Here is a 57671-nt window from a genome sequence, read left to right as displayed (position 1 = left end):
CCTCCAGGACCCGGCGGTCTGGGACGCCCATATGGCCGTCTTCACCGCGGCCGTCCCGGAGCCGGTGGACGCCGTCTTCACCTCGGAGTCGTACGGGGACGAACTGGCCCGCCGGTTCGGCGCCGAATCCGTCTGCGTCGACCCCGACCGTACGGTCTTCCCGGTCTCCGGCACCGCGGTCCGCAAGGACCCGGTCGGCTGCTGGGACTTCCTCGAACCGCCCGTCCGGGCCGCGCTCGCCCGCCGCATCGTCGTCCTCGGCGCCGAGTCCACCGGCACCACCACGATGGCCCGGGCCCTCGCCGACCACTACCGGCGGCGCGGCGGCGTCTGGGCGCAGACCCGGTACGTCGCCGAGTACGGCCGGGAGTTCAGTGAACAGAAACTGGCCGCGCTGCGCGCCCGCCGGCCCCGGGCCCAGTGGGAGGACGTCACCTTCACCACCGACGACTTCCCGCTGATCGCCGCGGCCCAGAACGCCGAGGAGGAGGCGGCCGCCCGGACCGGGTCCCCGGTGCTCTTCTGCGACACCGACTCCTTCGCCACCACCGTCTGGCACGAGCGGTACGTCGGCGGCCGCAACCCGCGCGTCGAACAGACCGCAGACCGGGTCGCCCACCATCTGTGGCTGCTCACCGACCACGAAGGCGTCGCCTTCGAGGACGACGGGCTGCGCGACGGCGAGGAGCTGCGCCCATGGATGACCGACCGGTTCCGGGCCGAACTCACCCGGACCGGAAGAGAGTTCGTCGAGCTGGCCGGGGCTCATGAGGAACGCCTGGAGACCGCGGTCGCCGCCGTCGACGCCGTGCTCGCCGCGGGCTGGAACTTCGCCGCACCCCTCCCGGAGAGACGATGAGTACCGGCGCCCCCGCGGGCTACGACCCGTACGCCTTCGAACCGTTCGCCGTCACCGTCGACCTCGCCGTCTTCACGGTCCGCGACGGCCGCCTGCACGTGCTGCTCGTCGAACGCGGCGAGGACCCGTACAAGGGCCACTGGGCGCTGCCCGGCGGCTTCGTCCTGCCCCGCGAGTCCGCCGAGTCCGCCGCCCGCCGCGAGCTCGCCGAGGAGACCGGGCTGACCGAGGCCACCGTTTCCGCCCTGCACCTGGAACAGCTGCGCACCTACAGCGAGCCGGACCGCGACCCCCGGATGCGGGTCGTCTCCGTCGCGTACACCGCACTCGTCCCCGACCTCCCGGAGCCGCGCGGCGGCGGGGACGCGGCCACCGCCCGCTGGTGGGAGGCCGGGGCGGTCGGCGCGCTCGCCTTCGACCACGACCGGATCCTCACCGATGCGCACGACCGGATCGGCGCCAAGCTCGAGTACACCTGCCTGGCCACCGCCTTCTGCCCGGCCGAGTTCACCCTGGGCGAGCTCCAGCAGGTGTACGAGACGGTCTGGGGCGTCGAGCTCGACCGGCCCAACTTCCGGCGCAAGGTCCTCACCACCCCCGGCTTCGTCCAGGCCGTGGAGGGATCGCCGCGCCGCACCGGCGGACGGGGAAAGCCGGCCGCTCTGTACCGGGCGGGTGCCGCCACCGCCCTGCACCCTCCACTCCTGCGACCGGAAGGACGATGCACGTGATCGTGACCAGGACCGTGACCAAGGGCGCCGCCACCGGCGCGCTGACCGGGCTCGCGCTCGGTGACGCGCTGGGCTTCCCGACCGAGTTCAACAACGTGCCGTCCATCCTCGCCAAGTGCGGGCCGTGGCGGCAGATGCGGCTGCCGAACCCCGCCCATGTCAGCGACGACACCCAGATGACACTGGCCCTCGCGCGCGGCATCCGCACCGCCATGGACCGCGGACTGCTCACCCCGCTGCGGCTGGCCCGGCCGGTGCGCGAGGAGTTCGTCGACTGGTACCACTCACCGGACAACAACCGGGCACCCGGCCGCACCTGCATGACCGCCTGCCGGCTGCTCGACAGCGAGCGGCCCTGGCAGGAGGCCAGTCAGACCGGCTCCAAGGGGTGCGGCGCCAATATGCGGGTGGCGCCGGTCGGACTCGCACCAGGACTGAGCGAGGAACAGCGCTCCGGCTCGGCGCAGTTGCAGGCCGCCCTCACCCACGGCCACCCCACGGCGCTCGCCGCCTCCGACCTCATGGCGCGCGCGGTGTACCTGCTGGCACAGGGCACGGAACCGGCGGAACTGATCGGCCGGCTGCGCTCGTACGCGTACGAGAACAGCAACCGCTACCTCGCGCGCTGGCTCGGCGACCTGTGGCGGTACGCGGGCGACGAGTCGGGCGAGAGCTACATCCGGCGCGGCTGGGACGAGTGCCTGACCGCACTGGCGAGGGTCCAGGACGCCCTGCTCGACCCGTCCCCGGAGGACGACCCGTGCGAGACGACGGGCGACGGCTGGATCGCCGAGGACGCCCTCGCCACGGCCCTGCACTGCTTCCTGCTCTTTCCCGACGAACCGGTCACCGCACTGCGCCGGGCCGCCTGCACCCGCGGCGACTCCGACTCGATCGGCTGCCTGACCGGGGCGCTGGCCGGGGCGCATCTGGGGGCCCAGGCGTGGCCCAAGGAATGGTCGGAGCGCATCGAGTACCGGAGCGATCTGCTGTCGCTGGGGGCGCTCTGGGATTCTTGATCCATGCGTACGAACACGATGCACCTGCACGAGGCCGGGCTGCCGGTCACGGACTTCGGCCCGGTACTCGCCGAGGAGCCCGGCCCGCTGCTGTTCGCGACGGTCTCCGGGGCGCATCTGTACGGGTTCCCGTCCCGGGACTCGGACGTGGACCTGCGGGGGGTCCACCTCCTGCCCGCGGAGGATCTCGTCGGGCTGCGCGAGCCCGAGGAGACGCGCTCGCGGATGTGGGACCGGGAAGGGGTCGAGATGGACCTCGTCACCCATGATCTGCGCAAGTTCGTCCGGCTGATGCTGAAGCCGAACGGCTATGTGCTGGAGCAGCTGCTGTCGCCACTGGTGGTGCACACGAGTGAGCTGCACGCGCAGCTGGTCGAACTGGCGCCCGCGGTGGTGACGCGCAACCATGCGCACCACTACCGGGGATTCGCGAACACGCAGTGGCGGCTGTTCGAGAAGACCGGTGAACTGAAGCCGCTGCTCTACACGTTCCGGGCGCTGCTCACCGGCATTCATCTGATGCGCAGCGGTGAGGTGCGGGCGCATCTGCCGACGCTGCTGACGCAGGTGGGCGCGCCGGGATATCTGCCGGATCTGATCGCGGCCAAGGCCGAGGCGGAGCACGCGGCTGCAGAGGTTCCGGGCGGTGCGGTGGCGCGGGCGGACGTGGAGGCGCTGCACGGGGTGCTCGACGAGGCACAGGGGGCGTCGGGGCTGCCGGAGGCGGCCGGACGCGAGGGCTTCGACGGGCTGCATGAGCTCGTGGTGCGTGCGCGGTTGGGGGCTTGAGGGGTCCGCGCCCGGTCTCAGGACGCGCCTGAGGGGTGCTCGTTCGCGAGGTGCCGGCCCCCGGGGCGTCCCTGGGGCGCAGGTCCGTGAGGTGGCAGGCCCACGGGGTGACCCCGCCGGCGCTGTTCGTGGTGGTCCGGGACCCGTCCGCGGCGTCTCCTCGGGCGACGAGCGTTTCGGGTGCGACGCGGGTGCGCCCGGTCTGTGTTCGTCCCCCAGCGGGGCCATTCTGTGCGGCCCCGGACCGGCCGTCGTGCGGCAGCCGGCCGGTGGTGGTTGCGGGCGGGGCCGTTCAGCCGGTGCGGGGGGACAGCGCCGACGCCCGGCGGGTGCGGATCAAGAAGTCCTCCACCCGGGCCCGGTCCGGCTCCGCCGGAAGCGGGGAGCCCGGTGCCGCCTCGTCGTTCTCCTCGGCCAGGCGCGTCATGCGGCGCTCCACCTCCGGCCACGGCACCTCGCCCCGCTTCACGGCCAGCAGGTCTTCTCTGGCCTCGCCCACGTCGATCGTGAGTTCACCCGTGCGCAACAGGTCCCGGCCGCTCGCCAGCAGCCGCAGCAGATGCATGGCGTGCTTCCAGCGCGGCGCGCCGTACTGCCGGACATCCGCCTCCAGCTTCCTGCGCTGCCCCCACGCGTAGCGGACGAAGGTCTCATGGGCGAGCCGGGACAGGAATGCGCCGCGCAGGGACAGGAGTTCACGGCCGACCGGGTCGACCCGCTCCACCAGGGGCGAGTGCAGGCACTCCAGAACGTTGGGGTTGGCGCGCAGTGCCAGCTCGCAGAAGCGTTCCAGCTCCCAGGAGAACTGCTCGTCGGCGGGGCCCTCGACATGGGTCGGCGGCTTCTCGAACCGCCAGAACAGCGGGGTCGGGGCCAGGTACACACCCCGGCGGTCGATGTCGCTCGCGTCCGTGGCCAGCCCGAACGCGCGTGAGCCCATCACGCAGGAGTAGACCGTATGGTCGCGTACGAGAGCCTCGGCATCGGGGGTGGTCATCGGGTGAGGGTACGTGAGGGGCTTCGGGGAAAACGCGTTGCGGTAGGGGAGTCCCGGTGCCAGCATCGTCCGCATGATGATCCGAAAGGCTCGGCGCGCCACCCTCCGGTGAGCGCGATGACGACACCTTCGTACCGCAGAGAAGAAGTAGCCGTTCTGTACTCCAGGTTCGACCACCTGCCGCACCCGGCCCGCATGCGGGCCATCGCCGAACACACCCGCTCCCTGGACGGCTCCGGCTATCGTGCCGCGCACGCCGCTCTGGACGCCGGCGATCCCGATGAACGCCATCTCGCCCTGTTCCTGGCCGTCGCCCGTCACGATCTCGACGCTGTCTCCCGGGCCCTTGCCGACCCGCTGCTGCGCTCCCGGGCGCTGGCCGCCGCGATCAGACTTCCGGTCGACGAACAAGCCCTGGCCTGGCTGGTGTTGAACGAGATCGGTTCCGTACGCCGTCACGCGTATCGGATCCTTCGGTTGTCCCGACGGTCCGCGCTCGCAGACCGGCTGGTCGCCCAGGTCCATGAACGTTTCGGCGACGAGGACACTGCCCGACTGCTCCCCGCCTGCACACCGCAGACGGCCGGCCAGTGGCTGCCGCGGCTGTCCGAGGTGCCGTCGGGCATCCTGCACGCCCTCGCCCGTACCGCCCCCGCCGCGGTCGCCGCCCATCTTGCCGACAGACTGCCGGCAGACCCTTTCGGCCCGAACGAACCGCGTGGTCTGCGCCGCCGCAGCCCCTACCTCGTCAACCGCCTCACCGAGCGCGACCCGGCATCCGGGATGCTGCTCCTCGAACGGGCTCCGCACCTGGTCACCGGCGAAGCGGCGGCCCTCCTCCTCCGGGACCCGGGCGCGATGGTGGCGGCGCTGCGCCGTACCGGCACCGAACGGATCCCGCTGTCCGAGAAACCGTTGCCGCGACGGGTGCTGAATGCTCTCGCGGCCTGTGACCGGGAAGACATCGCGCTGCTCGCCCGCGTCCTGCGCATAGAAAGCCGGTGGACCGGTCCGACCGCATCGGCGGTCACGCCGGAACCGCTGCTCGCCCTGCTGCCGCCGGCCGAGCGGCGGTGTGCGGTCGAGTTCCGGCTGGGCGACGTGTCGCACGTGTCGCTGAGCGAGATCGGCGCCCTCGCCGCCCTGGCACCCGCCGACCGTGCAGAGATCGTCACGGGGTGGCTGGCGGGCCGCGTACGGCGCAGGGCCGGTCGACGCAGCCTGATCGCGGCCCTGCTGCCGCCGGCCGAAGCGGAACCGTTGCTGCGGGAGGGCACCGGCGCGCACCGCCCCTTCGAGCGGGCCTCTGCCTGGCCCGCATTGCTCGCATGCGCCGCACTGCACGGCGATCCCGAGACGTATGCCCGGATCCTCACCTCCTGCGAACGGGCCTGGCACGACCAGGAGATGGTGCGCCGCGCCGCACTCGGGGCGGCCGGCTCCGTCCCGGACGCACTGCTGGGCGCGGCGCCGATCACAGCTCTGCGGGACGCAGCGATGACGACCACCCAGTCCCGTGACTCGAATGCGGCAACCCTCGCCACCGCCGAACACTGGCTTCGGCGCACCGTGGTGGACGCCGCCCGCGCCGGTGACCAGGGGCGGGCCGCCGCGGTCATCGGTCTGCTGACCCAGGTCCTCGCCGACCCGCGTGGGTCAGGATCCGTCCGGCCACTGCCGCTGGGCCGGGACGCCGCCGTCGGCGTGTGGGAGCGCTGCCGTGCACAGTCCACCAGCCGTTCCGCCCGGTTCCACGGGCTGATCGGTGCTCTGCTCGTTCGTCAGTTGCCGCACCTTCCCACTCTCGACGTGGCGCTCGGTCGGGCGGCGCTGGAGGGTCCGCGTGGGGAGCCGGCCGAACGAGCGGCGGCCTTGTGGCTGGCCGATCCGGCCACCCGGGAGCAGCGCTGCGCCCGGCTTTTGGCCGTCGATCCGGCGGCGGCCGTCGTGCCGGCCGTCTGGGACACGGTCGCCCGTCGCCGTACCGATCTGCTCGATACGGCCATCGGCCCCGACTTGCCGCCGCAGTGGGCGCCGCGGATGCGGCGGAGCGTTCTTGGGCGCTGGCTGCCGCGTCAGCGGGCCCTGCTCGACGCCCACCTGGCACGTACGACCCTCGACGACGAGGTGCCGCTACGGGAACGGACGGACGCCGTGGCTCTGTTGGGGGACAGCGCCGGTCTGCGTGCGCTGGCCGACACCGCGCCGCAGCCCGTTGCCGCGGCCGCCCTCGCCGCGCTGGGTGAGCGAGCCGCCGAGAGCGGCGGGGTCCGCGCCCATCCCCGGACCCTGGAGTTCCTGCTGGGCCGCGCCGGGACGGGCGGGGTGCGGGGGAGGGCCGCGATGTCGGGGGTCCGGACCCTGCTCGGTACGGCGCCGGACGGCGAGGCTGTGGTCCGGTTCGCCTCCGTCGTCCGGGATGTCGCCAGCTCTGTCGGCAGTCGGAAGGCGGCTGTGCACGGGCTGGCGGCCCTGTCCTCGCCGGATGCGTTCACCGCCGTGCTGGCCGGCTGGGACGCGCCGGGTCAGCACCGCGATGTCCACGCCACCATGGCCGACATACTCGCTGTCCGGATGGATGTGCCCGGTGTCGCGGAGCGGCTGGCCGGGCAGCTGCACCATCCGGCAGTCGGGGACCGGGTGATGGCGGCCCGGCCGGAGCGGGCGCTGGCCGCCGACGCTCTGCGCCGCTTTCTCGCGCACACCCTGGCCACCGCCGAGGCGGACACCGCCCACGCCGCCGCCCGGGCGCTGCGCGGGCCGGCGCATGCCACCGACCGGCTGCGCGCGGTCGTCGCGGCCGTGGTGTGCGACGCCGACCGCCCGCACGGGGTCCGCTCCGCCGCGGCGGAGCTGCTGTGCGAGTGGGCGACCACGGTGGACGGGCGGTCGTCGCTGGTGACCGCACTCGACGAGGTGGTGGGCCAGGCCCGTTCGACGGACGGGGAGTACGGGCAGCGGCGGACGGCTCTGCGGGTGCTCGACTCCCTGAACCGCCGGTATCACGGGCCGTGCCCGATCGGCGCCCTGGACGCCGTCACCGAGGCCCTCAGGGCGGCGGGGCTCCTGCACTCGGCCTCCGAGGTGGCTCTGCTCGCGGCCGTCTCGTCGTTGGAGGCGGTGGATGAGGCTGCCGGAGTGTGGCACCGGTGGGAGCGGTGGCTCGAGCTCGCCGGGGACCGGCCGGGCTGTCGTGACGTGCTGGGACAGCTGTGGCGGGGGCCGGGGGGAGTGGTACCCGTTGCAGCGATCCGTCCCGTGGTCGCGGCGCTGCGCGCACACGGTGCGGCCGCCGCCGGGCTCGCGGCTCTGTGCCTCGTCGTGCGGGCGGGGGACAGCACGCGCTGGGCGCAGCCATGGCCGGCCGAGCTGGCCGCGCTGCGGGGCAGTGCGTACGCGGATGTCGCCGAGGCCGCGTTGCTGGCGGACATCCGCAGACCGTTGGTCTGACGGCGGCCGTTCGCTGTCGGGGCCCGAGTGGCAGAAGCCCTGGTTCTGGTCGACATTGTCGATAATCCATCCCCTTCGGAAAGGCAGAACCATGGCAGGAAACGACCTCGGCGGTCTGCTGGGCGGCTTGCTGGGCGGTGGGAGCCAGGGCGGGGGCTCCTCCAGCGCCGGGAACGTCCTCGGTGCGCTGCTGGGTGCGCTGGGCGGCAACGCGAGCGGCGGGTCCGGGGGTGGTGCGAACGCTCTTGAGGGCCTGATCGGGATGCTCACCAAGTCCGGCCTTCTCGACCAGGCCCAGTCCTGGGTCGGCACCGGCGAGAACCAGCCGGTCAGCGGTGCCCAGATCGCGCAGGCACTGCCGGACGAGACCCTGCAGAAGGTCGCCCAGGAGGCGGGTGTGTCCACGGAGCAGGCGGCCGACCACATCGCGAGGTCGCTGCCCGATGCCGTCGACAAGCTGACCCCGGCGGGCGAGGTCCCGAAGGGCGGCTCGCTCGAGGACCTGATCCGGGCGCAGGCGCTCTGAGCGCTCCGGGGCGGCCGGAGCCCGTATCGACTTCCTGTACAGTTGTCCAGAAAGTCGACACGGGAGGCCGCCCCCCATGCACACCGCAGCCCAGGTGCTGGTCGCAGTGGTCGCGCTGATCCACGCGTACTTCCTGGTCCTCGAGATGTTCCTGTGGGACACCCCGCGCGGGCGGAAGGTCTTCGCCACCACCCCGGAGTTCTCCCGGGAGAGCGCGCCGCTCGCCGCGAACCAGGGCCTCTACAACGGGTTCATGGTCGCCGGACTCGTCTGGAGCCTGATCGCGGGCGACCCTGTCGCGTACCAGGCGCAGATCTTCTTCCTCGGCTGCCTGATCGTCGCCGGGGTGTACGGAGCGGCCACCGTGAACCGCAGGATCCTGGTCGTCCAGGCGGCCCCCGCCGCCGTGGCCCTCGTCCTCGTCCTGCTCGCCGGCTGAGCCCGTGACACCCGCAGCGGCGGCAGGCAGCGGCGATCCCCGTACCGCACGCACCCGCGGCAAGCTCCGCGAAGCGCTCCTCGCGGCCTGCGAGCAGCAGCCACTCGACCAGGTCAGCGTCTCCGACGTGGTCCGCAGGGCCGGAGTCGGCCGGGCCACCTTCTATCTGCACTACGACGATCTGCGCGCCCTGGCCGTGGACGCCTGCGCGGAGACCGTCCGGCAGGCTGTCGAGGCCCTGCACGCCTGGGACGAGGCGCCGCCCGGCCCCGACGCGCCACCCGCCGAGTTCGTGGCCCTGCTGGAGGCCGTCCGCGCCCGCGCCGAGATCCACCGGAGCCTGCTGCGCGCGGGCGGCGGCGGACCGCTCGGCGAGCTTCTGCACGAAGAGCTGCGGCAGCGCAGCATCAGCGAACTCCGCCGCCGGCGCCCGGAGGGCTCGGGCGAGGACCTGATCGCGAGTGCCGTCGCCGGACTGTTCACCGGTGTCCTCGCCGACTGGGTGCACGACCGGACCGACGCCGCCCCGGCGCACCTGGCGGCAGGGATCTGGCGGATGCTGCGCGCGGTGCACGCCGCCGCACCCGGCTGACCTCCCCGTCTCACCCACAGGGCACCCCGGCCGTCCGTCGCTGCACCCCTCTAGGCTGAATCCGTGCAGGTGGGCGCGGAGCAGGACGCGAACCCGGGAAGCGGCACGAAGCAGCGCACGAAGAAGTGAGGAGCCCGACGTGGCGGTACGAGCGGTCCGTGGAGCTGTCCAGCTGGAGCGGGACGACGCAGGACACATGGACGAGCAGGTCCGCGCTCTGCTCACCGCCGTCCTGGAGCGCAACGGTCTCGTCGCGGACGACCTGATCAGCATCTGGTTCACGGCCACCCCCGATCTGCACAGCGACTTCCCGGCCGCCGCCGCCAGGGGCATCGGCATCGTCGACGTACCGCTGATCTGCGCCCAGGAGCTGGACATCGACGGGGCGATGCCCCGAGTGGTGCGCATCCTCGCCCATGTCGAGACGTACCTTGCCAAGGCCGAGATCCAGCACGTCTACCTCGGTGCCACCGCCGCTCTTCGCAAGGACATCGCCCAGTGAGAACCGCCGTAGTCATCGGAACCGGCCTGGTCGGCACCTCCGCAGCCCTCGCCCTCGCCGGGCGCGGCATCCGCGTCCACCTCGTCGACCACGACCCGGCATCGGCGCGCACGGCGGCCGCGCTCGGCGCCGGTACGGACGAGGCGCCCGAGGGCCGCGTCGACCTGGCGATCATCGCCGTACCGCCCGCCCATGTGGCCTCGGTGCTCGCCACCGCCATGCGGGACGGCGTCGCCCGCGGCTACCTGGACGTCGCCAGCGTCAAGGGCGGCCCGCGCCGCGAGCTGGAGGCACTGGGCGTCGACCTCACGCCGTACATCGGTACGCACCCGATGGCCGGCAAGGAGCGGTCCGGCCCCCTTGCCGCCTCCGCCGACCTCTTCGAGGGCCGCCCCTGGGTCCTCACACCGACCCGGGACACCGACACGGAGGTCCTCAACCTCGCCCTGGAACTGGTCGCGCTCTGCCGCGCCGTCCCGGTCGTCATGGACGCCGATGCCCACGACCGGGCCGTCGCTCTCGTCTCGCACACCCCGCAGCTGATCTCGTCGATGGTCGCCGCCCGCCTGGAGGAGGCCGACGAGACGGCCGTACGCCTCTGCGGCCAGGGAATCAGGGACGTCACCCGGATCGCGGCCTCCGACCCCCGGATGTGGGTGGAGATCCTCTCCGCCAACCCCGGGCCGGTTGCCGACGTGCTCGCCGGGGTCGCCGCCGACCTCGACGGGACGGTACGGGCGCTGCGCAGCCTCGAGTCCGGCGACGACGACAAGCGCCGCGAGGGCACCGACTCCATCGAGGACGTCCTGCGCCGCGGCAACGCGGGCCGGGTCAGGGTGCCCGGCAAGCACGGGGCGGCCCCGACGGTGTACGAGATCGTGGCCGTGCTCATCAGCGACCGGCCGGGCGAGCTGGCCGGGATCTTCGCCGACGCGGGCAAGGCCGGGGTCAACGTCGAGGACGTCCGTATCGAGCACGCCACCGGACAGCAGGCCGGCTTGGTCCAGCTGATGGTCGAGCCGAGCGCGGCCCCGGCACTGGCCGCGGCGCTGCGCGAGCGGGGCTGGTCGATCCGTCCGTAGCCGGGGCAGGAGGCGGTTGTCCACAGGGGTGCAAAGGACCGTCCCGACACTCGGTAACCTTGTGCGGGGCGGGTTAGCGCGCGCCCCCGTCCCGCCCACCCCGTGTACCAGGAAGGTGACCACCACCGTGGAAACCGTAAGTGCCGCCGCCCGGACGGCCCCGGCCGCAGTGATCGTCGCCATCGACGGGCCCTCCGGCACCGGTAAGTCCAGCACGTCGAAGGCCGTCGCCGCCAAGCTCGGCCTGAGCTACCTGGACACCGGCGCCCAGTACCGGGCCATCACCTGGTGGATGCTGAACAACGGCATCGACGTGCGGGACGCCGCGGAGGTCGCGACCGCCGCGGCGAAGCCCGTCATCGTCTCGGGTACGGACCCGTCCGCCCCGACGATCACGGTTGACGGAGAGGACGCCGCGGGCCCGATCCGTACGCAGGAGGTCACCTCCAAGGTCAGCGCCGTCAGCGCGGTCCCCGAGGTGCGGGCCCGGATCACCGAGCTGCAGCGGTCCATTGCCACCGCCGCCGAGATCGGCATCGTCGTCGAGGGCCGTGACATCGGCACCACCGTGCTGCCCGACGCCGACCTCAAGGTCTTCCTGACCGCCTCCCCGGAAGCCCGCGCGGCCCGCCGCAGCGGGGAGCTGAAGGGCTCCGATCTCGCCGCCACCAAGGAGGCGCTGATCAAGCGGGACACCGCGGACTCCAGCCGGAAGACCTCGCCGCTCGCCAAGGCGGACGACGCGGTCGAGGTGGACACCACCGAGCTGACCCTCCAGCAGGTCATCGAGTGCGTCGTCACCCTGGTCGAGGAGAAGCGGGCGGCGAAGTGACCGCAGCCACGGGCGCGCCCACACTGCGCGGAGCCGCGGTCGGACGCGGGATCGGCATCGGCCTGATGTACGGGCTGTGGAAGCCCCGCGTCCTCGGTGCGTGGCGGGTACCCGCCTCCGGACCCGTCATACTCGCGGTGAACCACTCCCACAACATCGACGGGCCGATGCTGATGGGCACCGCGCCCCGGCCCGTGCACTTCCTGATCAAGAAGGAGGCGTTCGTCGGTCCGCTCGACCCGTTCCTGCGCGGAATCGGTCAGCTGAAGGTGGACCGCACGAGTGCCGACCGCACCGCCATCACCCAGGCACTCGGTGTGCTGGAGAACGGCGGTGTGCTCGGGATCTTCCCGGAGGGCACCCGGGGCGAAGGAGACTTCGCCTCGCTGCGGGCCGGGCTCGCGTACTTCGCGGTACGCAGCGGGGCGCCGATCGTGCCCGTGGCCGTCCTGGGCAGCACCGAACGCCGCGGACGGCTGATATCGGCACTGCCGCCGCTGCGCAGCCGTGTCGATGTCGTCTTCGGAGACGCCTTCGAAGCCGGCGACGGGAGTGGCCGGCGGACCCGGACGGCACTGGACGAGGCGACCGTGCGGATCCAGGCGCGGCTGACCGCGCACCTGGAGAACGCCAGGCGTTCCACCGGGCGCCAGGTAAGACTTGAGTAGTGGGCCGCGTGATCGCGGTCCATCGATGATGATGCAAAGAGGAACGGACTTCATGAACGACCAGATTCACTCCGACGGCTCGGACCACGAGCACGGAGCGCTTGGCGACGCCGAGTACGCGGAGTTCATGGAGCTCGCCGCGCAGGAGGGCTTCGACGTCGAGGACGTCGAGGGCGCGATCGACGAGGCCGGTCACGGCCCGCTGCCCGTCCTCGCCGTCGTCGGCCGCCCCAACGTGGGCAAGTCGACCCTGGTGAACCGGATCATCGGCCGTCGTGAGGCGGTCGTCGAGGACAAGCCCGGAGTCACCCGGGACCGTGTCACGTACGAGGCCGAATGGGCCGGCCGGCGCTTCAAGGTCGTCGACACGGGCGGCTGGGAGCAGGACGTCCTGGGCATCGACGCCTCCGTCGCCGCGCAGGCCGAGTACGCGATCGAGGCCGCCGACGCGGTCGTCTTCGTCGTCGACTCGACCGTCGGTGCCACCGACACCGACGAGGCCGTCGTCAAGCTGCTGCGCCGGGCCGGCAAGCCCGTCGTGCTGTGCGCCAACAAGGTCGACGGGCAGAGCGGTGAGGCGGACGCCACCGCGCTCTGGTCGCTCGGTCTCGGCGAGCCGCACCCGGTCTCCTCGCTGCACGGCCGCGGCACCGGCGACCTGCTCGACGCCGTCCTCGAAGCACTGCCCGAGGCCCCGGCCCAGCGCTTCGGCACCGCCCTCGGCGGACCGCGCCGCATCGCCCTCATCGGCCGTCCGAACGTCGGCAAGTCCTCGCTGCTGAACAAGGTGGCGAACGAGGACCGGGTCGTCGTCAACGAACTGGCCGGAACCACCCGTGACCCGGTCGACGAGCTGATCGAACTCGGCGGCATCACCTGGAAGTTCATCGACACGGCCGGTATCCGCCGCCGTGTCCACCTCCAGGAGGGCGCGGACTACTACGCCTCGCTGCGTACCGCGGCCGCCGTGGAGAAGGCCGAGGTCGCCGTCGTCCTGATCGACGCCAGCGAGTCCATCAGCGTCCAGGACCAGCGCATCGTCACCATGGCCGTGGAGGCCGGGCGCGCGCTGGTGATCGCGTACAACAAGTGGGACACGCTCGACGAGGAGCGGCGCTACTACCTGGAGCGCGAGATCGAGACGGAGCTCGCGCAGGTCGCGTGGGCTCCGCGGGTCAACGTCTCGGCCGTCACGGGACGCCACATGGAGAAGCTGGTCCCGGCGATCGAGACCGCGATCGAGGGCTGGGAGACCCGCGTCCCGACCGGCCGGCTGAACGCCTTCCTCGGCGAGATCGTCGCCTCCCACCCGCACCCGGTCCGCGGCGGCAAGCAGCCCCGGATCCTCTTCGGCACCCAGGCCGGCACCAAGCCGCCGCGCTTCGTGCTCTTCTCCTCCGGCTTCCTGGAGCACGGCTACCGCCGCTTCGTCGAGCGCCGGCTGCGCGAGGAGTTCGGCTTCGACGGAACCCCGATCCACATCTCGGTACGGGTCCGCGAGAAGCGCGGCCGCAAAAAGTGACACGGGCTCGACGTGGTCCCGGCCACGGCGAAGCCAGGGCATGACGAAGCCCCGCACCGTTCCTGCTGTGAACGGTGCGGGGCTTCGCCGTGTGTCAGGCGCTCCGGGGCCCCGGAGGCAGCGCCGCCGGCTGAGGGCGCCCGGCGTGCCGGCCGACCCGCTGCCAGGAGCCGAGGCCTGCGGTGTGCGTGCCCGGGCCGGAGTGACCCGAGGAGTGGCCCGAGAGACCGGAGTGGCCGCGGCTGCCGAACAGGCCGGTACCGAACGTCACGAAGGCCAGGTTCTCCTCGCCGCTCCGATCACCTGGCAGCGCCCGGAACGACCGGCGGTACTCGGAGTACAGCGCGTCGTAGATCGGGGTGTGGGACTGATCGCCCGAGGGGTCCCGCGACGGGCGCATGGCAGGGATCGGGCTCGGGCGCTGGTGGGAGGGGTCGTATGAGTGCACGTATGTGCCAACGACCCCACCGGCCGTCGGATGCGGGCCGTGCGGAGAAATAGCTGTACGCCCGGGGTGCGAGGGGCGTGCGGGCATGATCAGGTGCCGGCCAGCGGCATCGCGGCCCCGACCAGGAGACCGCGGGCCGCGGCCTTGTCCAGAGCGTCGCGCAGCAGGTCCTCGCGGGGCTGCTGGCCGATCGTCCCGGCCGGGGCAGCGTAGACGAGCACGGTCTGCGACTTGTTGGCCGCGGTCCGCCAGCCCTCGGTGACCTGCAGCGGGGCATGCGCCTGCCACCAGGCGACCGGGGCGCCGCCGCCCGTCCCCGGCTGGAGCACGGCGTGCAGCTGGCCCATGGCGAGCAGGATCGACCAGCCGTGCAGCACGGCGGGCACCTCGCCCATCCGGTGGACCGGGTGGAAGCCCTGCTCCAGCAGGAGCTGCAGGAACTCGTCGCCACTGCTGCCGTCCGTGCCGGGGCGGGCGATCGCTCCGGTCGGTTCGACGACCAGCGCCGGGTGGAGTTCGTCCTCGATCAGGACGAGACCGCTGGTGATGCCCAGCACCGCCTGCTCGGGCATCAGGCCCTCCGGGACCGGCGGCTCGCTGCCGGTGATGCTGCGCACGGCGCCCTGCAACTGCTCCTCGGAGACCTGGACGACCTGGGACGGGATGCACGTCGCGTGGGCGAAGGCGAGAACGGCGGTCTCGTCGCCGACGAACAGCACCGTGCTGGTGCGCTCCTGCTCCGAGTCGCCGGGGGTGCGGCAGGAGGTGCAGTCGTAGCTGCCTGGGGCATTGTCGCCGACGAGCAGCCGATCGGCTTCGGCATCGCCGATCTCGGCGCGTACGTCCTCGCTGACGTCGAGCATGCGCGGCACGGTTGGCTCCTCGGACTCGGTGCGTGCGCCGGGCGCTTCCCGGCTCATGAAGAGACAACGGGCGATCCGCGGCCGGGGTCACGCGGGAAAAGGAACGGAATCGAACCATCCGGCACAGAGGGTGAATCCGGGGACCGATGGGTTTTGTCCCGGTCAATACCCGCTGATCGGACGTGGCCGGGCGGGACCGGAGGAGTGAGGGAGCAGTCCGGCGACAGGTCGACAAGTCATGAAATCGGCGCACGTGGGAAGTGGCTGAAACTCGACTGCGCAAGGGCAGTCGCACGGACGCTGTGGTGCGACTGCCGCGCCGATCGCGGACCGTAACTGACCGCGGTCGCTGGCAGACTCGCCCCATGTTGGAGACCTCGGCACGACTGCTGCGTCTGCTCTCGCTGCTGCAGACCCACCGGGACTGGTCCGGCGCCGATCTCGCCGAACGGCTGGGCGTGACTCCCCGCACTGTCCGGCGTGACGTCGACAAGCTGCGCGAGCTCGGCTATCCCGTCCACGCCAGCCCCGGCACCGGCGGCGGCTATCAGCTCGGTGCCGGGGCGCAGTTGCCGCCGCTGCTCCTCGATGACGAGGAGGCCGTCGCGGTGGCGGTCGGGCTGCGCACGGCGGCCGGCCAGGGCGTGGAGGGCATCGGGGAGACGTCCGTGCGCGCACTCGCCAAGCTCGAACAGGTGCTGCCGAACCGGCTGCGCCGCCGGGTGAGCGCGCTGAGCGCCTACACCGTGCCCATGCTGCGCGGATCCGGCGCGTCGGCCGTCGACCCGGGAGTGCTCACCGAGCTGGCCGGGGCCTGCCGGGACAGTGAACGGCTGCGTTTCGCGTACCGCGCGCACGACGGCTCCGTCTCGCGCCGGACCGTCGAACCGCACCGGCTGGTGTGCACCGAGCACCGCTGGTATCTCGTCGCCTGGGACCTGGACCGCGCGGACTGGCGAACCTTCCGGGCGGACCGGATCACTCCCACGCCGCCGCACGGTCCCCGCTTCGTCCCTCGCCGCCCGCCCGCGGAGGACCTGGCCGCGTATGTCTCCAAGGGCGTCTCCACCTCCGCGTACGCGGAGCATGCGGTGATCCGGCTGAAGGTGCCCGTCGAGCAGGCGGCCGAACGGATCTCGCCGTCCTCCGGCGTGCTGGAACGGATCGACGCGGACAGCTGCCTGCTGCGCACCGGGGCGGCCGGTCTGGATGTCCTGGTGATCCATGTGATGCTCACGGGCTTCGACTTCGAGGTCGTCGAACCGCGGGAGCTCATCGACGCGATCAGGACGGCCCGGGACCGGCTGTCCCGGGCGCTCGACTGATCGGCGCGACGCTCTTTCGTTCGTCTGTTCGTCGTGTCCGGTATAGGGGCGGATGTGACCGTCCCGGTCCGATGGTGTGGATATCGTGACCAAAAGATAAGGTCACCGTAAGGAAGCGTGAATTCCTGGTGGCCTCCCCATTTGCCGGGCATCGTCCTGGGGTGGAATTTCCGACTGCCTGATATGCAGTATTCAGTTTCGCGTACGGTCTGTTCCATGACGATTTTCCGGCGGCTGTGATTACTGTGCGTCGGTTCGCTTGTTGCACGTTCGAGTGACGTAGTTCGAAGTAAACGTGTGTGGTGATCCTGTGACACAAGCGTGACAGGTGGCGTACGTGAGGATGCCCCGCCACAGCCCGGAGCCCGGCTTCCGTACCCGCCCGGGTCCGCCTACGGTGAGAGGCATGGCATCCATACCGACCTCTCCCGCACAGCCCGACGACTCACCCGGCGCGTATGTCGGTCTCGCTGCCGAAGCCGCTGAGCAGCGGGCCCGCGCGCGCGGCTGGACCAGTGTCAGGGCCCTGCCGCCGGGCGCGATCATCACCATGGAATACCAGGCCGGACGCATCAACTTCGAGGTCGACGAAGCGGTCGTGACCCGCTGCTGGGTGGGCTGAGACGGCGCGTGCCGCGGCCCGGGACATGAGCAGGGCCCCGGCCGAGGCCGGGGCCCTGCTCATGCGGGGTGAGGCTGTGCGTACTCGTGCCCGCGGTGTGGGAGTGGTCCGTCAGCCGCCGGTCATCGGACGGGCCGGGCTGCTTCCGCCGCGCGCCGTGCGGTCCGCGTGCGGCGGGCGGCGGCTGCCGGCCGGGGTGAGCGGGGTCCGCTCCGACCGCACCGTGTGCGGGGTGTGGGCCCGCTGCCGGGTGCCCGGCGCCGGGATCGCGGCCGTCGGCCTGCTACCCGCGGCGACCGGTTCGAGCGCCGGGTCCGAGTCCATGGCGTCACTGCCGTCCAGCTGCGGCACCAGCACGGGCCGGGGTCCACCGGCCGCGACGGGCACCGAGGGCACCGTCCTGCCCCGCGCGCGCCACTGCTCGCGCACAGCGAAGATCAGGTCCTCGGCACGGGTGATCAGCGGCTCGACCCACGGCAGGCCCAGCAGGATCAGCAGCCCCGCAGCCCAGCCCAGCAGCACATCGCTGAGCCAGTGCGTACCGAGATAGACGGTCGTGAGCCCGACCCCGAGCGAGACCACTGCCGATATGGCCGACAGATAGCGCCTGGCCCTCGGAGTGGTGGCCAGGTAGGCGAGGATTCCCCAGGTCACGACTGCGTTGGCGGTGTGTCCGGACGGAAATATATCGCCGCCGGCGAAGAGCTCGGCGGAGCCGATCCGGGTCGCATAGTGCGGCCCGAGCCGGCCCAGGCCGAGCTTGACCGCACCCACTGTCAGATTGAGCAGCAGCAGTGAGGCGCCCAGCGTCAGCAGGGGCCGCAGCGTGTGCTGCCGCCAGGAGCGCCAGCCGAGCCAGCAGGCGACCATCACGGCCGTGGGGCCGCGCTGGCCGAGCACGACGTAGTAGTCGAGGAAGGCATGGATTCCGGGCCACTGCTGGTAGGGCCGGAACAGCATGACCTTCCAGTCCAGGGTCACCAGCCAGGAGCCGATGAGCACGGCGACGACGATGGCGAGATAGAACGCCAACGTCCCGCCGAAGAGAGCGATGCGGTGACGACTCATCCGCGGTGGCTCTATCTTCGGCGGTTCCGGCTCCCGGTCCAACCGGGCAAAGATGTCGGTACGCACCCAATCGACGTTACAGCGAGTGAGTGTGCGCTCCGGTCCATCCGGCCGCTTTGTGATGACGATGTGATGTGGACTATGTCTCAGCCGGGCGCCTATTTCGGGCCCGTCGGTGAATCACGGTGACCCTCTGCTCCATTTATCCGACACTTATTTCGGAAGGGTGTTTGGGTGCCGGAGAAAATATGCGCATGGTGTCAGCATGTATTTCACCGGTCGCCGCGGCGGATGGACGGACGGTGGCGGTCCGGTCACGGGGCGGATCCGGCGCACCCTGCACGGAGGGGTAGACGGGTGGCGGCGGAGGTGCGGCGTGGCGTACGCCACACTCCAGGGCTCGCCGCGGTATGAGCTGGGCCACGTGTGGCTGCGTCGAACTCGCGTACGCTGACGGATCACTCGCCCGTCGATGCCGGGCCTGGAGGGGGCAGCACACACTGCATCCCCGGTTGGCCTGCCGAGCGCGAGGACCTTTGGGAGGTACGTGCATGTCCGGGACGACCACAGCCCGTCGGCGGCTGCGTGCAGCCGCCGACGGTGCCAATCGCTGGGTCGTCCTGGTCGTCCTCTGTCTCAGTCTGCTGCTGGTGGCGCTCGATGCCACGGTGCTCCATGTCGCCGTTCCCGCCGTCACGGAGGATCTGCGGCCGAGCGCCGTCGGTCTGCTGTGGATCGTGGACGCCTATCCGCTGGTCTGCGCATCGCTGCTGATCCTCTTCGGCACCCTCGGTGACCGGGTCGGCCGCCGCCGCGTACTGCTGCTCGGCTACGCCCTCTTCGGCGGAGCGTCCGCGGTCGCGGCGATGGCCGACAGCCCCGGCGTACTCATAGCTGCGCGCGCGCTGCTCGGCGTCGGCGGCGCGATGATCATGCCGGCGACGCTGTCGATACTCCGGCAGGTCTTTCCCGACCGTCGTGAGCGGGCCGTCGCCATCGGGGTGTGGAGCGCGGTCGCCGCGGTCGGCGCCGCCACCGGACCGGTCATCGGCGGTTTCCTGGTCGAGCACTTCTGGTGGGGCTCGGTCTTCCTGATCAACATTCCGCTGATGGCCCTGATACTTCCGGTCGGCCGTCTGCTGCTCCCCGAGTCGCGGGGCAGCAACGACGGGCCCTGGGACGTGTGGGGTGCGCTCATGGCCGCGGCCGGTGTGCTCGGCGTGGTCCTCGGTGTGAAGCGCGCGGGCACCGGCGAGGGCGTCCTCGGTCCCGCCACCCTCGTGCCGCTGCTGCTGGGCGGCGCGCTGATCGTCGCGTTCGTGCGGCGACAGAAGCGCCGCACGCATCCCCTGATCGACATAGGCATGTTCGCCAGGCCCGCCTTCTCCACCGCGGTGGGCTGCATCGTCCTCGCCATGCTGGCCCTGGTCGGTCTGGAGCTGATCGCCGTCCAGTACCTCCAGCTGGTCCTCGGCCTCAGCCCGCTGGAGACCGGTCTGCGGCTGCTGCCGCTCACCTTCGCCGCCATGGCGGCGGGCGCCACCGGCTCGTACACCCTGCGCCGGGTCGGCCCGCGCCGGATGGTCGGCTGGGGTTTCGTGCTCACGGCGGCCGCGGTGCTGATCCTGACCCAGATGGGTCAGCAGGACCGGCCGGGCCTGCTGACCGCGGCCTTCGTCGTGCTCGGTTTCGGGCTCCAGTCCACGCTCTTCGGGGCATACGAGTCGATGCTGAGCGAGGCGCCCGCCGACCGGGCCGGTGGTGCGGCGGCCATCGGCGAGACCTCGTACCAGCTGGGTGCGGGGATGGGGATCGCGCTGCTCGGCAGTGTCATGAACGCCGCCTACACCCCCGGGCTGGCCAGGCTTCCCGGGGCGGGAGTTCCCGCCGAGGCATCCACTGCCGCTTCCCATTCGCTGGGCGAGGCCTATCAGGTGGCGTCCCGGCTGGGCGGTCCGCTGGGCGCGGTGCTGCGGGACACGGCCCGGCACGCGTTCGTGAACGGGCTGCACGTCACGCTGCTGGTCAGTGCGGGACTGCTGCTGCTCGGCGCGCTCGCCGCGCTGCGGCTGCCGCGGGTGATGGAGTGCCCGCCGCTGGAAGCCGGCGAACCGCGTGAGGCGCAGGATGCCCGAGAGTCCGGCGGGATCCGCGAGTCCGACGGGGCCCGTACGGCCGTCGGCGCCGGTGAGTCCTGGGAGCCGCCGCGTCAGGGTGCCCATGAGTCGCGTAAGCCCCACGGCCCGCAGGGGGCGCCGGGCCAGAAGCGCCCTCTTTCGCTGCCCGCGCGGCAGTGACCCGGCACGGCCACCGACTCTGGACGGGCGGCACACTGGGCCGTAACGTCAGCACGACGCCATAACTAACACTGCTAGTTTTAGTACCGTGCGAGCCGCCGGAGGCACTCTCATGTCCACCACCGAGTCCGCTGAGTCCGCGAAGCCGTCGAAGCTGCCGTCCTTCGACCCCGCCGACCCGATCGGCATCGACGATCTGCTCGGCCCCGAGGACCTCGCGATCCGCTCCACCGTCCGCGCCTGGGCCACCGACCGGGTCCTGCCGCACATCGCCGAGTGGTACGAGAACGGCGAACTCCCCGGCATTCGCGAGCTGGCCCGTGAGCTCGGTTCGATCGGAGCCCTCGGCATGTCCCTCCAGGGATACGGCTGCGCGGGCGCCACGGCCGTCCAGTACGGACTGGCCTGCCTGGAGCTCGAAGCGGCCGACTCCGGGATCCGCTCGCTCGTCTCCGTCCAGGGCTCCCTCGCCATGTACGCCATCCACCGCTTCGGCTCCGAGGAGCAGAGGCAGCAGTGGCTGCCGGGCATGGCGGCAGGCGAGATCATCGGCTGCTTCGGACTCACCGAGCCGGACCACGGCTCCGACCCGGCCGGGATGCGGACGTACGCCAAGCGCGACGGAGGGGGAGACTGGATCCTCAGCGGCCGCAAGATGTGGATCACCAACGGCTCCGTGGCCGGGGTGGCCGTCGTCTGGGCGCAGACCGACGAGGGCAGCGGCGGCAGCGGCATCCGCGGCTTCGTCGTGCCGACCGGTACCCCCGGCTTCTCGGCACCCGAGATCAAGCACAAGTGGTCGCTGCGCGCCTCCGTCACCAGCGAGCTGGTCCTCGACGAGGTGCGGCTGCCCGCCGATGCCGTACTCCCCGGGGTCACCGGCCTGCGCGGCCCGCTCAGCTGTCTCAGTCACGCCCGTTACGGCATCGTCTGGGGAGCCATGGGTGCGGCGCGCGCCAGCTTCGAGGCGGCCGTCGACTACGCGAAGACCCGGGAGCAGTTCGGCAGGCCGATCGGAGGCTTCCAGCTCACCCAGGCCAAACTCGCGGACATGGCCGTGGAGCTGCACAAGGGCATCCTGCTCGCCCACCATCTGGGCCGTCGGATGGACGCGGGCAGGCTCCGCCCGGAACAGGTCAGTTTCGGAAAGCTCAACAACGTGCGAGAGGCGATCGAGATCTGCCGCACCGCGCGCACGATCCTCGGCGCCAACGGGATCTCGCTCGAATATCCGGTGATGCGGCATGCGACGAATCTGGAGTCGGTGCTCACCTACGAGGGCACCGTGGAGATGCACCAGCTGGTGCTGGGCAAGGCGCTCACCGGTCTGGACGCATTCCGGTAGGGCGGGACGCAGGCCGGACCGATCCGGCGAGCGCCCTGCTCAGCTCTGGTTGAAGAAGCCGCCGGCCGGTCGGCCGGCGGCTTCGCCACTGACCACCTGGGTGTCGGCCGGGGTCAGCAGGAACACCCGGGTGGCCACGCGGTCGATCGACCCGCGCAGTCCGAAGATCAGCCCCGCGGCGAAGTCCACGACGCGCTTCGCGTCGGAGGGGTCCATGGCCGTGAGGTTCATGATCACCGGGACGCCGTCCCGGAAGAGCTCACCGATGGTGCGCGCGTCCCGGAAGCTGTCCGGGGTGACGGTGGCGATCCGGCGGCCCGTCACCTCGGCCGCCTCGGAGGCCACCTGCACCCGTGGGTCGGTCACCCATGCACTGCCGGTCCCCGTCCGTGCACCCTCGGCGTACTCGTCGTCGTCGTAGTAGCGCTCGTCGTTGTCCTCTACGAGGCCCAGCCAGGCACTCGCCTTGCGCACCGATCCCATGGACGCCTCCTCTCACCGCGGTTCGTTGGTGTTCCGCATCTCTTTCGTATCCCTATGGTCGACCATGATGCGGATCGTGCGCCAAGTGGATAGCCGCCGCGCAGGGGATTCGTGACGGTACTGGTGCAGAAGATGTGGCGATTCGTCAAGGTTCCTCCCGCATGCGCCCCCTGGCAAAAAGAAAATATGATGCTCCGGCCCGTACGGGTGACCTTGGGGGCGTACGGGTGAACGGGTCACTCGATACGATGCCCGTCGCGCACACGCACGAGCGCGGCGCACAGGCGGAACGACTCTCGGGGGATCGTCGTGTTCGGAATAGTCAGGCCCTGTGCCCACCGGCTGTCGGAAGGTCTCAGGACCGAGTGGATGGCCCATCTTTGCGGGCTCTGTCTCGCACTTCGCTCGGACCACGGCCAGTTCGCCCGGATCGTCACGAACTACGACGGCCTGATCGTCTCGGTCCTGACGGAGGCTCAGGCAGTGCACACCACCGGCCGTCGGCGTACCGCGGGGCCCTGCCCCCTGCGCTCCATGAGGACCGCTCCGGTCGCCCGCGGCGAAGGGGCCAGGCTCGCCGCCGCCGTCTCGCTGGTGCTCGCCTCGGCGAAGGTACGGGACCACGTCGCCGACCGGGACGGGCTGTTGAAGCGCCGCCCCGTCGCCGCGGCCGCCCGCCGGGTCGCCGCGGGCTGGGACAGGGCAGGGGCGCGTGCCGGCGCACAGCTGGGGTTCGACACCGCGGTCCTCGTCGACGCCGTCGACCGGCAGACCGGCATCGAACGGCTCGCGGGTCCCGGCACCCCGCTGCTGACGGTCACCGAGCCCACCGAGACCGCCACCGCGGCGGCCTTCGCCCATACCGCCGTACTCGCGGGCCGACCGCAGAACGCCGCACCGCTGGCCGAGGCCGGCCGGCTCTTCGGACGGCTCGCGCACCTGCTGGATGCCGTGGAGGACCAGGAGGCTGACGCGGCGTCGGATTCCTGGAACCCGCTCACCGCCACCGGTACCTCGCGCGCCGAGGCCCGGCGGCTGTGCGACGACGCGCTGCGCGGCGTACGTCTGGCGCTGCGCGACGCCGACTTCACCGACGGCAGGCTGACGCATGTGCTGCTCGTGCACGAACTGCGCCGCTCGGTGGACCGGGCGTTCGCCACCACGACCTGCTCGCACCAGGCACAAGCGCAGCCGACGGGCCGGGAACTGACGGGCGGGCAGCAGCCGGGGTCCGTCGGACCGGTGCCGCCGGGGAAGCCGGAGGGCCTGCGGCAGACGGGGTCCTTCGGGCCGCCGCCGGGCAATCCGTATGCGCCGAACAGTCCCGGAAGCCCGTTCGGTCCCCCGCAGCCCCCGCCGGAGCCGCCACGCGACCGGCGCGGGCTGATCACGGGCTGCCTGGTCTGGGCGGGCCTCGCCTGCACCTGCCAGATGTGCTGCGGGACCTTCGAGGACCCGTGGAGCCGGCAGCGGCGCGAAGGGCTGTGCAGCCAGTGCGACTGCGGGAGCTGCTGCGACGCATGCGACTGCTGCAGCAACTGCGGGGACTGCTGCAGCGACTGTGACTGCTGCGACTGCGGGTGCGACTGCTGAAGCCGCGCTCCAGGCTCGCGGTGTACCGCCTCCGGGGTCACTTGATCTCCGGCGGCGAGATCCGCGGGGTCTCGATCGCCGACGCGCCGATGCCTCACTTCTTCAGGATGCGGTCGTACGTCCCGTCCGCCTGAGCCCGTTGACCGCGGCCCGGAAGGCGGGCGCCGGCGGGGTGCCCTTCCTGAACGCGAAGCCGACATCGAGGCGCTTGAACTCGTCGAGGAAGCGCACGCCCTCCTGCTGGGTCACCGCGTAGCGCAGCCCGTTGATGGTCGACATCACCACATCGCTGCGGCCCTGCTGGAGCGAGGCCCAGACGGCGCCCGGTTCGGAGTAGGTCTTCACGTCGTACGGCCTCTTGCCCGCCTCGGTGCACAGGTGCTTGTTCTCCTCCAGCATCACCTCGAAGGTGGTGCACGCGGCAGTGCCCACGGTCAGGCCGCAGAGCTGAGCGAGATCGGTGACCTTCGTCAGCCTGCTGTCCTCCGGGACCGCGAAACCCTGCCCGTCATCGAGGTACGTGACGAAGTCAGATAGGCGGTGGCGGGCGGTGCGCCGACGCTGGAGGCGATGGTCAGCGTGCCGGAGGCGCGGACGTCCGCGGGCAGCAGCGCGGCCGCGGCCTCGTTCTTCTTCACCGGCGACACGACGTCCTGCGTCGGGATGTTCCCCTTGGCGGAGGCGGCCGGGCCGGCTGCGCCTGCCGGAGCGGCCGACGGATCGCCGGCCCCGCACGCAGTGAGAGCGAGTGCGGCGACGGTGATCAGCGCGAAGGCGGCAGTGTGCCGGGTACGGGGCATGAGGCGTGGTTCTCCAGGTTCGTCGACCGTGCGCAGGCGGCAGGGCGGCGCCGAGCGGCGCGCCACAGCAGCACGGCCACGGGCAAGGCGAAGGAAAGGCGGAAGAAGCGCGGAACGACGAACAGGCTGAGGGGAGGGTGCAGTGATGTTGTGTACGTGAAGACGCGCAGGAAACGGCGCTCAGGCACCGGAGAGGGTGCGAGGCACGGACGCGAAGAACTGCAGGGGGTCAGCTCAACAGGAGGAGGACCACACGCGACCGAAGTCGATGTGGGAGCGCTTGACCAGCCACTGCTGCGAATGCATGGCCTCAGTGGAACAGGCGATCCCGTGGTCCGTCAACTGACCCGATCCGTATGGCTCACAGTGTGGACAGGCTTGACAATGCGCTGTGAACAGCGCTTCTCTCAGAGGCGGATCGCGCTGAGGGGCCCGGTCCGCGTTGTGATTTCCGTGAAGGCACGTCCCGTGTTCGATCTCTGCATCCACGGAGCCTTCGCATGTCTGCGCAGACAGATGCCTTCCCTCAATCACCCCCGGCCCCGCTCTCCGAGGACAGCGACAGGGGCCCCGACGCCGACCGCCTGCGGATCGTCCCGGTGCGCCGAACAGGCCAGTGGGCGGCGGCCGTTGCCGTCCTGGCGCTCCTCGCCCTGGCGCTGAACTCCGTCATCCGCAACGACGCCTTCCAGTGGGACGTCGTCGGCGACTACCTCACCACCGCCGCCGTCCTGCGCGGCCTCGGCCTCACCCTCTGGCTCACCACTCTCGTCATGGTGCTCGGCTTCGCCCTCGGCACGGTGCCGGCGGTACTCAGGCTCTGGTACGCGTTGGTCACCTCGCTGCTCAGCATCGGCCAGCACTGCATCGAACGGCACTACGCGCGTGGCTCGGCGGGTTCCCGATGAGCGACGTACCGGCCCTTGTCGTCATCGGTGCCGGACCCCGCGGCACCGGTCTCATCGAACGCATCGCCGCCAATGCCCCGGAGCTGTACGAGGGCCGGTGGCTGGACATTCATCTCGTCGACCCGTACCCGCCGGGCGGCGGCCGGATCTGGCGGCACGACCAGTCCCCGCTGCTCTGGATGAACTCCATGGCCGAGGACGTCACCATGTTCACCGACGACACCGTCCAGCAGGAGGGACCGATACGTCCGGGGCCCGCGCTGCACACCTGGGCCGCGGACGTCCGTGAAGGCCGCATCGAGCTCACGACCGATCCCGGACTCCGCGCTGAAATAGAGGCGTTGGGTGGTCAGGACTTCCCGAGCCGACGACTGCAGAGCGTCTACTTGGGATGGGTGTACGAGCAGGCACTGGCCGCACTTCCGGCATCCATCACCGTGCACGAGCACCGCGGGCGCGCCGTGCGTGTCACCGGCCCCCGCGGCGGCCGTCAGCGCGTCTGGCTGGAGGGCCGTGACGCACCGCTGTCCGCCGACCTCGTGGTGCTCACCATCGGTCACCTCGACTCCGAACCGGACCCCGAACAGGTCCGGTTGACCGAGTTCGCGGACCGGCACGGGCTCGTCCACCTGCCGCCCGACTTCACCGCCGACAGCGACCTGACCGCCCTGCCCGCCGGTGAACCGGTCATCGTCCGGGGCTTCGGGCTCGCGTTCATCGACCTGATGGTGCTGCTCACCGAGGGACGCGGCGGACGGTACGAGAACGGCGTGTACGTGCCCTCCGGCAAGGAGCCCGTACTGCACGTCGGATCGCGGCGCGGTGTCCCGTACCACTCCAAGATCGGCTACGGCTGGCAGGGCGACCGGCCGCCGCTGCCCCGATTCCTCGGCCCGGAACGGATCGAGGAACTGCTGAACCGGTCCGAGCCGGCCGACTTCCGGCGCGATGTGCGGCCGCTTGTCGACAAGGAGCTCGGGTACGCCCACTACCACCGGCTCTTCACCGCCCATGCCGGGCGTACGGCGGTCGGCTGGACCCTCTTCGAGGAGAAGTACGCGGCAGCCGATCCGGGCAGCCCCGAACTGCACGCCCTCGTCTCCGCCGCCGTCCCCGACCCCGCCGACCGACTCGACCTCGAAGCGCTCGACCATCCGCTGGACGGGGTGCGCCATCCCTCGTACGACGCACTCCAGGACGGACTGCGCGACTACATCACCGCCGACCTCGACCGCCGCCACGACCCCGCCCACAGCGAGGACCTCGCGGTCTTCCTCGGACTGCTGTCGGTCTACGGGCAGTTGGTCCGGCTCGGCGACACCGGAGACCGGTGGCACGGCTTCTTCAGCTACCTCGCCTCCGGTCCGCCGGGGCCGCGGCTGCACCAGCTCCTCGCCCTCTCCCGGGCAGGGGTCGTCCGCTTCCTCGGTGCGGGAATGACGGTTGAGGCGGACGAGGAGCGGGGTGTCTTCCGGGCCGGCAGCGACACCGTTCCGGGGGAGTGTGTGGAGGCCCGCGCACTGGTCGAGGCCCGTCTGCCGGAACCGTCTCTGGAACGCACCCGCAGCCCGATCCTCCAGGCGCTGTACGAGGACGGAGCCGCCGCCACCGTCACCGGACTGCTCTGCGTCGACCCCGGCGACGGACGGATCCTGGGCCGGGACGGCCGCCCGCACCCGCGGCGTTTCGCCCTCGGCCCGCATACCACCGCACGGGCGAGCGGCGCCTTCACCCGGCCACGCACCGGCGGTCCGGCGTTCCGGCAGAACGACGCCACCGCGCGGACGGCGCTGGCGTTCCTGCGCGACGTGCTCTGTAGCGACGGCGACGTCCGCAGCGGCGCAACGGACGGCGACGACCGCCTCAGCGCCTGACCGCGGTGCCGTCCCGCATCCGTATCCCCATGCCCCCGTAGCCCCCAGCCCAAGGAACCCTCATGTCGCTCACCAGTGATCCGCCACTCGACAGAGCGTCCGGTCCACGGACGGCTGCCGACGCCGACACCTCACCGCCGCTCGGCTTCTACGCCACCGACGACAAGACCCGGATCGGCTCCGAGATCGACATGACGACCCTGATCGCCGACGCACTCGGGATGAAGCCCGAGTTCGAGAAGTCCGAGATCAACCCGCCCGGCCTTCCCAAGCCCAGGAACTGAGCCCGAGAGGTACGCACAGCGATGTCTGCCACCACCGCTCTTCATCTGGCCGCCGAGATCGGCGGCCCGCCCCACTACGACGCCCGGCACTACGTCGGACTCGCCCGGCTCGCCGAGCGAGGGACACTCGACTTCGTGACCCTCGGCGACTCGTTCGCCCGCCCCGGGCCCGACGCGCTCGCCGTGCTCTCCCGGGTCGCTCCCGCCACCCGCAGGATCGGGCTGGTGCCGACGGTCACCACCACCCACACCGAGCCGTTCCACGTTTCGTCCGCCGTGGCCACCCTGGACTGGGTGAGCCGCGGCCGGGCGGGCTGGAGCGTCGAGGTGTCGACCACCGAGGCGGAGGCCCGGCTGTTCGGCCGACGGTCCGCCGCACCCGCCGCCGAGCTGTGGCGCGAGGCGGGTGAGACCGCCGATGTCGGCGCCCGGCTGTGGGACAGCTGGGAGGACGACGCGGAGATCCGGGACGTCGCCACCGGCCGCTTCATCGACCGCGACAAGCTGCACCACGTCGACTTCGAGGGCGCGACGTTCACCGTCCGCGGACCGGCCATCGTGCCCAGGCCCCCGCAGGGCCACCCGGTCACCGTGATCGACGGGACGGGCGGACCGAGCCAGGAGGCCGCCGCCCGCCACGCCGATGTCGTACTCGTGCGGGCCACCGGGCCCGAGCAGGCAGCGGGCATCCGGGCGGACGTACGGCGCCGTGCCGCGGCGTACGGCCGCGACCCCGACACCCTGCGGGTGCTGGTCGCGCTCACCGTCGACCTCGGGGACGCCGAGACCGCGCCGGAACCCGGCCTGGAGAGCGGACCGCCGCTCGCCGCCGGCGGCTCGTACTACCGGGGCGGCCCGGTCGACCTCGCCGAACTGATCGCCCGGTGGCACCGGGCAGGAGCGGTCGACGGCTTCCACCTCACGCCGATCACACCGGAACGCGATCTCGAACGGATCGTCAACGGGACCGTCGCCCTGCTCCAGCACCGCAGCCTGTTCCGCACCTTCTACCCGGGAGGCACGCTCCGCGAGCACCTGGGACTGACACGCCCGGCCAACCGATACGCCCTCGCGGAGGGACGAGCATGACCGCACCGAAGCAGAAGCAGATGCATCTCGCCGCCCACTTCCCCGGCGTGAACAACACCACCGTCTGGACCGACCCCCGCTCGAAGAGCCAGATCGACTTCTCCTCCTTCGAGCACCTCGCCCGCACGGCGGAGCGCGGCAGGTTCGACTTCTTCTTCCTCGCGGAGGGGCTCCGGCTGCGCGAGCACAAGGGCCGGATCCACGACCTGGACGTGGTCGGCCGTCCCGAGTCCCTCACGGTGCTGAGCGCGCTGGCCGCCGTCACCGACCGGCTCGGCCTCGCCGCCACCGTCAATGCGACCTTCAACGAGCCGTACGAACTGGCCCGGCGGCTCGCCACCCTCGACCATCTCAGCGACGGCCGGGCCGCCTGGAACGTCGTCACCTCCTCCGATGCGTTCACCGGGGAGAACTTCCGGCGCGGCGGCTATCTCGACCGGGCCCACCTCCCCCAGGCTCTCGGCTCCGCTCGAACAGGGGGGACTCCCTACACCCGGGCCGCGGAGTTCGTCGCCACCGCCCGCGAACTGTGGGACACCTGGACCCCCGACGGAACCCCGCGCCCGTTCCGTCACCAGGGACAGCACTTCACCATCGAGGGCGAGTTCACCGTCCCCCGCTCCCCGCAGGGCCACCCGGTCGTCATCCAGGCCGGGGACTCCCCGGAGGGCCGTGAGTTCGCCGCGTCCGCCGCCGACGTCATCTTCACCCGGCACGGCACCCTGGAGGCGGGCCGCACCTTCTACACCGACGTCAAGGCGCGGCTGGCGAAGTACGGCCGGCAACCCGACGACCTGAAGATCATGCCCGGGGTCACCTTCGTCCTCGGCGACAGTGACGCCGAGGCCCAGGAGTCGGCGGCCGAGATCCGCCGTCAGCAGATCTCCCCGCAGAACGCGATCCTCGCCCTGGAACAGGTCTGGGGCCGCGACCTCTCCTCGTACGATCCCGACGGGCCGCTCCCCGAGATCGACCCGGACCCCGATTCCGGACTGGTCCAGGGCCGGGTCAGGATCGGTGACCCTTCCCCAAGCTCTCGGCTTCGCTCGACCGGAGGAGGCCCCATTGCCGTCGCGGCTCGCTGGCGTGCGCTGTCGGAGGCCAAGGGGCTGTCCATCCGGCAGACGGTCATCGAGACGACCGGGCGGCAGTCGTTCATCGGCAGCCCGGAGACGGTCGCGGCCGAGCTCGTCGAGTTCGTCGCGGCGGACGCGGCCGACGGTTTCATCCTCGTACCGCATCTCACCCCGGGCGGTCTCGACGACTTCGTCGACCGGGTCGTCCCGCTCCTCCAGGAACGCGGAGCCTTCCGCTCCGAATACACCGGTTCCACTCTGCGGTCCCATCTCGGGCTGGCCGAACCGGTATGGAAAGGTTGATCGTATGAGCACGAATACACAGCAGCAGGCGGAGCAGGACTGGAACCTCTGGCGCGAGGAGCGCAACGCCACGGTCGCGGCGCCCTACGGCCCGCTCTCCCTCACCGGTACCCACTGGATCTCCGACTTCCCGGAGGGGCGAATTCCGGCCGTTCCCGGGCAGTGGCGGGAGGACGGCGACGAACTGGTGCTCACGGCGGCCGCCGAGGACGGGCTCACCGTCGACGAGAAGCCCTTCGCCGGTGAGGTGCGGCTCACCGCGGACCGCGGCCCGATCGAGGCCTCCCGCGTCGCGTGCGGCGAGCGGCGGCTGGTCGTGCTGAGCCGCGAAGGTCTCTGGGCGGTACGGGACTTCGACCCGGGCTCAGCGGCGCGGCGCGCCTTCCGGTCCGTCCAGGCGACGCCGTACGACGCCCGCTGGGCACTCCCGGGCACCTTCCGTGCGTACGACACCGCCCGCACGGTCCGGGTCGAGAACGCCGACGGAGTCGAGCGTGGGCTCGGCCTCGGCGGGGAGATCGCCTTCGTGGTGGACGGTACGGAGCACACCCTCCAGGTCGCGGTCGAGCCCGACGGGTCGCTCTGGGCGGTCTTCGCCGACACCACCAGCGGGAACGGCAGTTACCGCTTCCGCTTCCTGCGCCCCGCCGCCCCGGCTGAGGACGGCAGCGTGACGGTCGACCTCAACCGTGCCCTGTTGCCGCCGTGCGCCTTCGCCGACCACTTCATCTGCCCCTTCCCGCCGCCGGGCAACACCCTCCCGGTCGCCGTCGAGGCGGGGGAGCGCAACCGGATCGACAACTGATCCGGCGCTTCCCGCCGTCGCGACCGATCGGTTCGGGCCCCGGCAGCCGCGTGCTGCCGGGGCCGGTGCGTGTGCGCGGTGCCGGGCATCCCATGCGGCGGGGGTGCCGGGCACCCTGCGACGGGTCCCGGGCACCCCTTGCGCAGACCGGTGAGCTCAGGCCAAAAGGCACTCTTGCGCAAGAAGTTGCGGCCTTGAATACTCCCGAGCAGCGCTTGTCAGGAGCACGTCGCATTTCGCACATCCGGAATGCGGTGTGCGGCCGTGCCCCCGACTGCGCCTCACGGGTCCGACCACCCCACAGGCGGGCCCCCGTTTCCCCTCGGGAGGAATCAGAAGTGAGGATCAGGCGCACCACCCCCCTCAGCGGTCTGGCGAGACGAAGCAGAGTCGTCGCGATCTCCGCAGGCCTTGTCGCCGTCGCCGCACTCGCCGTCCCCAGCGCCCACGCCGACGCTACCGGCACGTTCAGCGCCAACCAGCTCTCGGCCGCCAGCGACGCCGTGCTCGGCGCCGACATCGCCGGTACCGCCTGGAACATCGACCCGGCGACCAAGAGCCTCGTGGTCACTGTCGACAGCACGGTCTCCAAGGCCGAGATCCAGCAGATCAAGAAGTCCGCCGGAGCCAACGCCGGCGCCCTGCGGATCGAGCACACCTCCGGCACGTTCAGCAAGCTGCTCGCCGGCGGCGATGCCATCTACGCCCCCGGGTGGCGCTGCTCCCTGGGATTCAACGTCCGCAGCGGCAGCACCTACTACTTCCTGACCGCCGGTCACTGCACCGACGGCAACCCGCCGTGGTACACGAACTCGTCGAACTCGACGTACATCGGCCCCACGGTCGGATCCAGCTTCCCGACCAACGACTACGGCATCGTGCGGTACGACAACGCCGCGGTCGCCCACGCGGGCACCGTCGGCAGTCAGGACATCACCAGCGCGGCCAACGCCACGGTCGGCATGTCCGTCACCCGGCGCGGCTCCACCACCGGCATCCACAGCGGGACCGTCACCGGTCTCAACGCCACGGTCAACTACGGCGGCGGAGACATCGTCTACGGCATGATCAAGACGAATGTCTGTGCGGAGCCCGGCGACTCCGGCGGCTCGCTCTACTCCGGCACCCGGGCGATCGGGCTCACCTCGGGCGGCAGCGGCAACTGCTCCTCGGGCGGTACGACGTACTTCCAGCCCGTCACCGAGGCGCTCAGCGCATACGGCGTCAGCGTCTACTGACACCCGGCACCTCGCGCACCTGCTCGAAACCGCGTTCGGCAACGCCAGAGCCCCCGCCCGAATTCCGGGCGGGGGCTCCCGTTCACCCCGCGGCTTTTGAGAGGATGTGGGGGAGGACGGTCGCGCAGGAACGACGGGGGCGGATGCTGTGCCTCCCGGAGGGATGCCCTCCGGGACCCCCGGCAGACACCCCAGGGGGTTCCAGTCCGTGAAACGTATCGGAGTGACCGGACATCGCAGCATCCCCGAGGAAGCGCACGCCCATGTGATGGCCGGGATACGAGCGGTGCTCTGCGGCTTCGACGGCTCCCTGGAAGCCCTCTCCAGCCTGGCTGTGGGAGCGGACCAGCTCTTCGCCGACCTGGCACTCGCCTGCGGAGCGGAACTGACCGTGGTCATCCCCAGCGGTGACTACGAGGCCTGCTTCGCCGACGGACCCGAACTGGCGCGCTACCGGAGCCTCAAGGACCGCGCGGCCCGCGAGGTCCGGCTGGACTTCCCGCACTCCACCGACGAGGCGTACTACGCGGCGGGTGCCTACATCGCCGACCACTGCGACCGGCTGCTCGCGGTGTGGGACGGCCGTCCGGCCCGCGGTTTCGGCGGCACGGGCGACATCGTGACGTACGCCCGGACGCTCGGCCGCCCGGTGACGGTGATCTGGCGCGACGGAGTGGAGCGCGCCTGACCGGAACCGCGTATGCCGTTCGTATACGACAGGGGGCGGGGTGAGCCGTGCGCGGGTGTCCGTTCCCCCGACCGCTCAGGTGCCGGAGTGCTGACCACTTTTCACATCTGGTGCCGGGCCAGCCAGTCGGTGTGCTGCGGGGAGACGATGCGCTCGGTCTCGAAGACAGCCCGCGGCCACTGCCGTTCGGTCAGCGTGGTCTCCATCGCCACCTGCATCGACTCCAGATCCTTCTCCACCAGCGAGTGGGCGGAGATCAGGGGATGGTGGCGGCGCATCTCGCTCCAGGCCAGACAGGCCGCCGCGGCTGCGGACAGCATCCCGGTCGCGGTGAAGGACTGGGCGACGGAGAACGTTCTCAGCAGGCCGAGGACCAGGGCGAAGGCCGTCAGCGCGGCAATCGTGGTCGACCAGACCAGAGTGGCCCGCCGGGACACGTCCTGACGGCGGCGGTACCAACTGCGCTGTTCGATCAGCCGGTCCCGTACATATGTCTCCTTGCGTACGGTGAAGGCCTTGTCCCGCAATGCGCGCATAGAATCCGTGATGAGTCCGCCCGAATCGGCCGACCGGTCGCGCGGGTCCGTCCAGCCGACCTTTCTGAGCTCCTGCAGTCCCTCTTCCAGCCGGTTGGCGAACACCGCTTCCGGATGCTGGGTGCCGGTGTCGAAAGGTGAGCCGTGCACCGAGTAGCGCCAGCACATCGATTTGATGAACTCTGCCGCCGAACGATTGAGTTGCCAATGCGACTTTGCTTTGCGCCGCGAGGTGAGGTACATCGTGATCAGGACGCCGAGGTAGGCCAACGAGCCGATGGCGTCGGTCAGTTGGAACGTGTCAACGACCTCCCAGTGCCACGGTACCGCCGCCGGTAATGCCCCCACGACCAGCAGGATCAGCTGCCAGCGGGTGGTATTCACGGCCTCCCGCTGGCGTGCGATCGCGATGGCGTCCGTGTGGTGAAAGAGCACCGGCAGATCAGCGTTCCGGAAGACCAGGCTCTGCAGTGGTCCGGGAATCGCCGTCATGTTCACTCCCGTCTGCGGTTTTGTCTTCGCCCAAATGGCGGAATGGCTGGTTCCGTTGTGTCTCGGGCAGTCTCACGTGACGCTCGCGTTGCGAGAGGACGTCCTCAGTTGCCAACCGAGGCCATGAGAGTAAAGTCGTGCCGCCGGACACTGCAATGGTGCAGCTGGCCGGTGCAGTTTCCGTGTCCGGATCAATCCCATCAAGGACGGCCGTGAAGACCTCTGAATCCTCCCTCTCCTTCGCCGTCGCGAAGAAGAGCCGTGTGCCGCTCGCCGAGATCGACGCGCGCGGTAAAGAAGCCACCAGGAAGCTCGGACGGGTGTCCGCCGCTCCCACCGGTCGCCCGACCCAGGCATCGACCTTCAACTCGGCCCTCTAGGCACCCTCTTCGGGCTGGCCGGACCGGTCACCCCTTTGGGCCCGTAAGAGCTGGTCACCCCTTCGGGCTGGCTAGACTGGTGGAATGACTGGACCCCTGGTCCCATTCCGCGAAATCGTTCTCAAGGTTCACAGCAGGTGCGATCTTGCCTGCGACCATTGCTATGTCTATGAACATGCAGATCAGAGCTGGCGTACCCGTCCGAAAACAATCTCTGACGAAGTCATCTTCCGGACTGCTCGGCGCCTGGCTGAGCATGCCAAGACACATGCACTGCCCTCCGTGTCAGTGATCCTGCACGGAGGGGAGCCTCTACTGGCGGGCCCCGCGCGACTGCGGCGCATCTGCGAAGAACTCACCGCAGCCTTCGAGGGCGTCGCCGAGCTCGATCTCCGCATCCATACCAATGGTCTGCAGCTCAGCCCCCGCTATCTCGACCTCTTCAGCGAGTACGACGTCAAGGTGGGCATCTCCCTCGACGGCGACCGCGAAGCCAATGACCGGCACCGCCGGTTCGCCGACGGACGCAGCAGCCATCCCCTGGTTCTCAAGGCCGTCGAGCTGCTCCGCCAGGAGCGCTACCGCCATCTCAACCTCGGGCTCCTGTGCACGATCGACATCGAGAACGACCCGCGTGCGGTCCTCGACGCCCTTGTCGAGCTCGATCCGCCGCTCATCGACTTCCTCCTGCCGCACGCCACCTGGGACGAGCCGCCGTCGCGTCCGGACGGCTCCCGCACCGCCTATGCCGACTGGCTCCTCGCGGTCTTCGACCGCTGGCAGGAGCAGGGGCGTCCGGTACCGGTGAGGCTCTTCTCCTCGGTCCTGTCCACCCTGAGCGGCGGTCCCAGCCTCACCGAGTCCCTCGGACTCGCCCCCACCGACCTCGTCGTCGTCGAGACCGACGGCCAGCTGGAGCAGGTCGACTCGCTCAAGAGCGCCTACGAGGGTGCGGCGGCCACCGGGTTCGACGTCTTCACGCACGCCTTCGACGAGGTCGCGGCCCATCCCGGGGTCCGGGCCCGGCAACTCGGTCTGGACGGTGTCAGCGAGACCTGCCGCAGCTGCCCCGTTGTACGTTCGTGCGGCGGCGGTCTCTACACCCACCGCTACAAGTCGGTGGGCGCCGTCGATCCCACCCTGCTGTTCGATCACCCGTCCGTCTACTGCGACGATCTCAAGGCCCTGGTGCTCGGCATCGAGGAGCGCACGGCGGCATCCGTCGTACCGCCCGCGGTGGCGGAGCCCGTCGAGCTGGCCGTCGCCCAGCAGGACCTCACGCGCACCATGCTCGCCCTGCTCCACAGCGACCTCGACGGGCGCGGTGGGGACCACTGGGCGGCTGCCTGGGAGCTGGCGGTCACGGTCGAGGGCTCCGAGAAGGGATCGCGGGGCCTGGACGAGGCGCTTGCCCACCCCTACGCCCGCAGCTGGTTGCATGACGCGCTGTCCGCCGTGCACGAGGAGCGTCCGGATGCCGGAAGGATCGCCTGGCGCCTCTCGTCGTACGTCGCAGCCGCCGCGGTCCGGGCCGGGCTGGATCTGGCCGTACCGGTGGCATACCGGGACGGCACACTCGCCCTTCCCGGCCTCGGCGCGCTGCGGATCGACGGTCCGGAGGCCGGCACGGTCGGGGTGCGGGCCACCGAGGACGGCTTTCTGGTGCGCCGTGCGGGTGACCACGGGGACAGTTCCTTCGAACGGCGGATCGTGCGGGGCGGGGAGGCCGGCCGGGGCTGGCTGCCGGTGCGCCGGCTCGGCGGCGGCGCGCCCGGCTCGGCAGGCGACGCGGGGCCGGGTTCCGAACCCGGTTCCGCACCCGACTGGGTGCTCGACGACCTGGACCCGTACCGCGGCTGCTTCACCGCACGCCCGGCGGCCGGGCTGCGGCCGGACGAGGCCGGACGGCTGAGCGCCGCGCTCGGCAGCGCCTGGGTCCAGATCGTGCGGCGCACACCGCGGTACGCGGCCGAGATGGCGGACGGCCTCACCACCCTGACGCCGCTGACCGGCCTGCCGCCGGGGGAGCCCTCGGTGGGGCGGCATGGATACGGCGCACTGGGCATCCGGCCGGACGAAAGCGCCGGGCAGTGGCCGCTCACTCTGGTGCGCGGCTTCCGCCGGGCCAAGCTGCGGGCGCTTCTGGACGTCACGGATCTTTACGCGGCGGACGGCTCCTGGGAGCATCGAATGCCCTGGAGGGAAGAGCCGGTTCCGCTTTCCCGGCTGCTGGCCGAAACGTACGAACGGGTGGCGCTCGGTGCATTCGAGCCGCACTATCTCGACGGTGTGCCGCAGGCCCTCGAAACGCTGGAGCGTGCGGCCGAGCTCACCGTCAGCGGAAAGCAGGTGCTGGACCTGATGCGAAAGGAGATCTGACGCAGGATCCGGCCCGGCCCGGACTCCGGCACGTACGGGACAACTGGGAGGGAACGACGCGCGAGCGAATGGGATCAAGGACGCGATCCGCTGCGTCAGGGAACGGATGACCGAAAAGTGGCGTTGAATGACCGAACGCCATGGGGGTGGAGCAAGGTCCGCTCCGGAATGATGAATTTGCTCGCATTCCTTTCACGCCTCGGGTGCGGGTGCTCACACAGGACGGGGGTCGTGTGCACGCAACAACGCAGCAGCGAGCGGCGGACCATCGGCCGTACTTCTTCTTGAGTTATGCACATACACCGGGGTACGGCGGTGGAACGGACCCCGATATGTGGGTCGAGCGGCTCTTCCAGGATCTCTGCGGCCATGTGATGGCCATGACCGATCTGCCCGCGGGCGCGCCCGCCGGGTTCATCGACCGCGAGATACGCTCCGGCGAGGGATGGTCGGAACGGCTCGGCGAAGTGCTCGCCACCTGCCGGGTGTTCGTCCCGCTGTTCTCGCCGCGCTACTTCGCCAGCGAGATGTGCGGCAAGGAGTGGTACGCGTTCGCCCAGCGCGCGATCCACTACCGGGCCCGCCACAACCAGCCCGCCGAGGCCATCGTCCCAGCCCTGTGGGTGCCGGTTCCGCCCAGTCAACTACCAGGCCCTGCCGAGCGGTTACAGTTCAATCACCGTGATTTCGGCGACCGCTACGTCAGCGACGGACTGTACGGACTGATCAAGCTCAGGCTCTTCGCCGAGGAGTACGAGCGCGCGGTCTACGAACTCGCCAAACGCATCGTCAATGTCGCCGACACCATGCGGATCGGCACCGGCCGACCCGTCGACTACCGACTCGCCCCCAGCGCCTTCGGCTCACCGAGCAGCGGAGTGGCCGGCCCCCGCCCCATGCAGGTGACCATCGCGGCGGCCACCCGCCACGACCTCCCCGAAGGGCGCAGCGCCGACTACTACGGCGACAACCCGCAGGACTGGAACCCCTACCACCCGGCCTCGGCACGGCCGCTGGCCTATGTCGCCGAGGACCTCGTGCGCTCCCTCAACTACCAGGCCACCGTGGCCTCCTTCGACGAGGAGCCCGGGCATCCGGAGGGCAAACAGCCCCCCAGCAGACCGGAGATCCTGCTCGTCGACCGCTGGGCCCTGCAGGACGAGGACCGCCGCCGACGGCTCGCCGCCTTCGACGCCGAGAACCGCCCCTGGGTGACGATGGTCGTGCCGTGGAACCGCGAGGACCCCCAGAGCCGGGCCGCGGAGGCCGAGCTGACCGAGAAACTCGAACAGACCATGCCGACCAAGATGCGCCAGGGGCGGGCCTACTGCCGCGCCGCCGCGAGAGGCGTACCGAGCATGGAGGCCTTCGGCCAGATCCTGCCGCAAGTGGTTGAAGTGGCGGCCCAGCAGTACCTGAGACACGCGGCGGTCTATCCACCCGCGACAGGCGGCGGACACACCGAACGGACCCGGCTCATGGGTCCGATGGCGCAGACGCACTTCATACCGGAGACACACCACCCTGCGACGGATGCGGAGGACACGGATGACGGCCAGTCGTGACGGACGCATCGTCACCTTCTACTCGTACAAGGGCGGCACGGGGCGCACCATGGCCCTGGCCAACACCGCCTGGATTCTCGCCGCCAACGGCAAACGGGTGCTGGCCGTCGACTGGGACCTGGAGGCACCCGGACTCCACCGGTTCTTCCACCCGTTCCTCGACCCGTCGACACTCGGCGCCACCACCGGTGTCATCGACCTGATCACCGAGTACGCCTGGGCCGCGACCAGCCCGGTCCAGCGCGCCGACGACTGGCACCGCGACTACGCGCGCATCCAGCCGCACGCGGTCTCGCTCACCCCCGAGGCACTCGGCTGGGAGTTCCCGCAGGGCGGAACGCTCGACTTCGTCTCCGCCGGACGGCAGAACCGTGAGTACTCCGCGACCGTCTCCACGTTCGACTGGGACAACTTCTACGACCGGCTCGGCGGCGGCCACTTCTTCGACGCACTGCGCGACGACATGAAGGCCAACTACGACTACGTCCTCATCGACAGCCGGACCGGCCTCAGCGACATCGCCGACATCTGCACCGTTCATCTGCCCGACGTGCTCGTCGACTGCTTCACGCTCAGCGACCAGTCGATCGACGGTGCCGCCTCCGTCGCGCGGCAGATCTCCGAGCGCTACACCGGCCGCCCCATCTCCATCTTCCCCGTCCCGATGCGCATCGACGAGGGCGAGAAGGAGAAGGCCGACGCCGGAAGGGCGCTGGCCCGGCTGAAGTTCGACCGGCTGCCACGGGACCTGTCGGGCGACGAACTCACCGCCTACTGGGGCGCGGTGGAGATTCCGTACCGCCCCTACTACGCCTACGAGGAGACCCTCGCCACCTTCGGCGACGAGGCCGGTCTCACCAACTCGCTGCTCTCCGCCTTCGAGCGGCTCACCTCCGTCATCACCGACCAGCAGATCACCTCGATGCCGCCGGTCGCCGATGAGGTCCGGCTGCGCATCCGCGACGCGTTCACCCGGCGCAGGCCCGCACTGCCCGCCGATCTCTTCCTCAGCTATGTGGCGGAGAACCGGATGTGGGCCGACTGGATCGAATCCGTCCTCACCCGGGCTGGATTCCGGGTCGTGCCGCGCGATGTGTCCGCCGAACGGGAGACCCGGGAACCGGCCACCGCCGTCGCCGAGAACGCGGCCCGCACCGTGGTGCTGCTCTCCAGCGCCTACCTCAAGTCGCAGCGCGCGGTGAACCTGTGGGACCGGGCCGTCGCCGAGGACCCCGGCGCAGGCCGGCGCCAACTCCTGCCGCTGAGGGTCGGCGACGTACGGCTGTCCGCGCCGTACATCGACCGCAATCCGGTCGACCTCTTCCGGCTCGACGAGGTGCACGCCACCACCGCACTGCTGCGCGCCCTGGACCGGCCCGTGCAGCTCACCGACGGTGTTTCGCCCGGACCGCGTTTCCCCGGCACTGTCCCGAGGATCTGGAACGCACCGCCGCGCAACCCCGGTTTCACCGGTCGTTCCCTCGTTCTGGAGCGGATGCGCGACCAGCTCGGCGGCGGCATGGCCGTCGTACTGCCCCAGCCGCAGACCCTGTACGGGCTCGGCGGCGTCGGCAAGACCCAGGTCGCCCTGGAGTACGTGCACCGCTTCATGGCCGACTACGACCTCGTGTGGTGGATATCCTCCGAGCAGATCGACGACGTGGTGGCCGGGCTCGCCGAGCTGGCCGTCCGGCTCGGTGCCCAGGGCGGCGACGACATGGCGGCCGCCTCCCAGGAGGCCGTGGACCTGCTGCGGCGGGGTGTGCCGTCGGACCGCTGGCTGCTGGTCTTCGACAACGCCGACGACCCCGAACGGCTCAGGCGCTACTTTCCGCAGGGCGGTTCCGGCCACATCCTGGTCACCTCCCGGAACCAGGCATGGTCCCAGCACGGCGACGCGCTGCCCGTGGACGTCTTCCTGCGCGAGGAGTCGATCGAACACCTCCAGCGCCGTGCCCCGGGGCTGAGCGACGAGGACGCCGCGCAGGTGGCCACCGCAGTCGGTGACCTGCCGCTCGCCGTCGAACAGGCGGCGGCCTGGATCGCGGAGACCGCCACCCCGATCGACACCTACCTGGAGCAGCTGGCCCAGCAGGCCCCCGAGGTCCTGGCGCTCAACCAGCCCGCCGGCTACCCGGAACCGGTCGCCGCGACCTGGAACATCTCCATCGAACGCCTCAAGGAGCGTTCACCCGCCGCGGTGCGGCTGTTGCAGCTCTGCGCCTTCTTCGCCCCCGAGCCGATCTCGGGGAACCTCCTGTACAGCAAGGAGATGATCGAGGCACTGAAGCCGTACGACGCCTCGCTCCAGGAGAAGCTGGTGCTGGGCCGGGTCATCCGGGAGATCGGCCGGTTCGCCCTCGCCAAGGTCGACCAGGTCTCCAACTCCATCCAGGTGCACCGCCTCGTCCAGGCCGTCATCCGGGCACAGCTCAGCGAGGAGGAGCAGCAGGACGCCCGGCATGTCGTGCACCGCATTCTGGCCGGCGCCCGGCCCGATGACGACGAGCCGATCGACAACCCGTCGACCTGGCCGCAGTTCGCCACCATCTGGCCGCACCTCGGCCCGTCCGATGCACGCAACTGCAAGGAGCCCGAGGCCCGCAGGCTCCTGATCGACCGGGTCCGCTATCTCTGGAAGCGCGGTGACTTCAGGACGGCCACCACGCTCTGCGAGGAACTGCGTGCCATCTGGAAGGAGACGCTGGGGGAGCGGGACATCCAGTATCTGTACCTCTGCTTCCACCTCTCCAACATCTACCGCTCGCGCGGCCGTTACGTCGAGGCGAGGGAGCTCGACGAGATCACTCTCAGCCGCCAGCGGGAGATACTGGGCCCGGAGCATCCGCACACGTACATGAGCACCAGCAGCCTCGCGACGGACCTCGGCACGCTGGGGGAGTACAGCAGGGCGATCGAGCTGGCGACGGAAGCCACCGACGGGTTCAGCCAGATCTTCCACGACTCCCACCCGAGGACGCTGGCAGCGGCCAACAACCTGGCCTTCACCCTGCGGGTCGTCGGCCAGTACGCCAGGGCCCGCGAAATCGACCAGGACGTGTACGACCGGCGTGTCGAGGTGCTCGGCCCGGAGCATCCGTACAGCCTGTCATCCGCCATGAACCTGGCCCGCGACCTGCGTGACGTCGGGCGGTACGAGGACTCCGTTTCCATCCTCAGCCGCACGTACGACAGCTACAAGGCGACGCTGGGACGGGCCTTCCCCGGCACGCTGAGTGCGGCGAAGAGTCTCGCGGTGTCACTGCGCAGGGCGGGCAAGCTGGAGGATGCCCGGAGGCTCACCGTGGCCACCCGTGCCAGGTACCGGGCCAAATACACCTCGGCGAACCCCGAATCGCTGGCCTGCGACCTCAATATGGCGGCCGACCTGTTCGCGGCGGGTGAGCCGACCGAAGCCAGGGACGCCGCGCAGGAGGTCGTCGACCAGTACATGAAGGTGCCGGGCGAGCGGCACCCGTACACGCTGGCCGCCCTGAACAACCTCGGTGTCTACCACTCGGGAGCGGGAGCGGCGGAGGAGTCGGTGGCGGTACTGACCCGGGTGGTCGCAACGATGCGGGAGGTGTACGGCCCCGAGCACCCCAACACGCTGTTCAGCGTGATGAATCTGGCCAACGCGACCGCTGAGCAGGACGGTGATCTCGAGCTCGTGCTGACGACCGAACGACGCGTGGCCGGACAGCTCCGGGAGGTTCTCGGCGCGCATCATCCGGAGACCCTGGCGGTGATGGCGAACGTATCGGTCACGCTCGATGCGCTGGGGCGCAAGGACGAGGCGCTGAGGGTCAGGGCGGAGGCGGTCGAGGAACTGTCCCGGCAGCTCGGCGACGATCATCCGCTGACCCGGATCGCCCGGGAGGAGAGCCGGTTCCAGCGCGAACTGGAGCCGCTCGCGGTGTGAACCCCGGGAGCGGCTCCTGCCCGAACCGGAGGCGCCGCGGAGCGTCCGGCCACCACCGGACGCTCCCGGCCCCGCCTCTCAGCCGGCGGGCGTGTCCAGCAGCCAGTTGAGGATCCGGGGAAGTGCGTGCAACGCGTCGAAGTGCGCGGCCGCCGGCTCCAGCACGACGGTGGCGTTCGGGATGCGTTCAGCCAGCCAGCGCGAGTGGCCGACCGGTGAGAACACGTCCTTCTCGCCGTGCCAGAGCATGACCGGACCCTTGATGTCCGCCGGGTCGAACCCCCACGGATGACTGAAAGCGATGGCGTCGTCGATCCAGCCGTATGCGGAAGTGCGCAGCCCTTCACGGTAGTTGTTCAGTAGCAGAGAACGAACTCCTGCGTCGTTCACCACCATCCGGTCGGAATCGGTCAGCTCCCGGCGCAGGTCGTCGATGAGCCGCACCGGATTCTGTCTGATCACCGCGGACCGGGAGATGAACGACTCCGCGAGCCCGTCCGGATCGGCCGCCGCCGTGCTGTACGCCAGCACGTTGGAAGGCGCCATCCCTTCGAACCAGTCGAGGCCGTCCGCGTCCCAGGGTGCCAGGGTGACCAGCGCGGCGGTACGGGTCACCCGCTCGGGCATCAGTGCGGCGCAGGCCAGGGCGTGTGAGGCGCCGCCGGAGCGGCCCACCACGGCGAACCGGTCCAGCCCGATATGGTCAGCGATGGCCCGTACGTCCTCGACGACATCGGCGACGGACCGGCCCGGCAGCCGGTCGGAGCCGCCGTAGCCCGGCCGGTCGTAGGTGATCAGTTGTGTCTTGCGCTGGTACAGCACCATGCCGCGCGGGGCCGGACCGAGCCGGCTGCCGGGAGTTCCGTGGAGCAGGAAGACCGGTCTGCCCCGTGGGTCGCCCAGACGCTCCACCATCAGATGCCGCCCGTCCCTTGCGCGCACCCGATTGCGCACTCCGCGCCTCCTTCACTTCGTGCGGGCACCGAGTGCCCGGCTTCTCCGTGCAATTCGATGATGGCTCATCAAAGTCCCTGTGTGGAATGGCAATTGAGGTAAATCAACGGCGAGTACCGGACAGGTCCAGTCCTCACCCATTGCCGACCGATCGGTTGCACGGGGTGTTCGCAAAAGGAACCGACATGGTGTGACTTCGGGGAGGTGAACGGGGCGGGGTGAAACGGTGATGCCGTGTGTGCGTCCTGAAGTCGACCTTGTGTGCGATCTTTCCGGTCGGAATAGTGGGCGGCTCCATCCTCCGTACCCAGGCACCCCACTTGCCTGTGTGCGGCCCCACAGGAGGTCGAAGTTGAAGCATCGACGCATATCCAGGAAGCGTGCGGTGATGGCCGGATCGGCCGTTGTCGCCCTGGTCGCAGCGGGAATCACGTTCCAGAGTGCGAACGCCAGTGACGACGTACCGCAGTTCACGGTCCGGACCCTGACAGCGAACGCGGCCGGAAAGCTCGCCACCACTCTCGGGCAGGATCTGGGCGGCGACGCGGCCGGCTCGTACTACGACGCCGCGTCGAAGAACCTGGTCGTGAACGTGGTCGACCAGGCCGCCGCCGAGCAGGTGCGGCAGGCGGGCGGCAGGGCCAGGGTCGTGACGAACTCGCTCGCGGAGCTGTTGTCGGCCCGGCAGACCCTCACTGCCAAGGCCACGATCCCCGGCACCTCATGGGCCGTCGACCCGGTCAGCAACAAGGTGGTCGTCACCGCCGACCGTACGGTCGACGGCGCGGCCTGGGACAGACTCGGTGCGGTCGTCGACGCGCTGGGTGGCAAGGCCGAACTCAAGAAGTCCGCCGGGGAGTTCAAACCGTTCATCGCGGGCGGTGATGCGATCTGGGGCAACGGCGGACGCTGTTCGCTCGGCTTCAACGTGGTCAAGGACGGTGAGCCGTACTTCCTGACCGCGGGGCACTGCACCGAGGCGATCAGCAGCTGGTCCGACGCGCAGGGCGGCGCGGAGATCGGTACGAACGCGGGCTCCGAATTCCCGGGCAACGACTTCGGGCTGGTGAAGTACACCTCCGACACGCCGCACCCCAGCGAGGTCGATCTCTACAACGGGTCCACCCAGCCGATCACCGGAGCGGCCGAGGCGACCGTCGGCATGACGGTGACCCGCAGCGGTTCCACCACCCAGGTGCACGACGGACAGGTCACCGCCCTCGACGCCACGGTGAACTACGGCAACGGCGACATCGTCGAAGGCCTCATCCAGACGACGGTCTGCGCCGAGCCGGGCGACAGCGGGGGCTCGCTCTTCGCGGGCGACAAGGCGATCGGCCTGACCTCCGGCGGCAGCGGCGACTGCACCTCGGGCGGGGAGACCTTCTTCCAGCCGGTGCCGGAGGCGCTGGCGGCGTTCGAGGCCGAAATCGGCTGACCGGGCAGGTTCCGGGGGCGCGCCGCCCCACTCGTCGGCCGGGTCCGGATACGGGCCCGGCCGACAGGCATGACCGGGGTGACCAGCGAGGCCGGGGGGAATGACCCGCGCTCCGAATATCGTACGAATGTTCGAAACTTGGTCTATGGTGGAGGTGAGGGGGTGGTGAGTACGGATCGGTCCAGGAGGTGCGGGTGCCCGGGTTCACGCATCTGCACACCGTTTCCGGGTTCTCCCTGCGCTACGGGGCCTCGCACCCGGAACGGCTGGTGGAACGCGCCGCCGAGCAGGGGATGGATGCCCTCGCGCTGACGGACCGCGACACCCTCGCGGGCGCGGTCCGCTTCGCCAAGGCCTGTGGCAAGGCCGGGGTGCGGCCGCTCTTCGGGGTGGGGCTCGCGGTGGAGGCGGAGGGTGCGGAGCGTCCGCGGGGGAGCGGGCGTTCGCATCGGCTGCGGACCCCGGTCCGTGGTGGTGCCTTCATCGATGAATCGACTCCCCGGGTCACCTTCCTCGCCCGGGACGGCGCACGCGGCTGGGCGGAGCTGTGCCGACTCGTCACCGCCGCGCATGCCGTGACCGGCGAGCTGCGGACCGGTACCGGGCAGCCCCTGGTCGACCGGTCCGCGCTGCCCGCCGAAGGGCTCACCGTGCTGCTCGGTCCGGCCTCCGAGGTCGGCAGGGCGCTGGCCGCGGGCCGCCCCGACCGGGCGGCCGCGCTGCTCGCGTCCTGGCGGGAGATCTACGGCGACGACCTGCGCCTCGAAGCCGTCCATCACGGGCGTGAAGGCACCGGACCCGGGTCGCTGCGGCTCGCCGCCCGTACCGTCGGCTTCGCCGCCGAGCAGGGGGTTCGGGCCGTGCTGACCAACGCCGTCCGGTACGCCGACGCCGGGCAGGGGCCGGTCGCCGACGTGCTCGACGCGGCCCGCGGGCTCGTCCCCGTCGACCCGCGCCGCGCCCCGCTCGACAGCGGTGAGCGCTGGCTCAAGGGCGACCGCGCGATGCGGGAGACCGCCGAGCGGATCGCCTCCGCCGCCGGACTCGGCCGCGATGGCGGAGCGCGGCTGCTCGCGGAGACCCGGCGCACCGCCGACGCCTGCGTCGTCGAGCCCGAGCGCGACCTCGGCCTCGGTGCCGTCCACTTCCCCGAACCGCATCTCGTCGGCGCGAGCCGCCGCACCGCCCAGCGCGTGCTGGCCTCCCGCGCCGCCGCCGGCATGGTGCTGCGCGGCTACGACCGCAGGCGCGACTACTGGGAGCGGATGCACCACGAGCTGGACATCATCGACTACCACGGCTTCGCCACCTACTTCCTGACGGTCGCTCAAGTCGCCGATGATGTGCGTGAGATGAAGGTCAGGGTGGCTGCGCGTGGCTCCGGGGCCGGCTCCCTGGTCAACCACCTGCTGGGCATCGCCCACGCCGACCCCGTCGAGCACGGACTGCTGATGGAGCGCTTCCTCTCCAAGCGCCGCTTCGTGCTGCCCGACATCGACATCGACGTCGAGTCCGCCCGCCGCCTCGACGTCTACCGCGCGATCATCGGACGCTTCGGCACCGAGCGGGTGGCGACGGTCGCCATGCCCGAGACCTACCGGGTGCGCCACGCCATCCGGGACGTCGGCGCCGCGCTGTCCATGAACCCCGCCGAGACCGACCGGCTCGCCAAGGCATTCCCGCACATCCGGGCCCGTGACGCCCGCGCCGCCATGGAAGAACTGCCCGAACTGCGCGAGGTGGCACAGGAGAAGGAGAAGTACGGAAGGCTCTGGGAGCTGGTGGAGGCGCTGGACGCCCTGCCGCGCGGCATCGCCATGCACCCGTGCGGGGTGCTCCTCTCGGACGCCTCGCTGCTGCGCCGTACGCCCGTCGTGCCCACCAGCGGCGAGGGCTTTCCGATGGCGCAGTTCGACAAGGAGGACGTGGAGGATCTCGGGCTGCTCAAGCTCGATGTGCTGGGTGTACGGATGCAGTCGGCGATGGCGCACGCGGTCATGGAGGTGAAACGGGCCTCGGGTCAGGAGGTGGACCTGGACGCCGTGCCGCCCGGCGACCCGGAGACGTACCGCCTGATCAGGTCCGCCGAGACGCTGGGCTGCTTCCAGATCGAGTCGCCCGGTCAGCGCGATCTGGTCGGCAGGCTGCAGCCCGCCACCTTCCACGATCTGGTGGTCGACATCTCGCTGTTCCGGCCGGGGCCGGTCGCCGCCGACATGGTGCGGCCGTTCATCGAGGCCCGGCACGGCCGGGCGCCCGTCCGTTACCCTCACCCCGACCTGGAGGGACCGCTGCGCGAGACGTACGGGGTGGTCGTCTTCCATGAGCAGATCATCGAGATGGTCCACATCATGACCGGCTGCGGCCGGGACGAGGCCGACCGGGTGCGGCGCGGGCTCTCCGACCCCGAACTGCAGGGCCGGATCAAGGCGGAGTTCGTCCAGCGGGCTGTGCGGAAGGGGTACACCGCCGAAGTCGTCGGCCGCGCCTGGGAAATCATCGAGGCGTTCGGCTCGTACGGTTTCTGCAAGGCGCACGCGGTCGCCTTCGCCGTACCGACGTACCAGTCGGCGTGGCTCAAGGCGCACCACCCGGCGGCCTTCTACGCGGGGCTGCTCACGCACGACCCGGGGATGTATCCGAAGCGGCTGCTGCTCGCGGACGCGCGCCGGCGCGGTGTGCCCGTGCTGCCGCTGGATGTGAACCGGTCGGCGGCAGTCCATCGAATCGAACTGGTGTCCGGTAAGGGGGAGGATTCCGGAGTGTGGGGGCTGCGGCTGGCGCTCTCGGACGTCCACGGCATCAGTGAGGCCGAGGTCGCCCGGATCGAGGCCGGACAGCCCTACACCTCGCTGCTGGACTTCTGGCAGCGGGCCCGGCCGGGCAAACCGGCTGCCGAACGGCTGGCCCAGGTCGGTGCGTTGGACGCCTTCGGCGCGAACCGCCGTGATCTGCTGCTGCATCTGACCGAACTCCACCGCGCCCAGCGGGGAACCGGGACGAGGTCCGGATCCGGTGGTGCACAACTCCCGCTCGGCGAGGGGCAGAAGACCGGTTCCCTCGGTCTGCCCGACCTCAACGACGCGGAACGCCTCAGTGCCGAGCTGGGTGTGCTGAGCATGGATGTCTCCCGTCATCTGATGGGCGATCACCACGCGTTCCTGAAGGAGCTCGGCGCGGTCCCGGCCAAGCGGCTGCGGGAGGCGCGGCACGGCGAGACCGTGCTGGTCGCGGGCGCCAAGGCGGCCACCCAGACTCCGCCGATCCGGTCCGGCCGCCGGGTCATCTTCACCACCCTGGACGACGGTACGGGCCTGGTCGACCTGGCCTTCTTCGACGACAGCCACGCCGCCTGCGCGCACACCGTCTTCCACTCCTGGCTGCTGCTGGTACGCGGTGTGGTGCAGCGGCGCGGACCGCAGAGCCTCAGCGTGGTCGGCGAGGCCGCCTGGAACCTGGCGGAACTGGCCGAGCTGCGGAGCACCGGCGGACTCGACGCGGTCTCCGCCCGGCTGGCCGAGGTCCCGGCGGAGAGCGCCGCGCAGGAGGAGTCCCCGGACGGCCGGGCGGCCGACAACGGCCGCCGTATCCACCTGCCGACCGGGTACGAGATGAACCCCTGGTCCGACCTCCAGCCGCCCGGTGAAGGGGTCCCCACCGGAAGGAAGCTGTGGCACCAGTCCCCGGGGAGCGCGGGATGAGCGATACGCATGAGGAGCCGGGGATCCTGTACCTGCGGTTCCGCAAGGCCGGCGGCGGCCTGCCGGACAGTGCCGGTTACACCGGGCTGCTCGCTCTCCTCGGTGCGTTCACCCCGGTCGCCGAGGCGGCTCCGCCGGACGGGGCGCTCGCCGATGTGCGCGGTGCGCTGCGCTACTTCGGACGGGACGTTGCGGGGCTGGCGGCGGTGATCCGGGTCCGTGCGCTCGCCCTGCACGGGGTGGACTGCGCGATCGGGGCCGCCGAGAACCCGATGCTGGCCCGCATGGCGGCGCGGCAGGCCGCACCCGGGACGACTTTCGTGGTGCCCCGTGGCGGGGGCGCCGCCTTCCTCGCGGCGAAACCGGTCACCGCACTGGACGGTGTCGGGGCGGCGACCGCCCGTACCCTGTGCGGATACGGGCTGGACTCCGTCGGCCGGATCGCGGCGGCGCCGCTCGCCACCCTGCAGCGGATCACCGGTGTACGGGCCGGGCGCGAACTGTGGGAGCGGGCGCAGGGTATCGACCGTACGGTGGTCGTACCGAACGCCGCCGCCCGGTCGGTCGCCGCCGAGCGGTCCTTCCCGCGCGACGAGCTGGACCCGGAACGGCAGCGCCGCGCACTCATGTCGCTCACCGAGGAGCTGGGGGCCCGGATGCGCGGGGACGGGCAGGTGTGCCGGGCGCTCGCGGTCTCCGTGCGCTACGCCGACCGGACCGGCTACGCGACGCTGACCCGCAGCCGTACGCTCCGCGAGCCCACCGCCCACTCCGCGGCGCTCATCGAACTCGCGTACCGGATCCATGATTCGTTCGGGCTGCAGCGGGCCCGGGTACGGGGGATTGGGCTGCGCGCCGAAGGGCTGACGGACCGCGGACGTGCCGCACATCAGCTGACGTTCGACCCGGTGGACGAGCGGGCGCGGCGGATCGAGGCGGTGGCGGACCGACTGCGGGACAGGTTCGGTCCGCAGGCCGTGGTGCCGGGCCGGCTCGCTGCCTGACCTGCCGTCATGCGCGACGGCGGGGATCTTGTGTGATGCTGCGTCAGTTTTTACCGACGCGTAACTTCCCTCGCCACCTTACTCGCGCGTAATTTGGCATGAGCACATGAAACGTCGGTACAGAACTTGTGGTCCGGGCCGCAGGGTGCATGGACATCGCAACTCCCTTGAGCCGCAAGGAGACCACACGATGCTGCCCCGGACACGTGCGCCGCGCACCCCACGTGCGTGGAGAACCCTCGCCGCACTGCTCCTCGCCGTCGCAGCGTTCGCCACCCCCACGGCGACCGCCACCGCAGCCACCCCCACCGCCGCCACAGCCCCCTCCCGTGGCTGGAACGACTACTCCTGCAAACCCTCCGCCGCCCACCCCCGCCCCGTCGTCCTGGTCCACGGAACCTTCGGGAACTCGGTCGACAACTGGCTCGTCCTCGCCCCGTACCTGGTCGGCCGGGGCTACTGCGTCTACTCGCTCGACTACGGGCAGCTGCCGGGTGTGCCGTTCTTCAACGGCCTCGGTCCGATCGACGCATCGGCCGGTCAGCTCGCCACCTTCGTCGACCAGGTGCTCGCCGCCACCGGAGCGCCCAAGGCCGACATCGTCGGCCACTCCCAGGGCGGCATGATGCCCAACTACTACCTGAAGTTCCTCGGTGGCGCCGCCAAGGTGAACGCCCTGGTCGGGCTCGCGCCCGACAATCACGGCACCACCCTCCTCGGTCTGACGAACCTGCTGCCGTACTTCCCGGGCGCCGGGGACCTGCTGAACGCCCACACACCCGGCCTCGCGGACCAGATCGCCGGATCCCCGTTCATCACCAAGCTCAACGCGGGCGGCGACACCGTGCCCGGGGTGCGGTACACGGTCATCGCGACCAGGTACGACGAGGTCGTGACCCCGTACCGCACGCAGTACCTGAACGGGCCGAACGTACGCAACGTCCTGCTCCAGGACCTGTGCCCGGTCGACCTGTCCGAGCACGTGGCGATCGGGACTGTCGACCTGATCGCCTACCACGAGGTGGCGAACGCCCTGGACCCGGCGCACGCCACCCCGACCACCTGCGCCTCGGTCCTCGGCTAGGAGGCTGCTCGGCGTCCGCGCCGGGCCGGGCCGCCGGTCCGGCGACGGACCGAGGCGAACAGTGCGGCCGCGCCCATGGCGAGCGCGGCCGCACCGCCCATCGCCAGGTACCGAGTACTGCCGTCGCCACCCGTCTCGGCGAGGCTTTCGCCCGCCGGGGCCGGGGCCGGGGCGGTGGCGCTGTCCGGCTCGGGCGCGTTCGCCTCCGGTGTACCGGCTGCGGACCCGGCGGCCGGAGCCGCCGCGGTGACCTCGGCGCCCGTCGCGGCGTCGTCGTCACCGTGGCCGCCGTGCTCCACGGACGACTTGTCCGCACCTTCGGCGATCTCCTGCTCGGACGGGGCGGACGCGGTCGGGGCCGGCGTCGCACCGGCCGAACCGCCGTCGCCTGCACCGCTGTCCGTACCCCCGAAGACCACATCGGAGCAGGCGTAGAACGCCTCGGGGGAGTCCGAACGCTGCCAGATCGTGTAGATCAGCTGCCGTCCCGTACGCTCCGGCACGGTACCGCCGAACACGTACGAACCGTTCTCCAGCTTCGGCTCGGTGGCCGTGGCGAAGGGCTTCGCCTCCAGGTCCGACCACTTCAGGGGCTGCGTCGGGTCGTAGCCGGCCTTGGTGAGGTAGAGCTCGAAGGAGCCCTTGTGCGGCGCGGTGGCCCGGAAGCGGAACGTGTGCGCGCCCGCCGCCATCGTCGTCGACGGCCAGTCGGCGCGCGGCAGGTCGAGCCCCTTGAACTTGTCGTTGCCCGCACTACACAGCTTGCCGTCCGGGATCAACTGCCGGTGATTCCCAGCGGCGTTGGCGATGTTGATCCCGTTCCAGTCGTACAGCGCCTGCGTCCCGCCCGCCGCGACCGCAGCCGCACATGCCGCCGACTTCGGCTGCTCCGGCCCTTCCGCGTAGCAGGCGGAGACCCGGCTGACGGGATCCGTCAGCGAGCCGTGTGCGGCCGCCGGAACCGCGGAGAGACCGGTCAGCGCGAGCGGCGTCACGCCGAGCGCGACGATCGAGGCGGTCCTGCGGCGGGCGGTCCAGATCACGGTCATGGTGGCGTCTCTCCTTAGGCGGTCCCGGTCGGGGTAGGGAGAAGCTAGCCGCTCATCGGCCCCGAAAAGGCTGCAGGAAGGGGCATATGGCGATCGTTATGGGCCGCTTAAGGAGCGGCTAAGAAGGGCCTCAGGGAAGTCCATCAGCGGGCCCCTGCCAGCAGCCTCGATGCTGCACCGACTGTCCGTGGTCGTCCGGGTGAGACCGCCTGATGCCGTGCTGGATGGCTCCCGATTTGGCTCTCAGGAGCCACCCAGCGGCCCAGACTCCCCTGAGAACCAGACCAGACTCCGCCAGAGGCTGGAGCGTCGGGCATCAGGCCAAAGGTTCGCGGCTGCTTCTTGTTGCGCAGGAACTTACGCGAATGCCAGGCGGCCTCGGAGAATACGAGCTGAGGGTGCAATGACCAGCGGTCTCACGGCAGTTCATGGTCGTCGTTGGCCAGTGTGGGCCGACCTCAGACGGCCCACAGACGGCCCGGTACAGGTGCGCGAGTCGTTGGGCGAGCAGCTTTACAGAGGGCCCCATGGTACGTCTGAGCTGCGGTCTCTCCGTTGGTGGATGCACTCGGCGCACACCTGGGGAAGACGTAGCCCGAGAGGCCGCACGCTCGGCTAGCCAGAAATTCCGTCGCCCGCCTAACGACGGCGGAGAACAATGCCGGGCATGGGGACAGACATTCACGGCTTCATCGAGTGCCGCTGGGATCGCTGGCTGGACGAGGACGATCGCGCATGGAACCAGGTCATCGACCTCTCGCATCTCTATAACGGGCGCGACTACGTTGCCTTCGGGTCCCTGTTCGGTGTCCGCGACACCACCTCATTCCGCGCACTTGCCGATCATCGAGGCTTCCCTCATGACGTGTCGAAAGAGGTGCTCGCTGACTTCGAGCCCTGGAGTGATGAGCTGCACGGCGAGTCCTGGATCTCCTGGGCGGAGCTGGCAGCCGCCGACTGGGACGAGGTCGCAAACGAGGTCGATGGCTGTGTTCACGAGTACCGCCGAAGCTCTGACGGCAGCTGGAAGATGCACGGACGGAACTCCGGCCTCACCCGCTTTGCCGAACTCTCCGGCCTCACCGATGCCCGACAGCTCTACTGCGCAGGCAGCGTCTATCCCGAGAACACCGAGTGGCCAGACGGCGACCGACTCTTCCGCATCGGCCGCCTACAGCGAAAGGACGCCGTGCCCGACAGCGAATGGGGTGCCGTCTGGTCCGTCATGCGCACGCTGGCAAACCTGCACGGCGACGAGGGAGTCCGCTTGGTCGTCTGGTTCGACGGCTGACTCCATCCTGCATTGGCCCTCGACCAGTGCACGCCGGCGTTATGCCAGCCGTTGACGTCAGCGAGAGCCACATATGACCCCTCTCACCTGTTGTTTCTCCTATGCCAGGCCCCCTGGGGCCAACCTGAGGGATGGGCTGATGCCCAGAGGCGTCCGGCAGATGAGGCTCACTCTGGTCTGGGATCAGGTGCGTAGAAGCCGCATGGCCATGATGGATCCATCGGGCCGAATGGAGACGGGACCCCACCCCTTCGCCGTGTGACTGACAGGCCACTGAGCACGCAGGGCGTGTGTGCCGGCTCGGTAGTCGTTCACTCGCCCATGGTGGAGAAGTGCGTAGAGGTTCTCTGCGAGCCCGGAGAACGCCTCGACACGATTGCCATTGAGGCGGAACACGTGATCGGTGCCCACGAAGTCGATCCCGTGGATGTGATGCTGCGCGTCGCGCACGCTGCCTGTGCCTGCCTGTTTGTCGTGGCGAAAGTGGCGTTTCCCCTGCTCGTTGGTCAGGTACTGAGCAGTCGGCTTTCCGCCGCCTGTGAACGCCATGAGCGTGGCCGCTTCCGCCCGGGCCAGCACGATGCTGAACCAGTTGAAAGACTCCGGCCGCACCTGGAAACCGGGGACGGTCCGCTCGTTGTTCCGTTCATGAACCACGTTGACGTCGGCTGGTTCGTTGCGGTCCTCCAAGACGAGATCCAGGTCCGCGCGCGGTTGTCCCGGATATGGGTCAAGGACCGTCTCGGCGGGCGCCTCCAGTACGTGAACGGCGAGGCTCTCCTTGGCAGGTATCTCAGTACCTGCTAAGGGCTGTCCCGTATCTCTGAGTGGCCCTGTGTGAGGGGCCGACATCGTTGTGAACCGGGGTGCGAGAGGATCCAAGCGTCTTGTCCGCTCACTCGTCTATGAGGTGGTCGTGATCGACGATGCACACGCCCTGGAGCTCTTCCGGTTCGCTGACCGCGTGCAGAGCGTGACCCTCCGGGTCGCATGTGATGCACCGATGGTGGCAGGGGAAGAGAGGTACTACGCGGCCGAGATCGTGCTGGAGAGCGACTTCGTCAACGGCACTGTCGGACTGCACATTTCAGGCGAGGATCTGGATGAATGGGGTCGTTGTCTCGATGCCCTTGAGGCGGAGGAGGGAGTCGAGTGGCCAGCCGGCGGTCGTAGTGCGTGGCTGTCTGTGGTTCCCGAGGATCCGCTGGAGGTGACTGTGCACGACTCGCCATCGACGCAGATTGCAGTGCAGGTTCCCGTGGACGTGGCGACCGGGTGGCTGGATGAGAACCGGCTGCGGCTTGAGCACGTACGCAAGGCGATCGAGTAGAGACGACCTGATGATCTGACGCGGTGAGATGATCTTGTGGTGTCTGGTGTGATCACGGCGTCGGAGTCGTCCTGGATAGCCCCGTCACGGGGCTGAGCCCGCGTGTCTTCGGCAAGTTGGTGACTGCGCTGCGCCGCGAGGGTGTGGATCCCGTCCGCAAGGGCCCCCGTGGTCTCTTCCGCTGGCAGACCGGGTGCTGCTTGTCGCGGCTTACTGGCGCACGAACCTGACCCTGCGCCAGCTCGTTCCGCTCTTCGTCCACGGCCGACCGCATCATCGATGACCTCGGCCCGTCACTCGTGCTGCAGCCCCGCAAGCGATTCCGTAAGGACACCGTGCTCATCGTGGACGGCACCCTGGTGCCCACCCGCGACCACACCATCGCCGAACCGTCCAAGAACTATCGGTACTCCACCAATCACCAGGTCGTCATCGACGCCGAGACGCGGCTCGTCGTGCTGGTCGGTCGGCCTCTGCCCGGCAACCGCAACGACTGCAAGGCGCGGGAGGAGTCCGGCGCGAAGGCCGCCGTCGGCACGACCGTGACGATCGCCGACGGCGGCTATCCGGGCACCGGGCTCGTGATGCCCCACCGACGCCGCAAAGGCGAAGAGCTGCCCGACTGGAAGCAGGCCCACAACAAGTCCCACAAGCAGGTCCGCGCCCGCATCGAGCACGTTTTCGCCCGCATGAAGACCTGGAAGATCCTTCGCGACTGCCGCCTCGGGGGCGACGCCGTCCACCACGCCATGCTTGGAATCGCCCGGATGTACAGCCTCAACCTCGCCGGATAGACGAGCGATCGGATTGGTCACCGACCACGTCCGTACGACTCAGAGATCATTTACGGGGCAGGTCTTAGGGAAACTCCGTTGCTTCTGGGCGCCACCACCTTCAGGGCCGCGTGCGGACTGGCTTCAATGACGCTCTTCGGAGTTACGACCGAGGTGACGTTGAACTGGACTGGTCGCGGTGCGCTATCGACTCCGTCAGCGTCCGGGCGGCAAAAGGGGGGCTTCTGACGAGACCGAATCCGATCGACCGAGGCAAGTTGGGATCGAAAATCCATCTGGTCACCGAACGGAACAGCCTGCCGCTGTCCCTGGGGATCTCCGGCGCCAACATGCACAACAGCCAGGGACTGGAACCGCTCGTCCGCGGAATCCCGCCCATCCGTTCCCGTCGCGGCCCGCGCCGCAGGCGACCGGCGAAGCTGCATGCGGACAAGGGCTACGACTACAACTACCTGCGGCGATGGCTCCGTTCACGTGACATACGCCACCGCATCGCCCGCAGGGGAGTCGAGTCCTCCACCCGGCTCGGCCGCCACCGATGGGTCGTCGAACGAACCGTGTCTTGGCTGGCCGGCTGCCGACGCCTGCACCGCCGCTACGAACGCAAGCCCGAGCATTTCCTTGCCTTCGTTGGCATAGCGGCCCTGCGCATCTGCTTCCGTCGGCTGACCTTCTGAGCCTGGGAATTTGGGCAGGGTGGCGATCCTGATCCGTCAAAGACCCGACGGGCTGGCGGAGAGCCAGTGGGCATGCCGATCGCGGGTCCGATCCCGTTCCTCAGGCGTGGTGAGGAAGACGTCGGCGCCCCCGTCGTAGGGGTAGTGAATGCGTCTCATCTGAGTGTCGGTGACGAAGATTCCCGCCACCTTGTCGTCAGCGACGTTACGGAGCAGTTCGTCGAGGCAGCCATGTCGCCAGGGTCGGCGGGCGGCGAAAAGATGGCAGTAGGTGCGAAACTCCGGGTCAGGGTCGTCTTCCACCAACAGGCTCTGCCAGTAGCGAGCGTCAGGTTGGAACGGTGGAACCTCGGATTCGGTCGTCCAGACCGGTGTGATCACGTACACGTCCCCACCGGCAAACAACTCATCGAGGACTGTGTTGTACCGCCTCAGGACGACGGCGTACTCGCTCTCGTCCGTTGCGTATCGCTTCGACTCCGGCAGGCTGTGGAAGCGCACCCAGACATCCCGGTACGGGTCGCGAAGCTTGTACCCAACCGGCGGGCAGTCGGGCCAACGCCGCTGCCACAGGTCGGTCAAGACCGTCTGTACGCCTCCAGACACCTGCCGTACTCGTCCTCTCGGGCATGAGCTCCTGTCGACGACCATGATGCCCGGCACTCACCCACCAAGAGAGACGACTTCTTAAGGAGCGGCTAAGAAGGGCCTCAGAGAAGTCCATCAGCGGGCCCCTGCCAGCAGCCTCGATGCTGCACCGACTGTCCGTGGTCGTCCGGGTGAGACCGCCTGATGCCGTGCTGGATGGCTCCCGATCCGGTTCCCCGGAGCCACTCGAGCTTGCGGATGATCATCGGGCATTTCTCACGACCTGCCTTCCGATGAAGGTCCCTCCCGATGGCGACAGACGTGGTCCGGGCCTTGGCCCGAGTGACTCGGTGGGGACTGGACCCGTGGCGCCGTCAGCTCCGCCGGCCGGTGGCGGGGCGTTCTCCTCGACGTACCTGGAGCAGGAGGAGCGAGAGGCGTACGGGGCCGAGTACCTCGCCGGTCGCGTCGTCCCCTCCGCCGCCGGCACGAACCGGCCGGTGCGGGTGGCGCCCGGTAGTACGTCTGTGGGCCCCGAGTCTCAACCAGTGGTCAGGGAGCGCCACTTGTCCACATGGATCAAAGGCGTCGCCTCGATCGCCCGGAAACGTCCCGGTGTGCGGAAGGTGATCACCAACTCACCCGGCCCGTCACCGTCGCGCACTCCGGCGATCTCCGATCGAGAGATGCGCCAGCCACTGGCCCCGGCCTTGAGGTCCGAGTTCGACTTGAAGTGGACGTGGTCGTCGCAGACCTCCGCGACACCGGGAATGTCCTGGCGGGCTCCAGATGCTTCAAGTGCGGTCGCGTCGGCCATCAGAGCCCGCCCGGAGTTCACCGCATCGACGATCCGCTCAATCCGAGCGTTCGCCTTGCGACTGCACCACCAACTGCGAACTCCCACCCGGTTCCCCGTCCCTTGCCCACTGGATTCGTCCAAAGTGTGCACGGTCAGGGTGATCAGGCACCACGCGGGGTCGCTTGGCCACACGCCACCGGGGCCGCCTCACCGCGGCCCCGGACCGGGCGGCCGCAGTCTGCGGCTCGGGCGGTGCACACAGGCGCGCACCAGGCACGGCGCCGTCCCGTGCGCGCCGGCGCCGGTCAAGGAAGGTCCTCGTCGAACGGGTACGAGGGACCCGCTCAGGGGGCCGGGGCGGGTTCCTCGTAGCGTGCGTCCATGACTGCTGACACGTCCGACGAGATCCGCGTCGCCACCCCGGCCGACGTCCCCGCTGTGCGAGCCGTCACCGACGCCGCGTACCGGCACTACATCGAGCGCATCGGCGTCGTCCCCGCACCCATGCGGGCGGACCATGCGGCGGATGTCGCGGCGGGGCGGGTGTACGTGACAGGGGATCCGGATGTCG

The 57671-nt window shown here is 70.3% G+C and carries 46 protein-coding genes and 5 pseudogenes (2 of these 51 only partly in view); 39 read left to right on the top strand and 12 right to left on the bottom strand.

Annotated elements, in window-relative coordinates; translation table 11 throughout:
• The 4 genes in view from LRD69_RS05415 to LRD69_RS05400 are tightly spaced (at most 18 nt apart) and all read left to right on the top strand, a layout consistent with a single transcriptional unit that may run on beyond the window.
• Nucleotides 1-859, top strand: the 3' portion of a protein-coding gene (locus LRD69_RS05415) for an AAA family ATPase (protein ID WP_277325407.1). The gene continues 221 nt to the left of window position 1, outside the view; only the last 859 of its 1080 coding nucleotides appear in the window; its start codon lies beyond the left edge, outside the window; its stop codon occupies nucleotides 857-859.
• Entirely contained in the window at nucleotides 856-1590 is a 735-nt protein-coding gene (locus LRD69_RS05410) for an NUDIX domain-containing protein (RefSeq protein ID WP_277325406.1), read from the top strand. Before LRD69_RS05415 ends, LRD69_RS05410 begins: the two co-directional genes overlap by 4 nt.
• A complete protein-coding gene (locus LRD69_RS05405) occupies nucleotides 1587-2609 on the top strand; it encodes an ADP-ribosylglycohydrolase family protein (RefSeq protein ID WP_277325405.1) in 1023 nt (340 codons plus the stop codon). The genes LRD69_RS05410 and LRD69_RS05405 overlap by 4 nt, the downstream gene beginning before the upstream one ends.
• An 18-nt stretch (nucleotides 2610-2627) precedes the next feature.
• Nucleotides 2628-3398 carry a nucleotidyltransferase domain-containing protein gene (locus LRD69_RS05400; protein ID WP_277329628.1) on the top strand — a complete coding sequence of 257 codons (771 nt, stop codon included), beginning with the start codon at nucleotides 2628-2630 and terminating at the stop codon, nucleotides 3396-3398.
• Between the two features lie 292 nt (nucleotides 3399-3690).
• Here LRD69_RS05400 and LRD69_RS05395 read toward each other — a convergent pair whose 3' ends face one another.
• Nucleotides 3691-4395: a nucleotidyltransferase domain-containing protein gene (locus tag LRD69_RS05395; protein WP_277325404.1), complete on the bottom strand. Its 705-nt coding sequence runs from the start codon at nucleotides 4393-4395 to the stop codon at nucleotides 3691-3693.
• Nucleotides 4396-4512: 117 nt separating this feature from the next.
• Here LRD69_RS05395 and LRD69_RS05390 point away from each other — a divergent pair, with 117 nt between their 5' ends.
• From LRD69_RS05390 to der, 9 genes are all read left to right on the top strand, one after another.
• Entirely contained in the window at nucleotides 4513-7845 is a 3333-nt protein-coding gene (locus LRD69_RS05390; RefSeq protein ID WP_277325403.1) for a hypothetical protein, read from the top strand.
• 91 nt (nucleotides 7846-7936) lie between these two features.
• The gene (locus LRD69_RS05385; protein WP_277325402.1) at nucleotides 7937-8371 is read left to right on the top strand and encodes a YidB family protein; all 435 of its coding nucleotides are present in this window, start codon (nucleotides 7937-7939) and stop codon (nucleotides 8369-8371) included.
• A gap of 76 nt (nucleotides 8372-8447) precedes the next feature.
• The gene (locus LRD69_RS05380; RefSeq protein ID WP_277325401.1) at nucleotides 8448-8810 is read left to right on the top strand and encodes a DUF1304 domain-containing protein; all 363 of its coding nucleotides are present in this window, start codon (nucleotides 8448-8450) and stop codon (nucleotides 8808-8810) included.
• Nucleotides 8811-8814: 4 nt separating this feature from the next.
• Nucleotides 8815-9402, top strand: a complete 588-nt coding sequence (locus LRD69_RS05375) for a TetR family transcriptional regulator (RefSeq protein ID WP_277325400.1) — start codon at nucleotides 8815-8817, stop codon at nucleotides 9400-9402.
• Nucleotides 9403-9541: 139 nt separating this feature from the next.
• Entirely contained in the window at nucleotides 9542-9904 is a 363-nt protein-coding gene (gene aroH / locus LRD69_RS05370; protein ID WP_277325399.1) for a chorismate mutase, read from the top strand.
• Nucleotides 9901-10986, top strand: coding sequence for a prephenate dehydrogenase (locus LRD69_RS05365; RefSeq protein WP_277325398.1), 1086 nt, complete (start codon nucleotides 9901-9903; stop codon nucleotides 10984-10986). The genes aroH and LRD69_RS05365 overlap by 4 nt, the downstream gene beginning before the upstream one ends.
• A 115-nt stretch (nucleotides 10987-11101) precedes the next feature.
• Nucleotides 11102-11818, top strand: coding sequence for a (d)CMP kinase (gene cmk, locus LRD69_RS05360; protein WP_277325397.1), 717 nt, complete (start codon nucleotides 11102-11104; stop codon nucleotides 11816-11818).
• Nucleotides 11815-12486 carry a lysophospholipid acyltransferase family protein gene (locus LRD69_RS05355; RefSeq protein WP_277325396.1) on the top strand — a complete coding sequence of 224 codons (672 nt, stop codon included), beginning with the start codon at nucleotides 11815-11817 and terminating at the stop codon, nucleotides 12484-12486. Before cmk ends, LRD69_RS05355 begins: the two co-directional genes overlap by 4 nt.
• A gap of 52 nt (nucleotides 12487-12538) precedes the next feature.
• Entirely contained in the window at nucleotides 12539-14008 is a 1470-nt protein-coding gene (der, locus tag LRD69_RS05350) for a ribosome biogenesis GTPase Der (RefSeq protein WP_277325395.1), read from the top strand.
• A gap of 94 nt (nucleotides 14009-14102) precedes the next feature.
• Here der and LRD69_RS05345 read toward each other — a convergent pair whose 3' ends face one another.
• Nucleotides 14103-14408, bottom strand: a complete 306-nt coding sequence (locus LRD69_RS05345; RefSeq protein WP_277325394.1) for a hypothetical protein — start codon at nucleotides 14406-14408, stop codon at nucleotides 14103-14105.
• A 137-nt stretch (nucleotides 14409-14545) separates the two neighbouring features.
• Nucleotides 14546-15328 (bottom strand): hypothetical protein, encoded by a 783-nt coding sequence (locus LRD69_RS05340; protein WP_277325393.1) that lies wholly within the window; start codon nucleotides 15326-15328, stop codon nucleotides 14546-14548.
• Nucleotides 15329-15684: 356 nt separating this feature from the next.
• Here LRD69_RS05340 and LRD69_RS05335 point away from each other — a divergent pair, with 356 nt between their 5' ends.
• Together LRD69_RS05335 and LRD69_RS05330 are read left to right on the top strand one after the other, a co-directional pair.
• Entirely contained in the window at nucleotides 15685-16644 is a 960-nt protein-coding gene (locus tag LRD69_RS05335; protein ID WP_277325392.1) for a YafY family protein, read from the top strand.
• A gap of 406 nt (nucleotides 16645-17050) precedes the next feature.
• The gene (locus LRD69_RS05330; RefSeq protein WP_277325391.1) at nucleotides 17051-17266 is read left to right on the top strand and encodes an I78 family peptidase inhibitor; all 216 of its coding nucleotides are present in this window, start codon (nucleotides 17051-17053) and stop codon (nucleotides 17264-17266) included.
• 111 nt (nucleotides 17267-17377) lie between these two features.
• Here the strand turns inward: LRD69_RS05330 and LRD69_RS05325 are convergent, their stop codons facing one another.
• Nucleotides 17378-18400, bottom strand: coding sequence for a phosphatase PAP2 family protein (locus LRD69_RS05325; RefSeq protein WP_277325390.1), 1023 nt, complete (start codon nucleotides 18398-18400; stop codon nucleotides 17378-17380).
• Nucleotides 18401-18885: 485 nt separating this feature from the next.
• On the opposite strand from LRD69_RS05325, the gene LRD69_RS05320 reads away from it, so the two are divergent.
• The gene (locus tag LRD69_RS05320; RefSeq protein ID WP_277325389.1) at nucleotides 18886-20631 is read left to right on the top strand and encodes an MFS transporter; all 1746 of its coding nucleotides are present in this window, start codon (nucleotides 18886-18888) and stop codon (nucleotides 20629-20631) included.
• Nucleotides 20632-20743: 112 nt separating this feature from the next.
• The gene (locus LRD69_RS05315; RefSeq protein ID WP_277325388.1) at nucleotides 20744-21976 is read left to right on the top strand and encodes an acyl-CoA dehydrogenase family protein; all 1233 of its coding nucleotides are present in this window, start codon (nucleotides 20744-20746) and stop codon (nucleotides 21974-21976) included.
• A 39-nt stretch (nucleotides 21977-22015) separates the two neighbouring features.
• On the opposite strand, the gene sepF is transcribed toward LRD69_RS05315, so the two are convergent.
• Complete coding sequence (sepF, locus tag LRD69_RS05310; protein ID WP_277325387.1) at nucleotides 22016-22459, bottom strand: cell division protein SepF; 444 nt, start codon at nucleotides 22457-22459, stop codon at nucleotides 22016-22018.
• A 309-nt stretch (nucleotides 22460-22768) separates the two neighbouring features.
• Here sepF and LRD69_RS05305 point away from each other — a divergent pair, with 309 nt between their 5' ends.
• The gene (locus LRD69_RS05305) at nucleotides 22769-24052 is read left to right on the top strand and encodes a DUF5685 family protein (RefSeq protein WP_277325386.1); all 1284 of its coding nucleotides are present in this window, start codon (nucleotides 22769-22771) and stop codon (nucleotides 24050-24052) included.
• 94 nt (nucleotides 24053-24146) lie between these two features.
• Here LRD69_RS05305 and LRD69_RS05300 read toward each other — a convergent pair.
• Nucleotides 24147-24852 (bottom strand): annotated as a pseudogene (locus tag LRD69_RS05300) (transporter substrate-binding domain-containing protein).
• Between the two features lie 500 nt (nucleotides 24853-25352).
• Here LRD69_RS05300 and LRD69_RS05295 point away from each other — a divergent pair.
• The 8 genes and pseudogenes from LRD69_RS05295 to LRD69_RS05260 all read left to right on the top strand — a co-directional run.
• A pseudogene (locus LRD69_RS05295) lies at nucleotides 25353-25673 on the top strand (amino acid ABC transporter permease); the annotation flags it as partial.
• An 83-nt stretch (nucleotides 25674-25756) separates the two neighbouring features.
• Nucleotides 25757-27634: an FAD/NAD(P)-binding protein gene (locus LRD69_RS05290; RefSeq protein WP_277325385.1), complete on the top strand. Its 1878-nt coding sequence runs from the start codon at nucleotides 25757-25759 to the stop codon at nucleotides 27632-27634.
• A 116-nt stretch (nucleotides 27635-27750) separates the two neighbouring features.
• A pseudogene (locus LRD69_RS05285) lies at nucleotides 27751-27873 on the top strand (ABC transporter substrate-binding protein); the annotation flags it as partial.
• A gap of 66 nt (nucleotides 27874-27939) precedes the next feature.
• A complete protein-coding gene (locus tag LRD69_RS05280) occupies nucleotides 27940-29007 on the top strand; it encodes an LLM class flavin-dependent oxidoreductase (protein ID WP_277325384.1) in 1068 nt (355 codons plus the stop codon).
• Nucleotides 29004-30386: an NtaA/DmoA family FMN-dependent monooxygenase gene (locus LRD69_RS05275; protein WP_277325383.1), complete on the top strand. Its 1383-nt coding sequence runs from the start codon at nucleotides 29004-29006 to the stop codon at nucleotides 30384-30386. The genes LRD69_RS05280 and LRD69_RS05275 overlap by 4 nt, the downstream gene beginning before the upstream one ends.
• A gap of 4 nt (nucleotides 30387-30390) precedes the next feature.
• A complete protein-coding gene (locus LRD69_RS05270) occupies nucleotides 30391-31191 on the top strand; it encodes a DUF1684 domain-containing protein (protein WP_277325382.1) in 801 nt (266 codons plus the stop codon).
• Between the two features lie 338 nt (nucleotides 31192-31529).
• The gene (locus LRD69_RS05265; RefSeq protein WP_277325381.1) at nucleotides 31530-32429 is read left to right on the top strand and encodes a S1 family peptidase; all 900 of its coding nucleotides are present in this window, start codon (nucleotides 31530-31532) and stop codon (nucleotides 32427-32429) included.
• Between the two features lie 208 nt (nucleotides 32430-32637).
• Nucleotides 32638-33117: a hypothetical protein gene (locus tag LRD69_RS05260; protein WP_277325380.1), complete on the top strand. Its 480-nt coding sequence runs from the start codon at nucleotides 32638-32640 to the stop codon at nucleotides 33115-33117.
• Nucleotides 33118-33218: 101 nt separating this feature from the next.
• Here LRD69_RS05260 and LRD69_RS05255 read toward each other — a convergent pair whose 3' ends face one another.
• Nucleotides 33219-34145, bottom strand: coding sequence for a DUF4231 domain-containing protein (locus LRD69_RS05255; protein WP_277325379.1), 927 nt, complete (start codon nucleotides 34143-34145; stop codon nucleotides 33219-33221).
• Between the two features lie 212 nt (nucleotides 34146-34357).
• On the opposite strand from LRD69_RS05255, the gene fxsA reads away from it, so the two are divergent.
• From fxsA to fxsT, 4 genes are all read left to right on the top strand, one after another.
• Nucleotides 34358-34525 carry an FxSxx-COOH cyclophane-containing RiPP peptide gene (gene fxsA / locus LRD69_RS05250; protein ID WP_277325378.1) on the top strand — a complete coding sequence of 56 codons (168 nt, stop codon included), beginning with the start codon at nucleotides 34358-34360 and terminating at the stop codon, nucleotides 34523-34525.
• A gap of 84 nt (nucleotides 34526-34609) precedes the next feature.
• Nucleotides 34610-36904 (top strand): radical SAM/SPASM protein FxsB, inactivated metallohydrolase extension form, encoded by a 2295-nt coding sequence (gene fxsB / locus LRD69_RS05245; RefSeq protein WP_277325377.1) that lies wholly within the window; start codon nucleotides 34610-34612, stop codon nucleotides 36902-36904.
• Nucleotides 36905-37113: 209 nt separating this feature from the next.
• Nucleotides 37114-38469 (top strand): FxsC protein, encoded by a 1356-nt coding sequence (gene fsxC, locus LRD69_RS05240; RefSeq protein ID WP_277329627.1) that lies wholly within the window; start codon nucleotides 37114-37116, stop codon nucleotides 38467-38469.
• Nucleotides 38453-42391 carry an FxSxx-COOH system tetratricopeptide repeat protein gene (fxsT, locus tag LRD69_RS05235; RefSeq protein WP_277325376.1) on the top strand — a complete coding sequence of 1313 codons (3939 nt, stop codon included), beginning with the start codon at nucleotides 38453-38455 and terminating at the stop codon, nucleotides 42389-42391. The genes fsxC and fxsT overlap by 17 nt, the downstream gene beginning before the upstream one ends.
• A gap of 78 nt (nucleotides 42392-42469) precedes the next feature.
• Here fxsT and LRD69_RS05230 read toward each other — a convergent pair whose 3' ends face one another.
• On the bottom strand, nucleotides 42470-43345 hold the full coding sequence (locus LRD69_RS05230) for an alpha/beta fold hydrolase (RefSeq protein WP_277325375.1): 876 nt from the start codon (nucleotides 43343-43345) through the stop codon (nucleotides 42470-42472).
• A gap of 352 nt (nucleotides 43346-43697) precedes the next feature.
• On the opposite strand from LRD69_RS05230, the gene LRD69_RS05225 reads away from it, so the two are divergent.
• From LRD69_RS05225 to LRD69_RS05210, 4 genes are all read left to right on the top strand, one after another.
• Nucleotides 43698-44783: a S1 family peptidase gene (locus LRD69_RS05225; protein ID WP_277325374.1), complete on the top strand. Its 1086-nt coding sequence runs from the start codon at nucleotides 43698-43700 to the stop codon at nucleotides 44781-44783.
• Nucleotides 44784-44977: 194 nt separating this feature from the next.
• The gene (locus LRD69_RS05220) at nucleotides 44978-48484 is read left to right on the top strand and encodes a DNA polymerase III subunit alpha (RefSeq protein WP_277325373.1); all 3507 of its coding nucleotides are present in this window, start codon (nucleotides 44978-44980) and stop codon (nucleotides 48482-48484) included.
• Nucleotides 48481-49488 (top strand): hypothetical protein, encoded by a 1008-nt coding sequence (locus LRD69_RS05215; protein WP_277325372.1) that lies wholly within the window; start codon nucleotides 48481-48483, stop codon nucleotides 49486-49488. The genes LRD69_RS05220 and LRD69_RS05215 overlap by 4 nt, the downstream gene beginning before the upstream one ends.
• Before the next feature lie 190 nt (nucleotides 49489-49678).
• Nucleotides 49679-50572, top strand: a complete 894-nt coding sequence (locus LRD69_RS05210) for an alpha/beta fold hydrolase (protein ID WP_277325371.1) — start codon at nucleotides 49679-49681, stop codon at nucleotides 50570-50572.
• Here LRD69_RS05210 and LRD69_RS05205 read toward each other — a convergent pair.
• Nucleotides 50569-51621, bottom strand: a complete 1053-nt coding sequence (locus LRD69_RS05205) for a lytic polysaccharide monooxygenase (protein WP_277325370.1) — start codon at nucleotides 51619-51621, stop codon at nucleotides 50569-50571. The genes LRD69_RS05210 and LRD69_RS05205 overlap by 4 nt on opposite strands.
• Before the next feature lie 667 nt (nucleotides 51622-52288).
• On the opposite strand from LRD69_RS05205, the gene LRD69_RS05200 reads away from it, so the two are divergent.
• On the top strand, nucleotides 52289-52912 hold the full coding sequence (locus LRD69_RS05200) for a hypothetical protein (protein ID WP_277325369.1): 624 nt from the start codon (nucleotides 52289-52291) through the stop codon (nucleotides 52910-52912).
• Between the two features lie 183 nt (nucleotides 52913-53095).
• Here LRD69_RS05200 and LRD69_RS05195 read toward each other — a convergent pair whose 3' ends face one another.
• A complete protein-coding gene (locus LRD69_RS05195) occupies nucleotides 53096-53602 on the bottom strand; it encodes a hypothetical protein (protein ID WP_277325368.1) in 507 nt (168 codons plus the stop codon).
• 226 nt (nucleotides 53603-53828) lie between these two features.
• Between LRD69_RS05195 and LRD69_RS05190 the strand changes: the two genes are divergently transcribed.
• The 3 genes and pseudogenes from LRD69_RS05190 to LRD69_RS05180 all read left to right on the top strand — a co-directional run.
• Nucleotides 53829-54242, top strand: a complete 414-nt coding sequence (locus tag LRD69_RS05190) for a DUF5959 family protein (protein WP_277325367.1) — start codon at nucleotides 53829-53831, stop codon at nucleotides 54240-54242.
• A 39-nt stretch (nucleotides 54243-54281) separates the two neighbouring features.
• Nucleotides 54282-55036: pseudogene (locus LRD69_RS05185) on the top strand (transposase).
• Between the two features lie 161 nt (nucleotides 55037-55197).
• A pseudogene (locus LRD69_RS05180) lies at nucleotides 55198-55713 on the top strand (IS5 family transposase); the annotation flags it as partial.
• A 36-nt stretch (nucleotides 55714-55749) separates the two neighbouring features.
• On the opposite strand, the gene LRD69_RS05175 reads toward LRD69_RS05180, so the two are convergent.
• Both LRD69_RS05175 and LRD69_RS05170 read right to left on the bottom strand, forming a co-directional pair.
• Nucleotides 55750-56295 (bottom strand): hypothetical protein, encoded by a 546-nt coding sequence (locus tag LRD69_RS05175; protein WP_277325366.1) that lies wholly within the window; start codon nucleotides 56293-56295, stop codon nucleotides 55750-55752.
• A gap of 547 nt (nucleotides 56296-56842) precedes the next feature.
• Nucleotides 56843-57139: a hypothetical protein gene (locus LRD69_RS05170; RefSeq protein ID WP_277325365.1), complete on the bottom strand. Its 297-nt coding sequence runs from the start codon at nucleotides 57137-57139 to the stop codon at nucleotides 56843-56845.
• 342 nt (nucleotides 57140-57481) lie between these two features.
• On the opposite strand from LRD69_RS05170, the gene LRD69_RS05165 reads away from it, so the two are divergent.
• On the top strand, nucleotides 57482-57671 hold the 5' portion of the coding sequence (locus tag LRD69_RS05165; RefSeq protein WP_277325364.1) for a GNAT family N-acetyltransferase. 290 nt of this gene lie beyond the right edge of the window; only the first 190 of its 480 coding nucleotides appear in the window; the start codon lies at nucleotides 57482-57484; the stop codon falls past the right edge of the window.

It is taken from the genome of Streptomyces sp. JH14, from assembly GCF_029428675.1.
Taxonomy (GTDB): Bacteria; Actinomycetota; Actinomycetes; order Streptomycetales; family Streptomycetaceae; genus Streptomyces.
The sequence above is the reverse complement of the archived record's forward strand: the minus strand, read 5'-3'. Positions and strand labels throughout refer to the sequence as shown.

Bases quoted from the DNA above. Each gene is read 5' to 3' on its own strand.
- LRD69_RS05410 (WP_277325406.1), top strand. From the start codon at position 856: ATGAGTACCGGCGCCCCCGCGGGCTACGACCCGTACGCCTTCGAACCG.
- LRD69_RS05400 (WP_277329628.1), top strand. From the start codon at position 2,628: ATGCACCTGCACGAGGCCGGGCTGCCGGTCACGGACTTCGGCCCGGTA.
- LRD69_RS05395 (WP_277325404.1), bottom strand. From the start codon at position 4,395: ATGACCACCCCCGATGCCGAGGCTCTCGTACGCGACCATACGGTCTAC.
- LRD69_RS05390 (WP_277325403.1), top strand. From the start codon at position 4,513: ATGACGACACCTTCGTACCGCAGAGAAGAAGTAGCCGTTCTGTACTCC.
- LRD69_RS05385 (WP_277325402.1), top strand. From the start codon at position 7,937: ATGGCAGGAAACGACCTCGGCGGTCTGCTGGGCGGCTTGCTGGGCGGT.
- LRD69_RS05380 (WP_277325401.1), top strand. From the start codon at position 8,448: ATGCACACCGCAGCCCAGGTGCTGGTCGCAGTGGTCGCGCTGATCCAC.
- der (WP_277325395.1), top strand. From the start codon at position 12,539: ATGAACGACCAGATTCACTCCGACGGCTCGGACCACGAGCACGGAGCG.
- LRD69_RS05345 (WP_277325394.1), bottom strand. From the start codon at position 14,408: ATGCGCCCGTCGCGGGACCCCTCGGGCGATCAGTCCCACACCCCGATC.
- LRD69_RS05335 (WP_277325392.1), top strand. From the start codon at position 15,685: ATGTTGGAGACCTCGGCACGACTGCTGCGTCTGCTCTCGCTGCTGCAG.
- LRD69_RS05330 (WP_277325391.1), top strand. From the start codon at position 17,051: ATGGCATCCATACCGACCTCTCCCGCACAGCCCGACGACTCACCCGGC.
- LRD69_RS05320 (WP_277325389.1), top strand. From the start codon at position 18,886: ATGTCCGGGACGACCACAGCCCGTCGGCGGCTGCGTGCAGCCGCCGAC.
- LRD69_RS05315 (WP_277325388.1), top strand. From the start codon at position 20,744: ATGTCCACCACCGAGTCCGCTGAGTCCGCGAAGCCGTCGAAGCTGCCG.
- sepF (WP_277325387.1), bottom strand. From the start codon at position 22,459: ATGGGATCGGTGCGCAAGGCGAGTGCCTGGCTGGGCCTCGTAGAGGAC.
- LRD69_RS05290 (WP_277325385.1), top strand. From the start codon at position 25,757: ATGAGCGACGTACCGGCCCTTGTCGTCATCGGTGCCGGACCCCGCGGC.
- LRD69_RS05280 (WP_277325384.1), top strand. From the start codon at position 27,940: ATGTCTGCCACCACCGCTCTTCATCTGGCCGCCGAGATCGGCGGCCCG.
- LRD69_RS05275 (WP_277325383.1), top strand. From the start codon at position 29,004: ATGACCGCACCGAAGCAGAAGCAGATGCATCTCGCCGCCCACTTCCCC.
- LRD69_RS05270 (WP_277325382.1), top strand. From the start codon at position 30,391: ATGAGCACGAATACACAGCAGCAGGCGGAGCAGGACTGGAACCTCTGG.
- LRD69_RS05255 (WP_277325379.1), bottom strand. From the start codon at position 34,145: ATGACGGCGATTCCCGGACCACTGCAGAGCCTGGTCTTCCGGAACGCT.
- fxsB (WP_277325377.1), top strand. From the start codon at position 34,610: ATGACTGGACCCCTGGTCCCATTCCGCGAAATCGTTCTCAAGGTTCAC.
- fxsT (WP_277325376.1), top strand. From the start codon at position 38,453: ATGACGGCCAGTCGTGACGGACGCATCGTCACCTTCTACTCGTACAAG.
- LRD69_RS05215 (WP_277325372.1), top strand. From the start codon at position 48,481: ATGAGCGATACGCATGAGGAGCCGGGGATCCTGTACCTGCGGTTCCGC.
- LRD69_RS05210 (WP_277325371.1), top strand. From the start codon at position 49,679: ATGCTGCCCCGGACACGTGCGCCGCGCACCCCACGTGCGTGGAGAACC.
- LRD69_RS05205 (WP_277325370.1), bottom strand. From the start codon at position 51,621: ATGACCGTGATCTGGACCGCCCGCCGCAGGACCGCCTCGATCGTCGCG.
- LRD69_RS05200 (WP_277325369.1), top strand. From the start codon at position 52,289: ATGGGGACAGACATTCACGGCTTCATCGAGTGCCGCTGGGATCGCTGG.